The organism is Lysobacter sp. P5_C4, assembly GCF_054049695.1.
Genome location: NZ_JBFULX010000003.1, coordinates 449,563 through 500,008 on the forward strand (window position 1 = coordinate 449,563; position 50,446 = coordinate 500,008).

At 67.0% G+C, this 50,446-nt stretch carries 43 protein-coding genes (1 of these 43 cut by a window edge); 25 read left to right on the forward strand and 18 right to left on the reverse strand.

Annotated elements, in window-relative coordinates:
• Both ACXJJ8_RS10095 and ACXJJ8_RS10100 read right to left on the reverse strand, forming a co-directional pair.
• Positions 1-766, reverse strand: partial view of a cytochrome c peroxidase gene (locus ACXJJ8_RS10095; protein ID WP_499029497.1) — the 5' end (the start) only. Its footprint begins 2,738 nt before the window's first position; only the first 766 of its 3,504 coding nucleotides appear in the window; it begins with the start codon at positions 764-766; its stop codon lies off the left edge, out of view.
• 241 nt (positions 767-1,007) lie between these two features.
• Entirely contained in the window at positions 1,008-1,523 is a 516-nt protein-coding gene (locus tag ACXJJ8_RS10100; protein ID WP_499029499.1) for a DUF4760 domain-containing protein, read from the reverse strand.
• 150 nt (positions 1,524-1,673) lie between these two features.
• Between ACXJJ8_RS10100 and ACXJJ8_RS10105 the strand changes: the two genes are divergently transcribed.
• Positions 1,674-2,030, forward strand: a complete 357-nt coding sequence (locus ACXJJ8_RS10105) for a hypothetical protein (RefSeq protein WP_499029500.1) — start codon at positions 1,674-1,676, stop codon at positions 2,028-2,030.
• Here ACXJJ8_RS10105 and ACXJJ8_RS10110 read toward each other — a convergent pair.
• Positions 1,954-2,466 carry a hypothetical protein gene (locus ACXJJ8_RS10110; protein ID WP_499029502.1) on the reverse strand — a complete coding sequence of 171 codons (513 nt, stop codon included), beginning with the start codon at positions 2,464-2,466 and terminating at the stop codon, positions 1,954-1,956. The two genes, ACXJJ8_RS10105 and ACXJJ8_RS10110, sit on opposite strands and share 77 nt — an antisense overlap.
• Before the next feature lie 142 nt (positions 2,467-2,608).
• Here ACXJJ8_RS10110 and ACXJJ8_RS10115 point away from each other — a divergent pair, with 142 nt between their 5' ends.
• Entirely contained in the window at positions 2,609-3,625 is a 1,017-nt protein-coding gene (locus tag ACXJJ8_RS10115) for an amidohydrolase family protein (RefSeq protein ID WP_499029505.1), read from the forward strand.
• Positions 3,626-3,636: 11 nt separating this feature from the next.
• Positions 3,637-4,926, forward strand: coding sequence for a kynureninase (gene kynU / locus ACXJJ8_RS10120; RefSeq protein ID WP_499029507.1), 1,290 nt, complete (start codon positions 3,637-3,639; stop codon positions 4,924-4,926).
• A 7-nt stretch (positions 4,927-4,933) separates the two neighbouring features.
• Here kynU and ACXJJ8_RS10125 read toward each other — a convergent pair whose 3' ends face one another.
• Complete coding sequence (locus ACXJJ8_RS10125) at positions 4,934-5,341, reverse strand: hypothetical protein (RefSeq protein WP_499029509.1); 408 nt, start codon at positions 5,339-5,341, stop codon at positions 4,934-4,936.
• A 122-nt stretch (positions 5,342-5,463) separates the two neighbouring features.
• On the opposite strand from ACXJJ8_RS10125, the gene ACXJJ8_RS10130 reads away from it, so the two are divergent.
• Genes ACXJJ8_RS10130 through ACXJJ8_RS10145 form a run of 4 tightly spaced genes read left to right on the forward strand, consistent with a single transcriptional unit; the run spans position 5,464 to position 9,530 of the window.
• Positions 5,464-6,819, forward strand: a complete 1,356-nt coding sequence (locus ACXJJ8_RS10130) for an FAD-dependent oxidoreductase (RefSeq protein ID WP_499029511.1) — start codon at positions 5,464-5,466, stop codon at positions 6,817-6,819.
• A 6-nt stretch (positions 6,820-6,825) separates the two neighbouring features.
• Positions 6,826-8,271, forward strand: a complete 1,446-nt coding sequence (gene sbcB / locus ACXJJ8_RS10135; protein WP_499029513.1) for an exodeoxyribonuclease I — start codon at positions 6,826-6,828, stop codon at positions 8,269-8,271.
• Entirely contained in the window at positions 8,268-8,954 is a 687-nt protein-coding gene (locus ACXJJ8_RS10140) for a DUF2461 domain-containing protein (protein ID WP_499029516.1), read from the forward strand. The genes sbcB and ACXJJ8_RS10140 overlap by 4 nt, the downstream gene beginning before the upstream one ends.
• Before the next feature lie 3 nt (positions 8,955-8,957).
• Positions 8,958-9,530 carry a DUF2939 domain-containing protein gene (locus ACXJJ8_RS10145; protein WP_499029518.1) on the forward strand — a complete coding sequence of 191 codons (573 nt, stop codon included), beginning with the start codon at positions 8,958-8,960 and terminating at the stop codon, positions 9,528-9,530.
• Here the strand turns inward: ACXJJ8_RS10145 and ACXJJ8_RS10150 are convergent.
• The 7 genes from ACXJJ8_RS10150 to ACXJJ8_RS10180 all read right to left on the reverse strand — a co-directional run bounded on the left by ACXJJ8_RS10150 (position 9,521) and on the right by ACXJJ8_RS10180 (position 21,780).
• Positions 9,521-10,729, reverse strand: a complete 1,209-nt coding sequence (locus tag ACXJJ8_RS10150; protein ID WP_499029521.1) for a porin — start codon at positions 10,727-10,729, stop codon at positions 9,521-9,523. The genes ACXJJ8_RS10145 and ACXJJ8_RS10150 overlap by 10 nt on opposite strands.
• The gene (locus ACXJJ8_RS10155; protein ID WP_499029523.1) at positions 10,726-13,083 is read right to left on the reverse strand and encodes a putative bifunctional diguanylate cyclase/phosphodiesterase; all 2,358 of its coding nucleotides are present in this window, start codon (positions 13,081-13,083) and stop codon (positions 10,726-10,728) included. Before ACXJJ8_RS10155 ends, ACXJJ8_RS10150 begins: the two co-directional genes overlap by 4 nt.
• Positions 13,084-13,087: 4 nt before the next feature.
• Positions 13,088-13,687 (reverse strand): carboxypeptidase regulatory-like domain-containing protein, encoded by a 600-nt coding sequence (locus ACXJJ8_RS10160; protein ID WP_499029525.1) that lies wholly within the window; start codon positions 13,685-13,687, stop codon positions 13,088-13,090.
• Positions 13,688-13,811: 124 nt separating this feature from the next.
• Positions 13,812-14,726 carry a 5'-nucleotidase gene (locus ACXJJ8_RS10165; protein ID WP_499029527.1) on the reverse strand — a complete coding sequence of 305 codons (915 nt, stop codon included), beginning with the start codon at positions 14,724-14,726 and terminating at the stop codon, positions 13,812-13,814.
• Between the two features lies 1 nt (position 14,727).
• A complete protein-coding gene (locus ACXJJ8_RS10170; protein WP_499029606.1) occupies positions 14,728-15,513 on the reverse strand; it encodes an NAD kinase in 786 nt (261 codons plus the stop codon).
• A 79-nt stretch (positions 15,514-15,592) separates the two neighbouring features.
• Positions 15,593-20,593, reverse strand: coding sequence for an NAD-glutamate dehydrogenase (locus tag ACXJJ8_RS10175; protein WP_499029529.1), 5,001 nt, complete (start codon positions 20,591-20,593; stop codon positions 15,593-15,595).
• A gap of 29 nt (positions 20,594-20,622) precedes the next feature.
• Positions 20,623-21,780 carry an acyl-CoA dehydrogenase family protein gene (locus ACXJJ8_RS10180; RefSeq protein WP_499029531.1) on the reverse strand — a complete coding sequence of 386 codons (1,158 nt, stop codon included), beginning with the start codon at positions 21,778-21,780 and terminating at the stop codon, positions 20,623-20,625.
• A gap of 110 nt (positions 21,781-21,890) precedes the next feature.
• Between ACXJJ8_RS10180 and ACXJJ8_RS10185 the strand changes: the two genes are divergently transcribed.
• From ACXJJ8_RS10185 to metH, 3 genes are read left to right on the forward strand one after another with little or no spacing between them, the layout of a single operon-like run.
• Positions 21,891-22,820 carry an ArsR/SmtB family transcription factor gene (locus ACXJJ8_RS10185; RefSeq protein ID WP_499029608.1) on the forward strand — a complete coding sequence of 310 codons (930 nt, stop codon included), beginning with the start codon at positions 21,891-21,893 and terminating at the stop codon, positions 22,818-22,820.
• Entirely contained in the window at positions 22,817-23,941 is a 1,125-nt protein-coding gene (locus ACXJJ8_RS10190; protein ID WP_499029533.1) for a homocysteine S-methyltransferase family protein, read from the forward strand. Before ACXJJ8_RS10185 ends, ACXJJ8_RS10190 begins: the two co-directional genes overlap by 4 nt.
• A complete protein-coding gene (gene metH / locus ACXJJ8_RS10195) occupies positions 23,938-26,619 on the forward strand; it encodes a methionine synthase (RefSeq protein ID WP_499029535.1) in 2,682 nt (893 codons plus the stop codon). Before ACXJJ8_RS10190 ends, metH begins: the two co-directional genes overlap by 4 nt.
• Before the next feature lie 12 nt (positions 26,620-26,631).
• Here metH and ACXJJ8_RS10200 read toward each other — a convergent pair whose 3' ends face one another.
• The 6 genes from ACXJJ8_RS10200 to ACXJJ8_RS10225 all read right to left on the reverse strand — a co-directional run bounded on the left by ACXJJ8_RS10200 (position 26,632) and on the right by ACXJJ8_RS10225 (position 32,638).
• Positions 26,632-28,395, reverse strand: a complete 1,764-nt coding sequence (locus ACXJJ8_RS10200; RefSeq protein WP_499029538.1) for a hypothetical protein — start codon at positions 28,393-28,395, stop codon at positions 26,632-26,634.
• Positions 28,396-28,437: 42 nt separating this feature from the next.
• The gene (locus ACXJJ8_RS10205) at positions 28,438-29,130 is read right to left on the reverse strand and encodes a DUF2058 domain-containing protein (protein WP_499029540.1); all 693 of its coding nucleotides are present in this window, start codon (positions 29,128-29,130) and stop codon (positions 28,438-28,440) included.
• A 78-nt stretch (positions 29,131-29,208) separates the two neighbouring features.
• A complete protein-coding gene (locus ACXJJ8_RS10210; protein WP_499029542.1) occupies positions 29,209-29,430 on the reverse strand; it encodes a SlyX family protein in 222 nt (73 codons plus the stop codon).
• 4 nt (positions 29,431-29,434) lie between these two features.
• The gene (locus tag ACXJJ8_RS10215) at positions 29,435-30,784 is read right to left on the reverse strand and encodes a UDP-glucose dehydrogenase family protein (RefSeq protein WP_499029544.1); all 1,350 of its coding nucleotides are present in this window, start codon (positions 30,782-30,784) and stop codon (positions 29,435-29,437) included.
• A 97-nt stretch (positions 30,785-30,881) separates the two neighbouring features.
• Complete coding sequence (bamJ, locus tag ACXJJ8_RS10220; protein WP_499029546.1) at positions 30,882-31,658, reverse strand: BamJ family beta-barrel-assembly machinery protein; 777 nt, start codon at positions 31,656-31,658, stop codon at positions 30,882-30,884.
• 68 nt (positions 31,659-31,726) lie between these two features.
• A complete protein-coding gene (locus tag ACXJJ8_RS10225; protein WP_499029548.1) occupies positions 31,727-32,638 on the reverse strand; it encodes an FKBP-type peptidyl-prolyl cis-trans isomerase in 912 nt (303 codons plus the stop codon).
• 236 nt (positions 32,639-32,874) lie between these two features.
• On the opposite strand from ACXJJ8_RS10225, the gene ACXJJ8_RS10230 reads away from it, so the two are divergent.
• From ACXJJ8_RS10230 to ACXJJ8_RS10245, 4 genes are read left to right on the forward strand one after another with little or no spacing between them, the layout of a single operon-like run.
• Positions 32,875-33,345 carry a hypothetical protein gene (locus ACXJJ8_RS10230; RefSeq protein WP_499029550.1) on the forward strand — a complete coding sequence of 157 codons (471 nt, stop codon included), beginning with the start codon at positions 32,875-32,877 and terminating at the stop codon, positions 33,343-33,345.
• A gap of 3 nt (positions 33,346-33,348) precedes the next feature.
• A complete protein-coding gene (locus ACXJJ8_RS10235; protein WP_156642568.1) occupies positions 33,349-33,729 on the forward strand; it encodes a GntR family transcriptional regulator in 381 nt (126 codons plus the stop codon).
• A complete protein-coding gene (locus tag ACXJJ8_RS10240) occupies positions 33,726-34,604 on the forward strand; it encodes an ABC transporter ATP-binding protein (protein WP_499029551.1) in 879 nt (292 codons plus the stop codon). The genes ACXJJ8_RS10235 and ACXJJ8_RS10240 overlap by 4 nt, the downstream gene beginning before the upstream one ends.
• Positions 34,601-35,641 carry a hypothetical protein gene (locus ACXJJ8_RS10245; RefSeq protein WP_499029554.1) on the forward strand — a complete coding sequence of 347 codons (1,041 nt, stop codon included), beginning with the start codon at positions 34,601-34,603 and terminating at the stop codon, positions 35,639-35,641. Before ACXJJ8_RS10240 ends, ACXJJ8_RS10245 begins: the two co-directional genes overlap by 4 nt.
• A gap of 59 nt (positions 35,642-35,700) precedes the next feature.
• Here the strand turns inward: ACXJJ8_RS10245 and ACXJJ8_RS10250 are convergent, their stop codons facing one another.
• Positions 35,701-37,131, reverse strand: coding sequence for a class II fumarate hydratase (locus ACXJJ8_RS10250; protein WP_499029556.1), 1,431 nt, complete (start codon positions 37,129-37,131; stop codon positions 35,701-35,703).
• Between the two features lie 81 nt (positions 37,132-37,212).
• On the opposite strand from ACXJJ8_RS10250, the gene purB reads away from it, so the two are divergent.
• The 11 genes from purB to pilH all read left to right on the forward strand — a co-directional run bounded on the left by purB (position 37,213) and on the right by pilH (position 49,736).
• Positions 37,213-38,580 (forward strand): adenylosuccinate lyase, encoded by a 1,368-nt coding sequence (purB, locus tag ACXJJ8_RS10255; RefSeq protein ID WP_499029558.1) that lies wholly within the window; start codon positions 37,213-37,215, stop codon positions 38,578-38,580.
• Between the two features lie 23 nt (positions 38,581-38,603).
• Complete coding sequence (locus ACXJJ8_RS10260) at positions 38,604-39,005, forward strand: VOC family protein (RefSeq protein ID WP_499029560.1); 402 nt, start codon at positions 38,604-38,606, stop codon at positions 39,003-39,005.
• A complete protein-coding gene (locus ACXJJ8_RS10265; RefSeq protein WP_499029610.1) occupies positions 38,996-40,198 on the forward strand; it encodes a JmjC domain-containing protein in 1,203 nt (400 codons plus the stop codon). The genes ACXJJ8_RS10260 and ACXJJ8_RS10265 overlap by 10 nt, the downstream gene beginning before the upstream one ends.
• Positions 40,199-40,203: 5 nt before the next feature.
• Positions 40,204-41,121: a GNAT family N-acetyltransferase gene (locus ACXJJ8_RS10270; RefSeq protein WP_499029563.1), complete on the forward strand. Its 918-nt coding sequence runs from the start codon at positions 40,204-40,206 to the stop codon at positions 41,119-41,121.
• A gap of 136 nt (positions 41,122-41,257) precedes the next feature.
• Positions 41,258-44,101: a 2-oxoglutarate dehydrogenase E1 component gene (locus tag ACXJJ8_RS10275; protein ID WP_499029612.1), complete on the forward strand. Its 2,844-nt coding sequence runs from the start codon at positions 41,258-41,260 to the stop codon at positions 44,099-44,101.
• A gap of 36 nt (positions 44,102-44,137) precedes the next feature.
• Positions 44,138-45,352, forward strand: coding sequence for a dihydrolipoyllysine-residue succinyltransferase (sucB, locus tag ACXJJ8_RS10280; RefSeq protein WP_499029565.1), 1,215 nt, complete (start codon positions 44,138-44,140; stop codon positions 45,350-45,352).
• Between the two features lie 5 nt (positions 45,353-45,357).
• Positions 45,358-46,797: a dihydrolipoyl dehydrogenase gene (gene lpdA / locus ACXJJ8_RS10285; RefSeq protein WP_499029567.1), complete on the forward strand. Its 1,440-nt coding sequence runs from the start codon at positions 45,358-45,360 to the stop codon at positions 46,795-46,797.
• 19 nt (positions 46,798-46,816) lie between these two features.
• Entirely contained in the window at positions 46,817-47,674 is an 858-nt protein-coding gene (locus tag ACXJJ8_RS10290; RefSeq protein WP_499029568.1) for a class I SAM-dependent methyltransferase, read from the forward strand.
• Positions 47,674-48,267 (forward strand): LOG family protein, encoded by a 594-nt coding sequence (locus ACXJJ8_RS10295; protein ID WP_499029570.1) that lies wholly within the window; start codon positions 47,674-47,676, stop codon positions 48,265-48,267. The genes ACXJJ8_RS10290 and ACXJJ8_RS10295 overlap by 1 nt, the downstream gene beginning before the upstream one ends.
• On the forward strand, positions 48,267-49,262 hold the full coding sequence (locus ACXJJ8_RS10300) for a YhdH/YhfP family quinone oxidoreductase (RefSeq protein ID WP_499029572.1): 996 nt from the start codon (positions 48,267-48,269) through the stop codon (positions 49,260-49,262). The genes ACXJJ8_RS10295 and ACXJJ8_RS10300 overlap by 1 nt, the downstream gene beginning before the upstream one ends.
• A gap of 75 nt (positions 49,263-49,337) precedes the next feature.
• Positions 49,338-49,736 (forward strand): twitching motility response regulator PilH, encoded by a 399-nt coding sequence (gene pilH / locus ACXJJ8_RS10305; RefSeq protein WP_499029575.1) that lies wholly within the window; start codon positions 49,338-49,340, stop codon positions 49,734-49,736.
• The last annotated feature ends 710 nt before the right edge of the window (positions 49,737-50,446 follow it).

The window sequence follows — 50,446 nt, forward strand, 5'->3', positions numbered from 1 at the left end:
CGAGCGCTGCAGTGGAGTTGACGAGATAATTTCCGCCGACCGTCGGTTTGCGCAGCCGCGTGATGACGCCGCGCGGTTGCCCGTTGCCCAGGCGCGAGGGATCGATCAGGCGCCCGGTGTTGTTCGCGCACGCCGCGCGCGTTTCGGTGAAGCCGGCAAGCGGATCGTTGCCGCAAACGGCGGGCTGCGAATAGCCGGTGGGTTCACCGGGGTCGCCGCCATCGTTGCGGATCGGGCTGTTGAAATCGAGCACGGGCCGCAGGCCGTTCGGAAGGCGCGAGGCGCCCGAGGACACCGGACCGCGACTGGCGAAACTCGCCACGCCGGGAAATGCGGGATCGAGCAGGCGCGTTTGTTCGCCCGTGACCGGGTTGTAGTTGGTCGGTTGGATGACCAGGCGCGGCAGCAGTGCATCGTTGCACGGCGGCAACCCGGTCGAAGGATCGTACGTGCAGCCTGCGGGCAGATAGGAACGCCGGCGCTGCACGGTCGAACACCGCGCTGCGTAACCTTGCGCGTTGCCCAGCATCGGTTGCCCGGTGGCGTCGCGCGGACAGGCGGCGATGGCGTTCGGCGAATCGAGCATGCGCTCGATCTCGCCCCACACCGGCACCTGTTTGAGCGACTGGAAGGGCGTCGACGGGCGGAACGCGAAATCCGCCACGACACCGTTGTCCGGCGTGGTCAGTGTGTCGCCGGCCGCGGCCAGCAGCGCACCCGCGCCGCACATCAGGAGAAACGCAACCACGCTACGTTGCTTGTCCATGTCCCTGCCCTTGCGCCATTCAGCGGCCGAATACGCATGCGGCCACAACTGTCCTGACGCTGTTGCGCATCCTGTGCGCCGACGCGTTAGCGCCGTGTGCTAACGCACGGTGATGCGCGTGTGTCCATGAAGTTCAAACGACGCCCCTTTCGCCCGCCGGACAGGCAGATAGACGAAAAAGCGGAAGTGTTTTCCCACTTGCCTGCCTGAATACGGCAGAGCGTGGTGGAGGGCCACGGCGTCAACGGCGCGGCGGAATCCAGTCGGCATGCCGGATGTAGGCCGGCGTGTGTTCGTCCTTGTGGCGCTCGCACTGCTGCGCCAGCCAGTCGAACCATTCGGCCCACGAGGGTTGCTGCTGGAGCTCGCGCGTGTGGATCAACCACGGCCCGAGCTTGCGCCACATGACCACGATGATGCCGCCGGCAAGTTCGACCACCAGGCGGAAGGGCACGATGCGTTTGTAAACCAGTACCCCGAGCGTCTCGAAGGTGGTGCAGACCAGCACCCCCGCGTATTCGGCTTCGAAGCCTTCGGCGCGCAGGCGCTCCACCGACACGCCGTCGGGCATCGCCATCAGGATCGTCAGGGCGCGCGCGAGTTCGGCGCCGATGAAGGTGCGCATGACTTCGGCGATGGCGGCATCCTGCCGCTGGCGCTTGTATTCGAAGAACTGCACCAGCGCGAAGATCGTGCCGCCCACCACCGTCGCCGCACCGACGGCCTGCGCGAGATTGCCGAGGTCCTGGAGGTTCATGGGAGGGAGGAACGCCGGAAACGGGCGTGGGCGGCAATGCGCCGGAAGCGCAGGGTGCGTATTCCGGTGCGAGTTTCACCCTCGGCCCTGACGCGCGTGTCCGTTCGCAGCCGCGCATCCCGTCTTGCAGTGGAGCGACCGGGATGCACGATGGGCACGATCCACACACTCCACGCGCGCAGGACTGCAGTCGATGCACCGATCACCGTGACGGCGCACGGTTTCTCATGCGGTGCGCTGTTCGTCGCCTGGCAAACGGTGCACGAGATCCGCGCGTGGGCGTGCGATCACGCCGCGTCGAACGTGGCGTATCTGGCGTTCTCCGTTGGCGAGTCGTGCATCGTGGTCGGCGAAGAACGCCCGGGGTTCGAAGCGCTCGACGCCGCGATGCGGGCGGCCTTCCCGAATACGGCGACGTGGCGCGACTGCGTCACGCTGGCGCCCGGCGAGCGAAACGAGACGGTGCTGTATCGCCGGCGCCCACCTTCTTCTTCCCCACCCACTTGAATTCGTCCGCGCGCATGCGCAGCGCGTGCGCCTGGTCGATCGTGTCGCGCGACTGGAACTCGCGCATCGCGGCGGCACTCTCGCCATCCAACAGGCGCGTGACACCCTGGACGACGCCTTCGGTCACCGTCCGCGTCTTCAGCGGAACCACCAGGAACACGCGCGTCTTCCAGTCGAAGGCCCAGCAGCCCGCCTGCACCTTGCCCGCGCGCTGGATGCGGGCCCCGCCATGGAAACTGGCCTGGTTGCACGCGGCGGGCATTTCGTCGGTGAGGCGGATCGAAGCACCGTCCCCGGTATCGGCGGTGGCGATCACGGCCGCGTGCGCGGGCAAGCCCCACCCGATCGCCAGGAGCACGGCGATCCACGACATCCCTGCGTTCGGAACCGCCTTGCCCATCGCGACGCCCTCTTCGTCCGCCGGCAGTATGCGCACATCTCCGTCGGCGTCAGCCGCAGGTCCTGGCCGACCCGTCGAGCGCATCCAACCCCGGCTCCGGTAATCTTCGCAATGGCGTGCGCAAGCAGGCTGCGAGGTTTCACCATAACAATCTGATTCCCAAGAGCTTTTCCTGACGATGCTCAAGATCGACACCCACGCCCACTTCCTGCCGCGCGATTGGCCCGACCTCGCCGCCAAATACGGCGACCTGCGTTTCCCGGTCATCCATCACGGCGACGACGGGCGGCACCGCATCTACAAGGACGGCAAGTTCTTCCGCGAAATCTGGCCGAAGACCTGGGACCCGAAGATCCGCCTGGACGACTACGCGCGCTTCGATGTGCAGGTGCAGGTGATCAGCACCGTGCCGGTGATGTTCAGTTACTGGGCCAAGGCGCACCACGCGCTCGAATTGCACCAGGCGCTCAACGATCACACGGCCGAAGCTTGCCGCGCGTATCCGAAGCATTACGCCGGCATCGGCACGGTGCCGCTGCAATCGCCGTCGCTGGCCGTGCGCGAACTGGAACGCTGCATGGACCAACTGGACTTGCAGGGCGTGCAGATCGGTTCGCACGTCAACGACTGGAACCTCGACGCGCCGGAGCTGTTCGAATTCTTCGAAGCGGCGAGCGAGTTGGGCGCCGCGATCCTCGTACACCCGTGGGACATGATGGGCGCAGAGTCCATGCCCAAGTACTGGCTGCCGTGGCTCGTCGGCATGCCGGCCGAGCAATCGCGCGCCGCGTGCTGCCTGGTCTTCGGCGGCGTGCTCGAACGCTTGCCGAACCTGCGCATCTGCATGGCGCACGGCGGCGGCAGTTTCCCTTACACGATCGGCCGCATCGAACACGGTTTCAACATGCGGCCCGATCTCGTCGCCACCGACAACTTCCGCAACCCCCGCGAATATCTGTCGCGGCTGTATTTCGATTCGTGGGTCGCCGATCCGCGCGCGCTGCAATACCTGATCGACACCTGCGGCGCCGAACGCATCATGCTCGGCACCGACTACCCCTTCCCGCTCGGCGAACAGGAGCCGGGCGCCGGCATCGCCGCCCTCGCCCTGTCCGACACCGAGCAGGCCCGCCTTTACCACGGCACCGCACTGGAATGGCTCGGGCTGCACGCCTCGCGCTTCCAGGGCGCCTGAAGCATTTGCACATGACCGACGCACTGTTCGACATCGACCGCATCCGCGCGCTCGATGCCGCCGACCCGCTCCGCGATTTCCGCAACGACTTCCACATCCCCGTCCACGACGGCGCGCCGCAGGCGTACTTCTGCGGCAACTCGCTCGGCCTGCAGCCGAAGGGCGCGCGCGCGATGGTCGAGGAAGTGCTCGACAAATGGGCGAACGAAGCCGTCGAAGGCCACTTCCTCGAACCCGCGCCGTGGATGCCGTACCACGGCCTGGTCCGCAATGCGCTCGCAGGCGTCGTTGGCGCGGAGCCCGCGGAAGTCGTGGCGATGAACACGCTGACGGCCAACCTGCACCTGATGCTGGTGAGCTTCTATCGCCCGACGCGCGAGCGCCCGGCGATCCTGATGGAAGCCGGCGCGTTTCCGTCCGACCGACATGCGCTGGAATCCCAGGTGCGCTTCCACGGGTTCGATCCGGCGACCGACCTGATCGAACTGGAGCCCGATGAAGCCGACGGCACGTTCTCGATGGCAGCCATCGAGCGCGCGATCGCCGAGCACGGCCCGCGACTTGCGGCCATCGCCTGGCCCGGCGTGCAATATCGCACCGGACAAGCTTTCGACCTGAAAGAGATCGCGCGCCTCGGGCATGCAGCCGGTGCGATCGTCGGTTTCGATCTCGCGCATGCGGTCGGCAACCTGCCGGTGCAATTGCACGACAGCGACGCCGACTTCGCCGTGTGGTGCCACTACAAGTACATGAACTCGGGCCCGGGCGCGGTGGCCGGCTGCTTCGTGCACGCGCGCCACGCGAACACCACGCGCCCGCGTTTCGCGGGTTGGTGGGGACACGACCAGGCCTCGCGCTTCCGCATGGACGGGCGCTTCGTGCCGACGCCGGGCGCCGATGGCTGGCAATTGAGCAATCCGCCGATCCTGGGCCTGGCGCCCTTGCGCGCGTCACTCGACGTGTTCGCGCGTGCGAGCATGGACCGGTTGCGCGCGCGTTCGGTCGAGCTGACGGCGTATCTGGAATCGCTGATTCGTGCGCGGCTGTCGGACACGCTGCAGATCGTCACGCCCCGGGAAAGCGAACGTCGCGGCGCGCAACTGTCGCTGCGTGTCGTCCAGGGCCGCGGATTGACCGGACGCGCGGCTGGGCGCGACCTGTTCGAACGCCTCGCGACGCGCGGCGTGGTGGGCGATTGGCGCGAGCCCGACGTCATTCGCATCTCGCCGGCGCCGCTTTACAACACGCGTGAAGACGTCCTGCGGTTCGCGAACGAAGTGGCGCGTTGGCGCGAAGGCTGACGCGCGCTCAGTGGCGAACCATCACGAACAATCCGGGCGTGGCGGGCACGTGGTAGCCGTCTTCGACATCGTAGACGCCGTCCGGGCCGCGCGCGATGAGCCCGAACGAGCAAACCGCGCCCCCGCAACGCTGTTCGATGGCCATCGTGAACAGGCAACTGTCCGGATGCCCCTGCACTTTCACCATCGCGAAGATGCCGAAGGCCAAACACGCGCCCTGCACGCGTTTGCACGTGGCCGCGATGCCGTCGATCGTCGCTTCGTCTTCGTCCCGGGAAACGATGTGGGCCAGTTCCCCGTCCAGTTGCACGGCCAGGCCGAAGATCTCGAATCGATGCTCCGAAAGCTTCGTCGCTGCAATGCGGAGCAGCGTGTTGGTGAGGTCGAGCATCTGGTCTTCGGTGGCGACGTGCATGACACATTCCGGTGTTTACGACGCCCCGAGTCTGCAACGCACCCCCGCGTGAGGTGCATCTGGAAAGTGCAAGGCCGGACGGCGATGGCGGACGCGCGGACACACTGGCACCATTGGGCACCATGAATCGCCACCTCACCATCGTCGGCGCGGGCCTCGCCGGCGGGTTGCTCGCCACCTTGCTCGCACAACGCGGTTGGTCCGTCGACGTGTTCGAACGCCGCGGCGATCCGCGCCTGAAAGGCTACGCGGGCGGCCGCTCGATCAACCTCGCGCTCGCCGAGCGTGGCTTGCACGCGTTGCGCGCGGCAGGCGCCGACGGCGCGGTGCTCGACAAGGCCGTCATGATGCGCGGCCGCAGGGTGCACTCGGCCGATGGCGGACAACAGTTGTTGCGTTACGGCAAGGACGACTCGGAAGTCATCTGGTCGGTGAGCCGCGGCGAGCTCAACATCACGCTGCTCGATGCCGCGCAACGCGCGGGCGCGCGACTGCATTTCGACCAACGCCTGGACACCGTCGACTTCGACGCGATGCGCGCCACGTTCGTCGACGACACCAACGCGCAGCGAACCGAACACGCCTTCACCGCCCTGCTCGGCGCCGATGGCGCGGGCTCGGCACTGCGCACGGCGATGCAGCAGCGCGAACACCTCGGCGAGCGCACCGAATCGCTCGGCCACGGCTACAAGGAACTCGAGATTCCGCCGGCGACCGACGGCGGGTTTCGAATCGAGGCGAACGCCCTGCACATCTGGCCGCGTGGCCATTACATGTGCATCGCGTTGCCGAACGACGAGCGCACGTTCACGGTCACCTTGTTCCTGCCGCTGTCGGGAGATCCGAGCTTCGAAACCGTGCGCACCGGTGCCGATGCACGCGCGTTCTTCGAGCGCGACTTCGGAGACGCCGTCCCGTTGATCCCCGATCTGGAAGCCGACTTCGAACGCAATCCGATCGGCCAGTTGTCGACGCTGTACCTCGATCGCTGGCACATCGACGGCCGCGCCGTGCTGCTGGGCGATGCGGCGCACGCGATGGTGCCCTTCCATGGCCAGGGCATGAACTGCGCGTTCGAAGACTGTGTCGCACTCGCCGATCATCTCGAGCGCACGCCGGACCTGTCGCAGGCCTTCGCCGCCTTCGAAGCCGAGCGCCTGCCGAATGCACGTGCGATCCAGGCGATGGCGCTGGAAAACTACCTGGAAATGCGCGCACGCGTCGACGAGCCGGATTTCCTCCTGCAGCGCGACCTGGAACGCGAACTGGCGCAGCGCCATCCCACGCGCTTCGTTCCGCGCTACGCGATGGTGACGTTCCGGCGCCTGCCCTATGCGGTCGCATTCGAACGAGGCCGCGTGCAGCGCGAATTGCTGGTCGAAGCGACGCAGGGCCATGCATCGCTCGACGGCATCGACCGCGCGTGGCTCGATGCGGAAGTCGAACGCCGCCTGCCACCGCTTCCCGTCGAAGGCTGAGGACGCGTGGCGGCGAGCTTCCTCTTTTACGACCTGGAAACCTTCGGCGGCGATCCGCGCAGGACGCGCATCGCGCAGTTCGCGGCGTTGCGCACCGACGCCGACCTCAATGCGGTCGAGCCCCCGATCAGCCTGTTCGTGCAACCGGCGGACGATCTGCTGCCCTCGCCCGCCGCGACCCTGATCACCGGCATCACGCCGCAGCGCGCCCTTGCCGAGGGCGTGAACGAGCCCACTGCGTTCGCGCGGATCTTCGAGGAGATGGCGCGGCCGGAAACCTGCACGCTCGGCTACAACTCCCTGCGCTTCGACGACGAGTTCGTGCGCTGCGGTTTCTTCCGCAACTTCTACGATCCCTACGAGCGCGAGTGGCGCGGCGGCAATTCGCGCTGGGATCTGCTGGATGTCCTGCGCATGGCCTACGCGCTGCGCCCGGAAGGGATCGCATGGCCCTTGCGCGACGATGGCGGCGCCTCGTTTCGCCTGGAGCATCTGGCCACGGCGAACGATGTTCGCGAAGGCGACGCGCATGAAGCGTTGTCCGACGTGCTCGCGCTGGTGGCCCTCGCGCGGAAGCTCAAGCAGGCGCAGCCGAAACTCTGGGACTACGCGCTTGGCTTGCGTGACAAACGCCACGTCGCGCAGCTGGTCGATCCTGTCCGCATGCAGCCGGTCCTGCATGTCTCGCAACGGTTTCCCGCAACGCGCATGAGCAGTGCGCCCGTGGTGCCCATCGCGCGGCATCCGCAGATCGACAGCCGGGTGATCGTGTATGACCTGGACCAGGACCCCGAAGCGCTGCTGGCGCTTTCGCCCGAAGACATCGCCGACCACCTCTACACGCCATCGGCCGATCTGCCCGAGGGCGCGGTGCGTGTCGCGTTGAAGGAGATCCACGTCAACCGCTGCCCGATCATCGTGCAGTGGGAACATCTGCGCGAAGCCGATTACGCGCGCCTGTCGATCGACCGAGTGAAAAGCGAGGCCCGCGCCCAGCGCCTGCGCGACGCGGGCCCCGCACTGGCGGAGAAAGTGCGCCGCGTGTATTCGGCAGTGCGTGCGCGCAGTGAACGCGGCGATGTCGACGGATCGATCTACGACGGCTTCCTCGGCGATGGCGACAAGCGCAAGTTCGCCACGGTGCGTTCGCTGCCGCCCGACGCGCTCGCCTCGCACGCGTTCGATTTCAAGGACCCGCGCATGGACGAGTTGCTGTTCCGCTATCGCGCGCGCAACTACCCCGAAACGCTGCACGCTGCCGATCGCACGCGTTGGGACGATTACCGCCGGGAGCGCCTGACGCGCGACGCGGGGCTGTCCGAATACACCTTCGACACGTTTTTCGCCGAAATCGCTGCATTTCGCGCCGCGCATGCGGGGCATGGGCCGAAACTCGCGCTCCTCGATGCGCTGGAGGATTGGGGGCGGCAGCGCGCCGCCGAATTGTCATGACGACGTACTTCACGCAAGCCAGCTTCAAGTTTCTGCGCGGTCTTGCGCGCCACAACGATCGCGCCTGGTTCCTCGCGCACAAGGCCGAATACGACACGCACGTGCGCGCGCCGTTCCAGCGCCTGCTGGCCGACCTCGTGCCCGCCATCGCGGCGCTCAGCGCGCAATATCGCGTCGATCCGAGGCCCGTCGGCGGCTCGCTGTATCGCATCCAGCGCGACACGCGCTTCGCGAACGACAAGACGCCTTACAAGACCTGGCAAGGCGCGCGGCTGATGCATGCGCGCGGGCGGCAGGTCGAGGCGCCCTTGTTCTATTTCCACCTGCAACCCGGGCGTTGCTTCGTCGGTGCGGGCGTCTGGCATTCTCCGACGCCGGTGCAGCGGCAGATCCGACAGTTCATCGTCGACAACCCGTCGGGCTGGAAGGCCGCGGCGCATGGCACTGCGTTCCGCAAGCGCTTCGACCTGGACGACAGCGACATGCTGGTGCGCACGCCGAAGGGATTTCCCGAAGATTTCCCGTTCCCCGACGATCTGCGCCGCCGCAACTTCGTCGCCGAGCGCGGGATCGACGATGCGACGATGCTCGGGCCGCGCTTGCGGGAGACGCTCGCCCTGGACCTGGCGGCGCTGGGGCCCTTCGTCGACTATCTTTGTGCTGCGCTGGACCTGGAGTATTGAGGCATGAAGAAGTGGATCGCACTGTCCATCGCCGCCATCGCGTTGGTGTTCGCCTGGGTCGCGGCGGGCCCGTACATGACGATCCGTGCGATCCAGCATGCCGTGCAGGCGCAGGATGGGGGTGAACTCGCCGAACAGGTCGATTTCCCCGCGGTGCGCGCCAGTCTCAAGGCGCAGATGGTCGACGAGATGATCCGCCAGGCCGGTCCCGACGTGCAGACCAATCCCTTCGGCGCGATCGCGCTGACGATGGCAACGGGCGTGGTCAACGGACTCGTCGACGGCATGGTCAATCCGGGTGGGCTCACCGCCGTGATGCAGGGCCGGCGCCTGTGGAAGAACTCGAAGGAGAGCTTCGAGCGCCCGCCGCTGGATCCGAAGGGCGCCCCCTTGCCGGCGGCGCCCCCGTCCAAACCCCTCGACAACGCGACGATGCGTTACGAATCGGCCTCGCGCTTCACCGCGACGATCCGCGACGAACAGGGCAAGCCTGTCGTCTTCGTCCTCAAGCGCGACGGGTTGCGTTGGCGCCTGGCGGATATCCGGTTGCCGCTCGGCGCTCCGGCTCAGAAGTAGAACCGCACCGCCAGCTGTGCCTGCACGTCGACCTGGCGCGGATCCAGCCCTGCGCGCTGGCGCTGGTTGCGCGCGCTGTCGATGCGCAGCACTTCGCCGATGAGGCGGATGCGGTCGTTCGGTCGCCAGTTGAGTGCAGCGGTGACGCCGTTGCCGTGTTCGCCAAGCCAGGCCGGCGCACCGTTCATGGTTTGCGCGACCTGGAACAGGTCGACGCGCAACGCAGGTTCCCACGCGCCGAACGCGCGCGTCGCGAGCACGTAGCCCGCGTTGAAATCGGTGTCGAAGACCATCGTCGGATCGGGCGCGATGCGCGTGGTGCCCGTCATCGCCTGGCCGACGAGCAACCATTCGCCGAATCGGTGCCGTGCACCCACCGACCACAATCGCGTGTGCCAGCCGTATACGTCGCGCGCGCCGTAGTGCGTGTCGCGGCTCGGGTCGGTGCGGTTGTCGTAGTACAGCACACGCGCGCGATCGTCCCCGGCTTCGCGATCCAGCGCGACATACGCGCCGAGGCGATCGTCGATCTCGGTGAATGGCTTGAAACGCATGGGGACCGGTTCGTAGACCATCTCGGCGTAGACGTCGGGTTGGCGAACGCTCGTGTCCAGGCCCGAGGTGAGATCGCCCATCGCCCAGCCGCGCGAGGCGAGCAACTCGCCGGCCGGATCGTTGCGGCCGAACAGCGCCGCGCGCGCGCTCCACGTCGCCTCTTCGCCACGATGTTCCAGGCGGAACTCGCTGCCGAAGACCCGCAATTCCTCGCCGACCCAACTGTCGATCGCCGACGGCGTGAGCGTCCACGGGCTCGTCCAGCCCACGCCATCGTTCTCCATCGAGATCGGCGGGAAGAACATGCCGGCCGTCGCGGAGAAGCGCCATGCCGTGGTCGACACCGGGCGCCAGCGTGCCCATGCATCCAGCAGGTCGGCATCGGGTTTCAAGTCGGGGACGTATTGCGCGGCGGCCGACAGGAGCCATGAATCGCTCGCCTGCCAACTGACGTCGAGTGCGGCGTTCCCACCCAGGGCCTCATCGCCGGCGCCGAAGCGCGTCTTGCCCAGGCCGCCGTCGCGCCACGCGCGCTCCTCCGGCGTGGTGGTGGCCCGCGCTTCGAGGAAGCCGCGCACTTCGACAGCCTGCGCCTGCGCGATGCACCCCCAGGTGGCGAATGCAAGCAACGCGGTGCGCTTCATGCTTCGACCCCCGTTCGCGCCGAGACCAGCGAGAGGAACGCTTGCGCCGACAACGGGCGCCCCACCTGGTAACCCTGTGCGTGATCGCAATGCATCTCGCGCAACATCTCGATCGTGCGCGCATCCTCGACGCCTTCGGCCGTCACGCGATAGCCCAGGTCGTGCCCGAGGTCGACGATCGAGCGCACGATCGCGCGGTCCTCGCGCGATTCGGACAGATGCGCGATGAACGTGCGATCGATCTTGAGTTCGCGCACGGGCAGGCGCCGCAGATAGGCGAACGAGGATTGCCCGACGCCGAAATCGTCGATCGCCAGTTCGATGCCCTGCTCCGCCAGGCGCCGCAGCACCGAGATGGCGGTTTCCGGCTTGCCCATGATCGCGCTTTCGGTGATTTCCAGGACGACGCGCGAGGGCGACACACCGTGCGCCGCGAGCAGGCCGGCGACGCGGCGCGGCAAATCCACATCATCCAGGTCGCGTGCCGAAACATTGAGCGAAATGCGCAGGTCTTCGCCCGACGCCTGCCAGCGCCCCGCTTCTTCGATGCCCGCGCCCAGCACCCAGCGCGTGAGGCGCCGGATGTTGCCGGTTTCTTCAGCAAGCGCGATGAACGCGTCGGGCGCAAGCGGGCCGGCGACCGGATGCCGCCAACGCAGCAGGCCTTCGGCGCCGTCGATGCGGCCCGTCGGCAGGTGCAGCTTCGGCTGGTACACGAGTTCGAGCTCGCCATGCAGGCCCGGCGCGCCTTCGAGCACCTTGCGCAGGTCGCTCATCAGCGACAGGCGTTCGGGGCGATGCGGGTCCGTCGCCGGGTCGTAGACCGCCACCGGTTCCTCGGTGCCCATCGCGCCGAGCAAGGCGACTTCGGCGCGGCGCAACAAGGTGCTCGCTTCGCCGCCGTGCATCGGCGAAAGCGCGATGCCCACGGCAGGCGACAGATCCAGGGTGAACTCCGCCTCGCGATACGGCTCGGACAAGGCTTCGACGAAACGCAGTGCGACGTTGACCGCCTGGCTGCGCGTGGCCGAGGGGAGGAAGACCGAGAATTCGTCGTCGGTCGCGCGTGCGACGAGGCCATCGCCCGCGATCGGCGCGATGCGGTGCGCCGCGTCGGCCATCAGGCGATCGCTGACGACGTGGCCCATCGTGTTGATGATGTCCGGCAAGCGCGCCAGGCCGATCATCAGCAACGCCGCGCGCGCCGACGGGTTGGCTTCGAGTGCGCCGCCGATCGCCGTTTCGGCGGCCATGCGGTTCGGCAGGCCGGTGACGAGGTCGTGGCCGGCCTGGTGGCGGATGCGTGCCTCGCGTTCGCGCAGGGCCTGCACCATGTGCGAGAACGCGCCGGCGAGTTGGCCGAGTTCGTCGCGACGCTTGTGCGAAGGCGGGATGACCGCGTCGTCGCCCTCGGCGATGCGCCGCGCGGCATCGGCAAGGGCTTCGACCGGGCGCGACACACTGCGCGCGATCAGGAAGGCCACCATCAGGCCGACGAGCAGGCCGATCCCGAGCAGCAGCGCCCAGGCCGAGCCGACCGAGCGATAGGGCTCCAACGCGGCGTCGACCGAATAGCCCAGCACCGCGACGACCGGCGCGCTGCGCTTGGAGTGCGACAACGACACCGCCTGCGCGACGTAATCGCGCCCTTCGATATCGATCAATACCGGGCGCGTGGCCAACGCGGGGACTTGCGCCGCGAGCGCGGGCGTCACGTCCACGTGCGCATCGCCGCCCGCCTGCGCGAGGATGCGCCAGCGCGTGTCGGCGCCGCGCGTGGCCAGTTCGATGCGTCGGGGCAACGCCGACTGGCGTTGGAGGCGATCGAGCAGGCGACTGTCGACCGGGATCGCCGCGGCGATGAAGCCAACCAGGTCCGGCGCCGACACCGGCACGACGACGACCCAATACGCGCTGCCATCCCACGCGGCGATCGCGGAGGCGGGCGCTTCGAGCGCATGTTCGGTCAGGTCGGAGAACGGAAACGCGGCGCCCGGCGCGAACTTGCCTTCGGTGTCGGCTTCGACGCGACCCTCCACGTCGACCAGCAGCATCCGCGTGGCACCCACCCGCTTGCCGTGGTTGCGCAGCGCGGACACGACCGTTGCATGGTCGCGCTGCGCGATCGCCGAGCGCAGCGCGAAATCCAGCGCGAGCACCTGCACGCTGGCCGCGACGCGGCTGGACAGTTCATCGAGTTGCCCGGCGAACGCGCGCGAGGCGACATCCAGCTGCCGCTGCCCTTCCCCGATCAACTCGGCGCGCGTCACCCGATAGATGAACACCGCGGTCAAACCCTGCACCACCACCAGCGCGGCGACGAAGAACGATGCGAGGCGGACGCGGAAATTCATGGCGTCAGTAGTGCGTGTGCTCGCGATCGAACTGGCGCCGCGAGTCGGGACGCAAAGTCAGCGGGAAGACGACGTTCCTGGTTTCCTGCGCGGCGAGCACGATGGCTTGCTGGCGCAGGTCGGGCCGGCCGGGAGGCAGGCGTGGTTGCCACACGCGGACCTCGAAGGGCCCGGCCGGCAATCCGTCGAAGGACACGCGCCCGGTGCCATCCGTACGCGCGGCGTACGGAGCATCGGTGATGTAGAGATAACTGATCATGCCGTCGTGGATGTTGCAGCCCACCGCGACCACGCCCGTCCTGGTGAGCGACATCGGCGCCGAGCGCCCGTTCGCGTCGACGACCATTTCGAACGGCTTGGCCGGCGAGAAGGAATACACGTGGTGCCGCGTGCCATCGCTGTTGCGGAACACGAGCGTGTCGCCGGGATGGAAGACCTCGACGTACGGCAGGAACGTCAGGTTTTTCTGGTCGACGATGCGCGCGACGGGCACGGGGCGCGGCCCGACGCCAAGCACGGTGACCACCGCATCGGCCACGGGTTTGCCCGCGCGATCGGTGACCTCCACCGACAACGACGCGGCCCGCGTCCAGGACGAAAGCATCAGCAACCCAAGGAACAAAACCCCGCACACCCCGTGCCGCATGTCGTCCCCCCGGTCGACATCCCCTATCCGCGCAGCCTAGCCGACCCTTCGGCCGCCAGTGTGAACGGAAGTGCCGCTCCGTTCAGTCCGCCTTCGCCGGCTCGTTGGACACCCCGTGCGGCACGTGGCCGGCGGCCACGTGGCGCCGCGCCGAGTCGATGTTGTGCAGCGAGTCGTCGAAGAAGATGTCCGCGCCGAAGGTTTCCAGGAACGGCCCCTTCGGCCGCCCGCCGAGGAACAGCGCCTCGTCCAGGCGCACGTCCCATTCGCGCAGGGTGCGGATCACGCGCTCGTGCGCGGGCGCGCTGCGTGCGGTGACCAGCGCGGTGCGGATCGGCGCGGCATCCCCCACCGGGAAGGCGGCCTGCAGGCGATGCAGGGCATCGAGGAAGCCGCGGAACGGGCCACCCGACAGCGGTTCGTGCGCCCGCGTGGTTTCGTGGTCGTGGAAGGCGGCCAGGCCCTGCTCCTGCGACACGCGTTCGGATTCGTCGCCGAAAATCACCGCGTCGCCGTCGAAGGCGATGCGCAGTTGGCCGTGCGTCTGCGCGGCGGCCTTCGCCGGCAGGATGGTCGCGGCGGCGACGTCGTGTTCGAGCGCGCGGCGCACGCTCTCGGGGTTCGCCGACAGGAACAGGTGTGCGCCGAAGGGCCGGATGTAGGGCCACGTCGGCGCACCGGAGGTGAATGTCGCGCGCGAGATGTCGAGCCCGTGGTGGCGGATCGAGTTGAAGATGCGCAGGCCCGTGTCCGAGGAATTGCGCGAGAGCAGGATCACTTCCACGCGCGGCGCAGCGGCGCCTTCGTTCAGGGCGAGCAGCTTGCGCACCAACGGGAACGCGATGCCGGGCGCGAGCGCGGCGTCTTCGTTCTCGCGCTGATGCGCCTGGTAGGCGGCGATGCCTTCGCGTTCCCAAAGTTCGTGGCTGTGCTCCAGGTCGAACAATGCGCGCGAGGTGATCGCGACGGTCAGCGGCGGATGGCGTTCGGCGCCCACGTCACACCACGAATTGTTCGCTGAGGATCCGTTCCTCGAGGTTGTGCTCCGGATCGAACAGCAAGGTGACGGTGCGTTCGCTCGATTCGCGGATGGTGACTTCGACCACGTCGCGCACTTCGTGCGAATCGGCGGTCACGCTCACGGGGCGCTTGTAGGGATCGAGCACGCGGAAACGGACTTCGGTATCGGCCTTCAGCAAGGCACCGCGCCAACGGCGCGGGCGGAACGGCGCGAGCGGGGTCAGCGCGATCAGGCGCGAACCCAGCGGCAGGATCGGGCCGTGCGCCGAATAATTGTAGGCCGTGCTGCCCGCGGAGGTCGCGACCAACACGCCGTCGCAGATCAACTCCTCCAGGCGCGGCTTGCCGTTGAGGTCGATCGCCACGTGCGCGGCCTGTCGCGTCTGCCGCAGCAAGGAGACTTCGTTGTAGGCAAGCGAACCGACACTCGCGCCCGATTCGGTCTGCGCCACCATCTCCAGCGGCCGCAGCACGGCGGGTTCGGCCGATGCGATGCGCTGCATCAACGCCTGCCCGACCGCGGGTTCGTCGCGATGGTGGTTCATCAGGAAACCGACGGTGCCCAGCTTCATGCCGAACACCGGCTTGCCCAGGCCGCCATGGCGGTGGAGCGTTTGCAGCATGAAGCCGTCGCCGCCGAGGGCGACGATGACGTCGGACGCATCGGGTTCGCATTGCCCGTGCCCCTGGATCAGCGCCGCGAGCGCCTTCTGGGCCTCTTCGGCCGGACTGGCGAGGAACGACAGGCGCGGCGAAGCGGGCAGGCTGTTGTTCGGAGTCATGCGGGCGAGGATAACCCGCCCGGCGAAGGGCCGGGGCCAAGGGCCCCGGCACCAGGACGCATCACCCGCGCGAGGCGAGCTGCGACAGGCGCTGCACGGCGACCGAAGCCGTCGGGTAGTCCAACGTCTTCTGCGCCGCGATTTCCTCGAGCATCGTCAGCGTGAAACGCAGCGAGCTGTCGTCGCGGTTGAGCCACGCATGGACTTTCGCATCGGCGTCGTTGCCCGGCATCGTCAGCGCCTGGCTCACGAGCAGGCGCTGCTGCGCGCCGAGCTCTTCGCGCAACGCACCGCGCGCCACGGCGTGCCAGCGGCCTTCGACCGCGAGCGCGTCGATCTGCTTCTGCAACCACGGCACGCGCAACGCGTCGCCGAGGCGGAAGTGGACCTTCGCAACATCCGTCGGGCGCACCTTGCGCTCCTTCGCCAACTCCAGGATGTCGGGGCACGGCTCCAGGTAGGGCAACGCAGCGAGCTGTTCGGCCAACGCCGGCGACAAACCCTTCGCGCTCCAGTCCTGGATGCTCGCGACGTACGCGGGCCGCTGGGAATCCGGAAGGATGCGCTCGCCCGAACGAATGTCGCGGAAGCCGTCGTGGAAACGCTCCACCGCCGAGGCGATGTCGGGAATCGCACCCGGCCGCGCGAGCAACCAGCGCGTGAACTGGCGCTGCAACGTCCAGATGACCTGCAGGGCGTCGACCTGCACGGATTCGGCGACCTTGCCGTCGAGCGCATCGATCTGCGCCCACAGTTCGCGGATGTCGAGCGTTTCGCGCGTGATCGTGAAGGCCTTCGCCACTTCCGACGGCGTGCGACCGCTGTCTTCCTGCATGCGCAGGGTAAAGGTCGCGCCCATGCGGTTGACCATCGAGTTGGTCACGACCGTCGCGATGATCTCGCGCTTCAGGCGATGTTCCTGCATTCCCTTCGCGTACTTGTCCTGGAGCGGCTTGGGGAAGTAGCGGATCAGTTCCTTCGACAGGTACGCATCTTCGGGCACGTCCGAGTTGAGCAACTGCTGGAACAACACGATCTTCGAGTACGACAGCAACACCGAAAGCTCCGGCCGCGTCAGGCCCTGGCCACGCGCCTTGCGTTCGGCGATCTCCTTGTCGGTCGGCAGGAATTCGATCTGGCGATCGAGCAGGCCCTGGGCTTCCAGCGTGCGCATGAAGTGCTGCTTGGAGCCCATGCGCGACAGGCTCATGCGCTCCATCAAACTGATCGCCTGGTTCTGGCGATAGTTGTCGTTGAGCACCAGCTGCGCGACTTCGTCGGTCATCGATGCCAGCAACGTGTTGCGTGCGTCGAAGGTGAGCTTCTTCTTCTGCACCTGCGCGTTGAGCAGGATCTTGATGTTCACCTCGTGGTCGGAGGTGTCCACGCCCGCGGAGTTGTCGATGAAGTCGGTGTTGAGCAGCACCCCGTGCTGCGCCGCTTCCACGCGGCCCAGTTGCGTGAGGCCGAGGTTGCCGCCCTCGCCCACCACCTTGCAGCGCAGGTCCGCGCCGTTGACGCGCAGCCCGTTGTTGGCGCGGTCGCCGACGTCGGCGTTGGTTTCGCGCGAGGACTTCACGTAGGTGCCGATGCCGCCGTTCCACAACAGGTCCACCGGCGAGCGCAGGATGGCCGACATCAACTCGGTCGGGCTCATCGCGGTCACGTCGGATTCGATGCCGAGCACGTCCTTGACTTCCGGCGACAGCGCGATCGATTTCGCGCTGCGCGGGAACACGCCGCCGCCCTTGCTGATCAGCGCCTTGTCGTAGTCGTCCCAGCTCGAGCGCGGCAGCTTGAACATGCGCTCGCGTTCCTTGAACGTGCGCGCGGCATCGGGGTTCGGGTCGAGGAAAATGTGCCGGTGGTCGAACGCGGCCACCAGGCGGATCTTCTTGGACAGCAACATCCCGTTGCCGAACACGTCGCCGCTCATGTCGCCGATGCCGACGCAGGTGAATTCCTGCGCCTGGCTGTCGCGGCCCATCGAACGGAAGTGGCGTTTGACCGATTCCCAGGCTCCGCGGGCGGTGATGCCCATCGCCTTGTGGTCGTAGCCGACCGAACCGCCCGAGGCGAACGCATCGTCCAGCCAGAAGCCGTGTGCACGCGCGATGGCATTGGCGATGTCGGAGAACGTGGCCGTGCCCTTGTCCGCGGCGACGACCAGGTAGGGGTCTTCCGCGTCGTGGCGCACGACATTGTCCGGATGCAGCGTCTTGCCTTCCGGCGAGAGGTTGTCGGTGATGTCGAGCAGGCCGTTGATGAAGCGCTGGTAGCAGGCCACGCCTTCGGCGAACCACGCATCGCGGTTGGTCGCCGCATCCGGCAATTGCTTGCAGTAGAAGCCGCCCTTCGAACCCACGGGCACGATGACGGTGTTCTTCACCATCTGCGCCTTCACCAGGCCGAGCACTTCGGTGCGGAAGTCTTCGCGACGATCCGACCAGCGCAGGCCACCGCGCGCGACCGGGCCGAAGCGCAGGTGCACGCCTTCCACGCGTGGGCCGTAGACGAAGATTTCGCGATACGGGCGCGGCTTCGGCAGGTCGGGCACCTTCGCCGAATCGAACTTGAAGCTGATGTAGTCGGCCGGGCCGCCGTCCTTGCGCTTGCCATCCTTGTATTGAATGTAATAACTCGTGCGCAGCGTGGCGTCGATCACGCCGATGAAGCTGCGCAGGATGCGGTCGTCGTCGAGGCTGGCGACGCGGTCGAACAGGCCCTTCAACGTCGTGCGCGTGGCGTCGATCTGCTGCTCGCGCGTGCCCGCGCGTGCGTCGATCACGGTCTGCACCGCGGCCAGTGCCGCGGAATCGTTCGACAACATCGCCTGCATCTGCGCGCCGAAACGCTCCATGCCCTGCTTGATCGCGGCCTTGGATTCGGTGCCCGTGCACGGATCGAAGCGCGCTTCGAACAGTTCGACGAGCAGGCGCACCAACAACGGATACCGGGAGAACGTCGCTTCGACGTAGCTCTGCGAGAACGGCACGCCGGTCTGCAGGATGTATTTGCAATAGCCGCGCAGCATCGACACCTGGCGCCACGACAGGCCCGCGGTCAGCACCAGGCGGTTGAAGCCGTCGTTCTCCGCCTCGCCGCGCCAGATGTGCGCGAAGGCTTCCTCGAAGTTTTCGTCGAGGCGATCGATGTCGATCTCGCCCTGCGTGGACTCGACCTCGAAGTCCTGGATGTACGCGACATCGCCGTTGGACTCGATGCGGTAGGGGTGTTCGGAGATCACGCGCAGGCCCATGTTCTCCATCATCGGGAGCGCATCGGACAGCGGGATGTCGTCCTTCAGGCGATAGAACTTGAAGCGAAGCGTGCCGTCGCGGCGGGAGCGATACAGCGACAGGCGCAGGTCGTCGGGACCGGTGAGCTTCGAGAGGTTCTCGGCGTCGGTGGCGGCGATCTGCGGGCTGACGTCCTCGATGTAACCGGCGGGCAGTGCGCGGCCGTAACGGGCCGCCAATCGCAGGCCCGCTTCTTCGCCGTGGCGCTTGGCGAGTTCTTCGGCCAATGCGTCCTGCCAGTCGCGCACGATCGTCGCCAGCTCGGCGTCGAGCTTGCCTTCGTCGGCCTGCACCTGCGAACCCGCGCGTGGGCGCACGATCAGGTGCAACTGCGCGAGCGCCGATTCGCCGATGTGCACGTTCGTGTCGACGTGTTCGCCGTCGAGCTCGCGCTTGAGCATCGCTTCGATGCGATGGCGCATGCGCGTGTCGTGGCGATCGCGCGGCACGTAGACGAGCACCGAGTAGAAACGGCCGTAGCGGTCGCGGCGCAGGAACAACTTGCTGCGCACGCGTTCCTGCAGGCCGAGGATGCCGCTGGCGGTGACGGCCAGTTCGGCTTCCGAGGACTGGAACAACTCGTCGCGCGGCAGCGTTTCGATGATGTGGCGCAACGCCTTGCCGCTGTGGCTGGCCGGGCGCAGGCCCGATTCGCGCATCACGTGTTCGTAGCGTTCGCGCACCAGCGGGATGTCCCACGGGCGGCGGTTGTAGGCGCTGGAGGTATACAGGCCGAGGAAGCGCTGCTCGCGCACCGGCTTGCCCTTCGCATCGAAGGACAACACGCCGATGTAATCCATGTAACCGGGGCGATGCACGGTGGCGCGCGCGTTGGTCTTGGTGAGGATCAGCGCGTCGACGGCACCGGACTGCGGCATGTAATGCGCCGCCAGCGACGTGAGCGGGCGCGGCTTGCCGGCATCGGCGCCGCGCAGCAGGCCCAGGCCGGTGTCCGGGTGGGCAACGAGCATGTCGTCCTTGCCCTGGCGTTCGACGGTGTATTCGCGATAGCCCAGGAAGGTGAAGTGATTGTCGGCGGCCCAGCGCAGGAACTCCTGCGCCTCGGCGCGCCCGGCGTCGGACACCGGGATGTTGTGCGAGGGCAGTTCCTCGGCGACGGCGAGCATGCGCGCGCGCATCGCGTCCCAATCGGCCACGCTCGCGCGCACGTCTTCCAGGACGCTGCGCACGCGCTTTTCGATCTTCGGCATCGACTCGGGCGACTGGCGGTCGATCTCGATGTGGATGAACGATTCGTTCGTGCCCTCGCCCACGCTGGCGAGCTTGCCGGCCTTGTCGCGCGTCAGCGCAACGACCGGATGCCCCAGGACGTGGACGTTGATGCCCATGTCTGCGAGCGCCATGGTCACCGAGTCGACGAGGAAGGGCATGTCGTCGTTGAGGATCTGCAGCACGGTGTGCGGCGATTCCCAACCGTTTTCCTTCGCCGTCGCGTTGAACAGGCGGACGTTGGCCTTCTTCGCCTTGCGCGTGGCGGCGAAGTCGAGGATGCCCGCGGCCAGCGCCGCCCAGCCTTCCGCGCCGTGCTCGACGTATTCCTCGCGCGTCATGCGCTTGTAGAAGCTGCGGGCGAAGGCTTCGGCTTCGGCGGCGCGCGCCTTCGGCACGCGCTTGCGCAACGCTTCGAGGATCGGGGACAGATCGAAACGCGCGGGCGAGGCATGCGCCGCGACGGGTTTGCCGGAGGACGATGCGGCCGCTTTCTTCGGAGCGGCCTTGACGGATTTCGGACGCGTGCTCATGGGGCGATGTCAGTCCTTGCAGGCCGCGCTCAGCGCAGGCCGGTTTCGTGGCGGGCGATGACCAGGCGCTGGATCTCGCTGGTGCCCTCGTAGATCTCGGTGATCTTCGCGTCGCGGAAATAACGCTCGATCGGCATTTCCTTCGAATAGCCCATGCCGGCGTGGATCTGCACTGCCTGGTGGGCGATCCACATTGCCGCTTCCGAGGCGGTCAACTTCGCGACTGCGGCCTCCGTGGTGAATTTCTGGCCCTGGCCTTTCAGCCACGCGGCGCGCAGCGTGAGCAGCAGCGCGCCATCGAGTTTGCACTTCATGTCGGCGATCTTCGCCTGCGTCATCTGGAACGTGCCGATCGGCACGCCAAAGGCCTTGCGCTCGCGCACGTAGGCGAGCGAGGCCTCGTACGCAGCGCGGCCGATGCCGATGGCCTGCGAGGCGATACCGATGCGACCGGCGTCGAGCACGCCCATCGCGATCTTGAAGCCGTGGCCTTCGTCGCCCAGCACTTCGTCCGCTTCGGCGAGGTAATCGGTGAACTCGATCTCGCACGTGGCCGAGGCGCGGATGCCGAGCTTGGGCTCGGTCTTGCCGCGGCTGAAGCCGGGCTTGGCGGTGTCGACGAGGAACGCGGTGATGCCGCGCGCGCCCTTGTCCGGATCGGTCATCGCGAAGAGCACGATGTACTTGGCCACCGGGCCGGAGGTGATCCAGCTCTTGGTGCCGTTGATGACGAAGCGGCCATCGGCCTGCTTCACCGCGCGGCAGCGCATGGCGGTGGCGTCGGAGCCCGACTGCGGCTCGGTCAGCGCGAAGGCGCCGATTTCCGCGCCCTCGGCGATCGCGCGCACGTATTTCTGCTTCTGCGCTTCGGTGCCGTTGGTCAGGATGCCGTTGCAGAACAGCGAGTTGTTGACCGACATGATGGTGGAGTGCGCGGCGTCGGCCGCGGCGATCTCGACCATCGCCAGGACGTAGCCCATCGGGTCGAGCCCCGCGCCGCCGTATTCGGTCGGCACCTCGATGCCCATCAGGCCGTTTTCGCCGAGGGTGCGGATGTTTTCGAGGGGGAACTCGCCACTGCGGTCGAAGTGCTCGGCGGTCGGCGCGATCTTCTCGCGCGCGATGCGCCGCGCGATGTCCTGGATCATCAACTGCTCTTCGGTGAAGCGGAAATCCACTTGGCGCACTCCGGGCGGTGAAGAAGCGGAATTGTAGCCGCGCACGCGCGCCGCTTGACCCCCATGGGGCCAGGGGCCAGACTTATCTCTATATCTTGATTGACGGATAAATGCCGCGCATGGATCTGGAAGGCTGGTCGGTCCGCCTGAAGGTGCTCGCCGACGCCACGCGCGTGCGCCTGCTGGCGCTGCTCGAGCGCGAGGAACTCACCGTCGCCGAGCTCTCGGCGATCACCCGACTGGCGCAGCCGCGCGTGTCCACGCACCTGGCCAAGCTGAAGGAAGCCGGGCTGGTGCGCGACCGCCGCGCCGGCGTGAGCGCTTACTACCGGTTCGAAGAGGACAGCCTCGACTCGGCGCAACGCGCCCTTTGGGAAGCCCTCCGCAGCGGGAGCGACGACCCGCTGCTGCGCCAGGACGCCGAACGCGTCCCGGCCGTGCTCGCCACGCGCGCGGCCGACCAGAACTGGGCCGATTCGGTGGCCGGCGACATGGAACGCCACTATTCGCCGGGCCGCACGTGGGAAGCGCTCGCGCGTACGGCGCTCCCGCTGCTGAGCCCGGGCGACGTGCTCGACATCGCCTCGGGCGACGGCGTGCTCGCCGAACTGCTCGCGCCGCATGCGCGCCGCTATGTCTGCATCGACGCCAGTCCGCGCGTCGTGGCCGCGGCGAGTGAACGCCTCAAACCCTGGCAGAACGTCGAAGTCCGCCAGGGCGACATGCATGCGCTGCCATTTCCCGACGCGAGCTTCGACCTTGTCGTGTTGATGCACGCCCTTACCTATGCCGCCAAGCCTGCGCAGGCCGTCGCCGAAGCCGCGCGCGTGCTGCGCCGCGGCGGCCGCCTGTTGCTGTCGAGCCTGGCGCGCCACGAGCACAAGGCGGTGGTGGAGGCCTATGGCCACGCCAACCTCGGCTTCACGGAAAAGGAACTGCGTCGCTTCGCCGAAAAGGCAGGGCTGGGCATCGCCAGTGCCGGCACCGTGACGCGCGAACGCCGCCCACCCCATTTCGAAGTGCTGTCGCTGCTGGGAGTCAAACCGTGACCGATCCGAAAACCCTGCCCTGGAAAAACCCCGCGCGCGTGGCCGCGCTGGAAGCGGCGCTCGCGCAACGGATCCTGCTGATCGACGGCGCGATGGGCACGATGATCCAGCAGTACGAACTCGGTGAAGCCGATTACCGCGGCGAACGTTTCGCGCACGGTTACGACGCCCTGTTCGCCACCGACGGTCACGCGCACGGCGCGGGCTGCGGCTGCGAGGCGCACGACCAGAAAGGCAACAACGACCTGCTGACGCTCACGCGCCCGGAGATCATCGGCGACATCCACGCGGCGTATCTCGCCGCCGGCGCCGACATGGTGGAGACCAACACGTTCAATTCGACGTCGGTGTCGCTGGCCGACTACCGCCTGCAGCACTTGGTGCGCGAGTTGAACCGCGAGTCGGCGAAGCTCGCCCGCGCAGCGTGCGACGCGGCGGAAGTAGCCGATCCCTCGAAGCCGCGCTTCGTCATCGGCGTGCTCGGCCCGACCAGCCGCACCGCCTCGCTGAGCCCGGACGTGAACCGCCCCGGTTTCCGCGCGATTTCCTTCGATGAACTTGCGCAAGCCTATCGCGAGGCAGCGCACGGCCTGATCGAAGGCGGCGCCGACGTGCTGATGGTCGAAACGATCTTCGACACGCTCAACGCGAAGTCGGCGGTGTTCGCCATCGAGGATGTGTTCGAGGAACTCGGCGTGCGCCTGCCGCTGATGATCTCCGGCACGATCACCGATGCCTCGGGCCGCACGCTGTCGGGGCAGACCGCGGAAGCCTTCTGGTATTCGCTGCGGCATTCGCGGCCGTTGTCGATCGGCCTGAATTGCGCGCTCGGCGCCAAGGACCTGCGTGCGCACGTCGACGTGCTGGCGCAGGTCGCCGATGCGTACGTCAGCACGCACCCGAATGCCGGCCTGCCCAATGCGTTCGGCGGTTACGACGAAACGCCGGAGGACATGGCCGGCACGCTGCGCGAGTTCGCGGCGAGTGGCCTGCTCAACTTCGTCGGCGGCTGCTGCGGCACGACGCCCGACCACATCCGCGCCATCGGCGCGGCCATCGCCGGTTTGCCGCCGCGCGCCCTGCCGCGCCTCCTTGATCCCGAGCAGTCCGAAGCCGCATGAACAACGCATTGCCCCGCTACACCCGGCTCAGTGGCCTGGAGCCGCTGCAGATCACCCCGCAAAGCAACTTCGTCAACGTCGGCGAGCGCACCAACGTCACCGGCTCGGCGCAGTTCAAGAAGCTGATCCTCGAAGGCCGCTACGACGAAGCGGTCGTCGTCGCGCGCCAGCAGGTCGAGAATGGCGCGCAGGTGCTCGACGTCAACATGGACGAAGGCTTGCTCGATTCCGAGCAGGCGATGACGACCTACCTGAACCTGATCGCAGCCGAACCCGACATCGCGCGCGTGCCGGTGATGGTCGACAGTTCGAAGTGGACGGTGATCGAAGCGGGCCTGAAATGCCTGCAGGGCAAGGGGATCGTCAACTCGATCTCGATGAAGGAAGGCGAAGCCGAGTTCCTGCGCCAGGCGCGCCTGGTGCGCCGTTACGGCGCGGCGGTCGTGGTCATGGCCTTCGACGAGCAAGGCCAGGCCGACACGATCGAACGCAAGGTCGGCATTTCTTCCCGCGCATACGAACTGCTGACCACGCAGGTCGGCTTTCCGCCGGAAGACATCATCTTCGACCCGAACGTATTCGCCATCGCCACCGGCATCGAGGAGCACGACAACTACGCGGTGAATTTCATCGAGGCCGCGCGCGAATTGCGCAAGCGCTTCCCGCTGTCGCACATCTCCGGCGGCGTGTCGAACGTCTCCTTCTCCTTCCGCGGCAACGAAGCCGTGCGGCAGGCCATCCATGTCGTGTTCCTCTACCACGCGATCGCCGCGGGCATGGACATGGGCATCGTCAACGCCGGCGCCTTGCCGCTCTACGACGAGATCGATGCGGAATTGCGCGAACGCGTGGAGGACGTCGTCCTCAACCGCCGTAGCGACGGCACCGAGCGCCTGCTCGAGATCGCCGAACGTTTCAAGGGCAAGAAGGGCGAGAAAAAAGTCGAGGACCTGCGCTGGCGCGACAAGCCGGTGGGCGATCGCCTCGCGCATGCGCTGGTCCATGGCATCGATGCCTACATCGAAACCGATACCGAGGAGGCGCGCGTGCAGGCCACGCGCCCGCTCGACGTGATCGAAGGCCCGCTGATGGCGGGCATGAACGTCGTGGGCGACCTGTTCGGCGCGGGCAAGATGTTCCTGCCGCAGGTCGTCAAATCCGCACGCGTGATGAAAAAATCCGTTGCGTGGCTCTTGCCGTACATCGAAGCCGAGAAGCTGCGCACGGGCGATGTCGGCAAGTCCAACGGCAAGATCGTCATGGCGACGGTGAAAGGCGACGTGCACGACATCGGCAAGAACATCGTCGGCGTGGTGCTGGCGTGCAACAACTTCGAGGTCATCGACCTGGGCGTGATGGTGCCCGCGCAGGTGATCCTCGATCGCGCCAAGGCCGAAAACGCCGACCTGATCGGCCTGTCGGGCCTGATCACGCCCTCGCTGGAGGAAATGCGCCACGTCGCCGCGGAAATGCAGCGCCAGGGCTTCGCGATGCCGCTGCTGATCGGCGGCGCGACGACTTCGCGCGCGCACACGGCGTTGAAGATCGACACGCAATACAAGTCGCCGACGGTGTGGGTGAAGGATGCCTCGCGCGCGGTGGGTGTCGCGCAATCGCTGGTCTCCGGCGACTTGCGCGCGGCCTTCGTCGCGGCGAACGATGCCGACTACGCGGAGATCCGCGAGCGCCATCGCAATCGCGGCGATGCCAAGCGCCTGGTGTCGATCGACAAGGCCCGTGCACAAAAATTCGATGGCGGTTGGAACGACTACACGCCCCCTGCCCCGCGGCAGCCGGGCGTCACGGTGTACGACGACGTGGCGCTCGCAGACCTCGTGCCGTACATCGACTGGTCGCCGTTCTTCAACACCTGGGAACTGGCGGGCAAGTACCCGCAGATTCTCGACGACGCCGTCGTCGGTGCACAGGCGCGCGAGCTGTTCGCCGACGCGCAGGCGATGCTGAAGCAGATCGTCGCGGAGAAGTGGTTGCAGGCCAAGGCGGTCGTCGGGTTCTGGCCGGCGCAATCCATCGGCGACGATGTGCGCCTGGAGGATGGGACCACGCTGCACTTCCTGCGCCAGCAGGCGGAGAAGCCGGCCGATCGCCCGGATTTCTGCCTCGCCGATTTCATCGCGCCGCGCAGCGCGGGCAAGCCCGACTGGATCGGCGGCTTCGCAGTGACGGCCGGCATCGGCATCGAAGCGCACGTCGCGCGTTTCGAAGCCGACCACGACGACTATCGCGCCATCCTGCTCAAGTCCCTCGCCGATCGCCTGGCCGAAGCGCTCGCCGAGCGACTGCATGCGCAGGTGCGGCGCGAGACGTGGGGATACGCGACCGACGAATCGCTCGACAACAGCGCGTTGATCGACGAGAAGTACGCGGGCATCCGCCCGGCGCCCGGCTACCCCGCGTGTCCCGACCACACCGAGAAAGCGACGCTGTTCGCGCTGCTGGATGCGGAGAAAAATGCAGGCGTGAAACTGACGGAGAGCTTCGCGATGTATCCGGCGGCCGCGGTGTCGGGTTACTACTTCAGCCATCCGCGCAGCCAGTATTTCGTCGTCGGACGTTTGTCGCGCGAACAGGTCGCCGACTACGCCAGGCGCAAGGGCGTGACGCTTGCGCAGGCGGAGCGTTGGCTGGCGTCGAACCTGGATTACGACCCGGAATAGCGAGTCGATGCGTCAGGGCCGGCCGTGCTCGATCGGCCGGTCCCGATGCATCAGCGCCCACTCGGCGTGTTCGGCGAGCGCGGCCTCGCCCAGCGCACGCAGGATCTCGCGTTTCTCCTGCGTGCCCGCCGCGGCGTCGAGCGCCAGGCGCGCATTGCGATAGATGCGGTGCATGAAGCGGTATTGCTTCACCAGTTCCTTGTCGGCCTTTCGATACGCATATGCCTCGCGCACGGCGGCGATGAGCGACAGCGCGCCCATCAGCGTCACCAGCAGGCCGCGCGTGTCGTTGGTGAACGCGCGATGGAACAGCGCGAGCATCAGGCTGATGCCGATGCCCGCCCACAGGCATGCGGCGCCCAGCGCGCGCGTGCGCAGGTGGTGGCGCTCGCGCAACACCGACTTGCGTTCGTAATACGCCAATTGCCCCGACTGCCCGGGGCGCCCGACCCAGGCGTCGATCACTTCGGCGACCGCTTGCGCGGCATCGTTCGCATCCAGCGCGGGCGACGTCCGCGCAAGGCCGACCTGCCGCATCACGTTGCGGATCCACCCGAGTTCGACGTCCTGCTTCTGCATGAAGTTGTCGTGCGCGAATTCCGCATCGCCCGTGATCGTCAGGCCCGCGCGGCGCCAGAAGGTCTGCACGCGCAGGCCTTCGGCGAGCGCGCGATAGTCGATGTATTTGCGGTGCCAGTCGCGGCGGTGCGCCGCCAGTGCGATGCCGAGGCCGATGGCAAAGAGCGACAGGAACACCCACAGCATCCAGTCCGGCGCGCCGAGGTCGGAATACAGCAGCAACGACAGGCCCATCGCGACGGCGAGGAAATGGATCGTGCGCATCGCCCACTGCGTGCGGCGCTGGTAGCGGACCGCGAGCGCATCGGCTTCGCGCCACGTGCGTTCGGCGGGATCTTCGCTCGCGGCCGGCAGCATGTGCGGATCGATCGTGCCGCGATCGCGTTCGAAGCCCTCCATGCGCTGGAAGATGCGGTCGTACTCCGGCGGAAGACCCGCGGAAAATGACCGCTGTCCTGCGCTCGTTCGCCATGTCGGCTCGCCGCTCTCCCCCGCCGGCAGGGACCTCCGACGCCGCGGCTTCGCATGCGATGCCGCGGCGGGCACGGGGGGCGGTTGCCGTTGGGTGGACGCCGGTTGCGCGGCTTCCCCGCTGCGACGCACGTGGAAATGCAGCACCAGGCTGTCGTCGTCGCCGGCGAGCATTTGCCGCAGGTTGTCGGTCGCACGTCGCGCGCCCGGCACGGGACCGCCGAGGTAATAGCGCACGATCTGCGCCGTGCCGCCTGTGCCGACTTCCTCGCGTCCGTCCCACAACGCAAACAGCACGTGGCAATGATTCGCGACGAACAGGCCGGCGTGCAGGTACTGGCGGTCGCGTGCCGGGCCCGGCTTGCGCAACACGTCGAGGTCGGGTTCGGCCAGCGCCAGTGGGACGCATTGCGCATCGGCGAGCAGGCGCGCGAAATCGTGCTGCGATTGCGCGTTCGCGAAATCGGCGCGATACAGCGCGATCGGCAACGGCAGGGGCACCACCAGGCGCGCGCCGGCATCGAGCGCGACTTCGGCGACGAGCCGGTCGCCGCCTTCGGCGAGTGCGGAGACCACCACGAGCGCGAGGTCGGGATAGCGTTCGTGCAAGACCGCGAAGGCCTCGCGCACCTGCATGCGGAGTTGCGGCAATTGCGCGGAGTCGAGATCACGATGACTCGTGACCCCGACGATCAGTTCGGTGCGTAGCGCCCCGCGAGTGTCCACGCACGGGGCCAACGCCCGCGGGCGCGTCCACCGGCCATGGGATTACCAGACCAGGTCGTCGGGCACCTGGAATTGCGGGTCGGCGTAGGGATCGTCCTGCGCGGGCGCGTCCGGATCGACCTTCAACGCGACGGCCGGCGCGAAGATGGCTTCGGCCTGTGCAAGCGTCGCCGCGTCGACCAGGACGTAGCGGCCATCGTTCTGCAACACGCCCAGTTCGCCGAGGTTGAGCGCCTTCAATTGCGCTTCGGTGACATAGACGCGCTTGATCTTGCCGCCGTATTCGAAGTGCCGTGCGATCTCCGCGTCGGCCACGTTGAGCGCCTTGTCCTGCAGGAACGCGGTCAGCGCGGCCTTCGCTTCGCGACGCTGGCGCGCGGCTTCCTGCTTCAGGCGCTCGGCCTCGATGCGCTCGTCCTTCTCGCGCTGGGCGCGGATCGCATAAGCCTTGGCGAGGTCGATGTCCTCGCGCGTGCGCGGCTTGCCGTGCGCGGGGCGCGCATTCGCGTGCGGCGGCTTGCCATGCGCGGGGCGCGCGTTCCCGTGTGGCGGCTTGCCCTGTTGCGGACGACCCTGTCCCGGCGCCGGCTTGCCATGCGCGGGCCCGCCCTGCCCCGCCTTTGCGTCGTGCGCAGGCCTGGGCTTGCCGGCTTGCGGCGCTTGCTTGGGACGCTCGGGTTTCGGCGCGGGCTTGAAGCCCAGGCCGAGCAACTGGTTGCGCAGGGTTTCGCTCATTTCGGGACTGCGTGGGGGACGTGCGGTTGGGCGGCGCCAAATATGCCGCATCGCGCGCGGCGATGCAGCTTTTGCACGTCAGTAATGGGGCGGCGGTGGTTCATCCGCCGGATCGGCCATCTGGCTGGTGCGCGAAGTCTTCATCTCCTCGAGCACGCGGCGGAACAGCTCGGCATTGCGGCTGGCCTCGATGCGGGCAGCCGCGAGGGCGTCGCTCATGTCGGCGAGCGCGCCCTCCAGGAAGGCGATGCGCGTTTCCAGTTCCACCACGCGCGCTTCGAGCGCATCGCCGCCGGTCATCGCATCAGGCCTGTTTTTCGGTGCGCAGCGAACGGCCGCGCCCGATGCCGTAGTACTGCAGGCCCGCGGCTTCGACTTCCTCGGGCTCGTAGAGGTTGCGTCCGTCGAAGACGACCTTGTCCTTCAGGGTTTTCGCGAGCTTGCCGAAATCGGGGCTGCGGAACTGCTTCCATTCGGTGACGACGACGAGGGCATCGGCGTCGTGCAGTGCTTCGTTCGCGGTCGCGCACAGATGCAGGTCGTCGCGGTTTCCGAAGATGCGGCGCGCCTCCTGCGTGGCTTCCGGATCGAAGGCCTGCACGCGCGCGCCGGCTTCCCACAATTGCGCGAGCAGCGTGCGGCTGGAGGCTGCGCGCATGTCGTCGGTGTTCGGCTTGAACGCCAGTCCCCACACGGCGACGGTCTTGCCGGCCACGCCGTCGGGGAAATGGCGCTGCATCAATTCGAACAGGTGCTGCTTCTGCGCGGCGTTAACCGCTTCCACCGCATCGAGCAGGCGCGGATTGCAGCCGTACTGTTGCGCCGTCCAGGCCAGCGCCTGCACGTCCTTCGGGAAGCACGAGCCGCCGTAACCGGCGCCGGGATAGATGAAGTGCCAGCCGATGCGCGGGTCCGAACCGATGCCCTGGCGCACGTGTTCGATGTCGGCACCCACCTGCTCGGCGATGCACGCGATCTCGTTCATGAAGGAGATCTTCGTGGCGAGCATCGCGTTGGCCGCGTACTTGGTGAGCTCGGCCGAACGCACGTCCATCGCCACGATGCGCTCGTGGTTGCGGTTGAACGGCGCGTACAGGCGCTTGAGTTTTTCCAGCGCCTGCGCGCTGTCGGTGCCGATGACGATGCGGTCGGGGCGCATGCAGTCGTTGACCGCGTCGCCTTCCTTGAGGAATTCGGGATTGCTCACGACGTCGAAGACGAGCGTCGTGCGGCGGTTGGTGAGTTCCTGCGCGATCGCGGCGCGCACCTTGTCGGCAGTGCCCACCGGCACGGTCGACTTGTTCACCACCACCACCGCGCGCTGCACGTGCTGGCCGATGGTGCGCGCGACGGCGAGGACGTACTTGAGGTCCGCGCTGCCGTCTTCGTCCGGCGGCGTGCCCACGGCGATGAAGACGACGTCGCCGTGTTCGATCGCGGCGGCCGCGTCGGTCGTGAAGTTCAGGCGGCCGGAGGCGTGGTTGGCCTTCACCATCGGCTCCAGGCCCGGCTCGTAGATCGGGATCACGCCCCGGTTGAGGCCTTCGACCTTCGCCTGGTCGATATCGACGCAGACGACGTCGTGCCCGACTTCCGCCAGGCAGGTTCCGGTGACGAGTCCGACGTAGCCGGTGCCGAAGATGGTGACGCGCATGGAAGTTCCTGATGAGCTTGAATGGGCGGCATGGTCGCAGCCGCCATCGTCACGCCGCGGTGAAACCGCGGCGTGACCACGTCATTGCAGTTGACGCTTACTGCTTCGGCGGCTGCACGATGTCGAGCAGTTCGACGTCGAACACCAGCGTGGCGTTCGGGCCGATCGGGCCGCCCGGCGTGCCCTTCTCGCCGTAACCCAGGTTGCCCGGGATCCACAGCTTGAACTTGCTGCCCACCGGCATCAGCTGGATGCCTTCCTGCCAGCCCGGCACGACCTGGTCGAGCGGGAACACCACCGGCTGGCCCCGATCGTAGGAGCTGTCGAAGGTCTTGCCGTCGAGCGTGGTGCCCTTGTAGTGGACGCGGACGACGTCGCCGGACTTCGGCTTCGGGCCCTTGCCTTCGGTCACCACCTGGTACTGCAGGCCGGAGGCCGTCGACTGCACGCCCGGCTTCTTCGCGTTGTCGGCGAGGAACTTCTTGCCGGCTTCGAGGTTGTTCTTGGCGTCGGCTTCGGCCTTGGCCACCGCCTTCTGCTGCATTTTCTCGCCGAAGGCTTCGCTGGTCGTGCGCGCCTGGTCTTCGGTCATCAGCAGCTTCTCGCCCTTGAGCGTCGACTTGACGGCCTTGGCGATGACGTCGAAGTCGACTTCATCCTTGATCGGCTCCAGCTGCTTGCCCAGCGCCATGCCGACCATGTAGCTCACGCGGTCCTTTTCGGTGGGCAGGCCGGCGATCTGCGCGCTCTTGGCGCCCGTGGAGGCGGATGCGGGGGCGTTGGCGTCGGTCTTTTCCGGCGGCTTGCAGCCGGCAGCGAAGGCGGCGGCGGCGACGGCGGTGAGGACGAGTGCGTGGCGCATGGACAGCTTCATCGTTGGGCGCTCCTGGAAATCGATGGAATCGGGGAAAGGAAACAGGGAAAGCGTAAAGAATCGAAGGATCACTCGACGCCGAGCAGTTCGACATCGAACACGAGCGTCGCGTTCGGGCCGATGTTGCCGTCCGGCATGCCCGAGGCGCCGTAGCCCAGGTCGCCGGGAATCCAGAACCGGTACTTGCCGCCGACCGGCATCATCGACAGCCCTTCGCTCCAGCCGGCAATCACCTGCGAGAGCGGGAAGGTGCGGGGCTGGCCGTCGCGCGTGCTGTCGAATTCGGTGCCATCCAGCAGCGTGCCGCTATAGAGCACGCGCACGCGGTCGCCCGGCTTCGGGCGCAGGCCCGCGCCCTGGCGCAGGATCATGTATTGCAGGCCCGACTTGGTCGTGAACACGCCCTTGTGCGTCTTGTTCTTCGCGAGGAAATCGGCGCCGGCCTTCTGGTTGTCGACGGCACCCTGCTGCGTGCGCGCAACGGCGAGGGAATTGAGCTTCGTATCGAAGTCCTGGCGCACGATGTTCGCTTCCTCCGCACTCATCAGCAGCTTGCCGCCGGAGAACGCGGTGCGCATCGCCTGCAACAGGACCGGAACGTCGATCTCATCCTGGAATGGCGCGAGGCGGCGGCCCCATTCGATGCCGACGAGCAGGCCGACGTCGGTCTTCGAAATCTCCGGAAGCGCGGCGCCCGGCTGCTTGCGCGCGGTGACGCGCGCCATGAGTAGTTCGCCCGTCTTGCGCGCGGTGGCTTCGTCGATCAGCGGCGGCTTGCCGGCCATCGCGTTGCGCAGTGCGCGATCGAACGCGGCGATCTCGACATCGGGGCCGATGGGGGCATTCGATTCGGCGACATCCATGCCGACCATGTAGCTCACCTTGTCACGCTCGGTGACCAGCCTGGTCTTGTCCTGCGCATGCGCGGACAGTGCGATCAGTGCCAGCAACGCGGCGATGCCGCGCACGAAACCCTTCATCCGGTGGAACTCCTGTCGAGTGGTGCGGGGGAACGCCCCGGGGCGCGCCGGCGGCCGCGCATTGTCGGCGCCTGCGGGCCTTCACGGCAAACCGCACCAATGGGCGATGGTTCAGGCCCGGGCGGCCCCGCGGGTCGTCGGCCTATGTCTTTAGTTGGGTCGATGGGTTGTTGACGGGGGGAATGGTGGTGTTATAGTTGCCTACAACACCGATCACCCAGAGCAGGACGCCCACCATGAACCGCAAGCTCCACAACACGGTCACCGCGCTGTTCGCGACCTCGGGGCTCCTCGTGCTGAGCCTGATGGCAGCGAATCCCGCGCCGTCGGCCAGCGAAGCGGTCTTCGCCCCCCTCGTCCAGCCGGCCGCGACCCACGCGCCGGCGAACGCGAAGCTGGCGAAGATCGTCGCCGAAGGCCGCCACGCCGCCGAAGCCGCCAAGCGCATCGAAGCGCGCGCCGCGCAGCTCCAGGCCACGCTGGCGAAAACGAAGACCAACGATCAGGCGGTGGGCGAAGTCTTCGGCTTCGTCGCCGAAGCCGCGACGCTCGCCGCACTCGCCGCCGCGATGGACGGGATGGAAAACCCGGACACCTTCGCCGCGGTCGACCAGGCCGACGCCGCGCAGGCCAAGCCCGCCCCCAAACGTGCATCCGGCCGCCAGTCGGTTGCGATGCCCTTCTTCTCCTTTGCGCCGCGAGGCTGAGCCATGACCGCAATCGAATGGAGCGACGGCGCTCCCATCTACCGCCAGCTGAAGGAACGCGTCGTGGCGATGTTGCTCGACGGCATCCTGAAGCCGGGAGACGCGCTGCCCTCGGTGCGCCAGGTGGCCGCCGAATACCAACTCAACCCAATCACCGTCTCGCGCGCCTACCAGGAGCTCGCGGACGAAGCCATCGTCGAAAAACGCAGGGGACTCGGCATGTACGTCACGGAAGGGGCTTCGGAAAAACTGCTGGGCAGCGAGCGCGAGCGCTTCCTGCGCGAAGAATGGCCGCTCGTGCTGGAACGCATCCAGCGCCTGGGCCTTTCGCTCGACCGCTTGCTGCGCAACGCGACCGCCGCCCCCAACGGAGGCCAGGCATGAACGTGTCCGTCGAAACCCAGTCCGTCGTCAGCGCACGCAACCTGCGCAAGGCCTACAAGAACAAGGTCGCGCTGGACAACACCGCCTTCGAGATCCCGCAGGGCCGCATCGTCGGCCTCATCGGCCCGAACGGCGCCGGCAAGACCACCGCGCTCAAGGCACTGCTCGGCCTGATCCCGTTCGAAGGCGACCTGCGCGTCCTCGGCCGCGACCCGCGCACCGAACGCGATGCGCTGATGAACGACGTGTGCTTCATTGCCGACGTCGCGGTGCTGCCGCGCTGGATCCGCGTGCGCGAAGCGATCGAGTTCGTCGCCGGCGTGCACCCGCGCTTCGACCGCGCACGCTGCGAACGCTTCCTCGCCAACACCCAGCTCAAGCCCAACATGAAGGTGCGCGAGTTGTCCAAGGGCATGATCGTGCAATTGCACCTGGCCCTGGTGATGGCGATCGACGCCAAGCTGCTCGTGCTCGACGAGCCGACGCTCGGCCTGGACATCCTGTATCGCAAGCAGTTCTACCAGCGCCTGCTGGAGGATTACTTCGACGAGAACAAGACGATCGTGATCACCACCCACCAGGTCGAGGAGATCGAACACATCCTCACCGACGTGATGTTCATCCGCGACGGCAAGATCGTGTTGTCCGCGCCGATGGATGAAGTGGGCCAGCGTTACGTCGAAGTCCTCGTCAACGCCGACCGCACCGAAGAAGCACGCAACCTGCGCCCGATCGACGAGCGCAGCCTGCCGTTCGGCAAGACGGTGATGTTGTTCGACGGTGTCGAGCAAAACCGCCTCGCCGGCCTGGGCGAAACCCGCGTGCCGGGCCTCGCCGACCTGTTCGTCGCCACCATGAAGGGCACCTACGCATGAACGCATCCACCTTTGATGGCGAACCGCGCCGCGCACCCGTGGCCGCGCCCCACCCGACCCACAAGTTCAAGCTGTTGCTGCGCCGCGAGTTCTGGGAGCACAAGGGCGGGTTCTTCTGGGCGCCGATCATCGCCGGCGGCATCTCGGTCGTGCTCGCGCTGATGGCGCTGCTCGTGGCCGAAGTCGGTGCACGCAAGGCGATCTCGGCAGGCAAGTTCCACGGCGACAGCATCCAGATCAACGGGCTGAACTTTTCCCACATCACCGACAGGATGTCGGCGAGCGACCTGGAACAATGGGGCAAGGCGGTCGACGCCTCGCTGCTGGTCTCCTCGCTGTGGCCCTACATCGTGCTGGGCTTCGTGGTCTTCTTCTACTGCCTGGGCGCGCTGTACGACGAGCGCAAGGACCGCAGCGTGCTGTTCTGGAAATCGCTGCCGGTGTCCGATCGCGACACGGTGTTGTCGAAGGCCGCCAGCGCGTTGATCGTCGCACCGGTCATCGCCACCGGCGCGGCCGTCGCCACGATGTTCGCCTTCGGCCTGGTCGTCACGCTCGTCATGCCGATGCACGGCCTGAACCCCTTCACCTTCTACTGGGGCGTGGGCAATCCGCTGGAAGTCGCCGGCACGCTGGTCGCCTCGATCCCGGTGTACGCGATGTGGGCGCTGCCGACCGTCGGCTGGCTGATGCTCTGCTCTGCCTGGGCACGCACCAAGCCCTTCCTGTGGGCGGTGATGATCCCCGTGTTCGCCGGCATCTTCGTGGCCTGGTTCGACGTGATGAACGTCTTCAACCTCGACACCGGCTGGTTCTGGCAGCACATCGTGCTCCGCGCGCTGACCTCCGTCTTCCCGGGCATGTGGATGACGGCGCAGGACATGCACATCGACAACCCCGCCGACTTCGACGCGCTGTCCCACATCCAGAGCATGTACTCGGTGTTCGCCACGCCCCAGATGTGGATCGGTGCGGCGGCCGGCATCGCGATGATCGTCGCCGCCATCCGCCTCCGCCGCTGGCGCGACGACAACTGAGATCTCCTGGAAAGGATGTTGTACCCCCCAACTGCCCCGGCTCGCGCCGGGGCTTTTTTTTAGCCGCCGCCGCCTGCGCCACCGGCACCGATGCCGCCCCTGGTGAGCGCCGCCGGATCCAGCAATGCCTTGAGTTTCGCGGCCGGCAAGCCGCTCATCTCCAGCGCCACGTCGAACACCGGGCGCTTCTCCGCGTACGCGCGCTTGGCGATCGCCGCGGCCTTCTCGTAACCGATCACCGGGTTGAGCGCGGTCACGAGGATCGGATTGCGGCCGAGCGCTTCGTCGACCTTGTCCTTGCGCACCTTCAGGCCTTCGATCGCCGAATCGGCCAGCAGGCGCATCACGCTCGACAGCAGGCGGATCGACTCGAGCAGGTTCGCCCCGATCAACGGCAGCATCACGTTGAGCTGGAAGTTGCCGGACGCACCGGCGATCGACACCGTCGCGTGCTGCCCCATCACCTGCGCGCACACCATGCATGTCGCTTCGGGAATCACCGGATTGACCTTGCCCGGCATGATCGAACTGCCGGGTTGCAACGCAGGCAATTCGATTTCGCCCAACCCCGCGAGCGGCCCTGCGTTCATCCATCGCAGGTCGTTGGCGATCTTCATCAGCGCGACGGCGAGGACGTTGAGCTGGCCGGAAAGCTCGACTGCGTCGTCCTGCGATGCGATGCCTTCGAACTTGTCCGCCGCCGATTCGAATCGCGTGCCCGACAAATCGCTCAACGCCTTCGCCATGCGCTTGCCGAAACGCGCGTCGGCGTTGATGCCTGTACCGATCGCGGTGCCGCCGATCGGCAGGCGTCGCACGCGCTTGCCTGCGTCGACCAGGCGGTCGCGCGCGGATGCCAACTGCGCAGCCCACGCACCGAATTCCTGTTCGAACGTCAGCGGCATCGCATCCATCAGGTGCGTGCGCCCGGTCTTGACGACCTTGCCGTTCTCGCGGCCCTTGCGTTCGATCGTACGGCGCAGGTGATCCAGCGCCGGCAACAGGTCTTCGACCACCGCCAGTTGCGCCGAGACGCGGATCGCGGTGGGAATGACGTCGTTGGAACTCTGCCCGAGGTTGACGTCGTCGTTCGGATGCACCGCCTTGCCGGTTTGCGATGCGAGCGCGGCGATGACCTCGTTGGCATTCATGTTGCTCGAGGTGCCCGAGCCGGTTTGATAGATATCGATCGGGAAGTGCGTATCCCATGCGCCTTCGGCCACCGCCAGCGCCGCCGCGCGGATCGCCGCGGCCTGGCGTTTGGGCAACAGGCCGAGCCCGGCATTCACCTCGGCCGCCGCGGCCTTGATGAGCCCGAGCGCGCGGATGAACCCGCGCGGCATCGGCCGCCCGGAAATGGGGAAGTTCTGCACCGCGCGCTGGGTCTGCGCGCCCCACAGTGCATCGGCGGGAACGCGCAGCTCGCCCATGCTGTCGTGCTCGATGCGGTCGCCGCGCTTGCTTGCGGATCGGGTGGTTCGCTTTGCCATGGGGCCTCCTCCAGCCGGTCGGCGGGAGCATACGCCCGCGACCGTTTAAACTTGCGCGCCCGCCGCCCCGAACCGACCTCGATGACCGACGCCCCGCTCCTCGCCCTGTCCCCGCTCGACGGCCGCTATGCGGGCAAGGTCGACGCGCTGCGCCCGATCTTTTCCGAGTACGGGCTGATCAAGGCGCGGGTGCGCGTGGAAGTCGAATGGCTGCTCGCGCTGGGCGACGAAGCGGGGATCGTCGAACTTCCCGCCTTCGACAAGACCGCACGCGCGCGCCTGCAGGCGCTGGCCACCGATTTCTCCGTCGCCAGCGCCGCGCGGGTGAAGGAGATCGAACGCACGACCAACCACGACGTCAAGGCGGTCGAATACTTCATCAAGGAAACGCTGAAGGACGACGCCGCGCTCGGCCCCGCGCTCGAATTCGTCCATTTCGCCTGCACCAGCGAAGACATCAACAATCTGTCCTACGCATTGATGCTGCGCGAAGCGCGCGACACGGTGCTGCTGCCCAAGCTCGACGAACTGATCGCCAGGCTGCGCGCGATGGCGCACGAACACGCCGCGCTGCCGATGCTTTCGCGCACGCACGGCCAGACCGCCTCGCCGACGACCGTCGGCAAGGAACTGGCGAATGTCGTCGCCCGCCTGGACCGCCAGCGCAGCGTGCTCGCCGCGCTGCCGATGCCGGGCAAGATCAACGGCGCGGTCGGCAATTACAACGCCCACGCCAGCGCGTATCCGGATGTCGACTGGCCGAAGCTCGCACGGGGTTTCGTCGCCTCGCTCGGCCTGGACTTCCAGCCCTACACCACGCAGATCGAGCCGCACGACGGCGTCGCCGAACTGTGCGATGCCTGCAAGCGCATCGACACCATCGCCATCGACCTGTGCCGCGACATCTGGGGCTACATCTCGCTGGGCTACTTCAAGCAGGCGGTGAAGGCCGGGGAAGTGGGCAGCTCGACGATGCCGCACAAGGTCAACCCGATCGACTTCGAAAATGCGGAAGGCAACTTCGGCATCGCCAATGCCTTGTTCGAACACTTCGCCGCCAAGCTGCCGATCAGCCGCTGGCAGCGCGACCTCACCGATTCCACGGTGCTGCGCGCGCTCGGGACCGCGTTCGGCCATTCGATGATCGGCTTCGATGCACTGTTGCGCGGTCTCAACAAGCTCAGCACCAATCCCGACCGCCTGGCCGCCGACCTCGACGCCGCGTGGGAAGTGCTGGCAGAAGCCGTGCAAACGGTGATGCGCCGCCACGGTTTGCCGAATCCGTACGAACAACTCAAGGCGCTCACGCGTGGCACGGGCATCACGGCCGATTCGATGAAATCGTTCATCGCTTCGCTCGACCTGCCCGACGATGCCCGCGCACGCCTGGCGCAACTTACGCCCGCGACGTACATCGGCCTGGCCGAACGCCTCGCGAAGGACATCTGATCGACAGCAATGGAGGCGGCGCGATGCGGATGCTGGTCAACATCGACGTCCCCGAGATCGCCACGGCCGAGCGTTTCTACAGCGAAGCCTTCGGCTTGCACCGCGGGCGCCGCTTCGGCAACGACGCGCTCGAACTGCTCGGTGGCGACGTGCCGATCTACCTGCTTCACAAGCAAGCCGGCACGATTGGTGCCGGCGCCGCGGCGCGCGACTACCTCCGGCATTGGACGCCCGTGCACGTCGATGTCGTCGTCGATGACCTCGACGCCGCCTTGATCCGCGCGGTCGCCGCCGGCGCCGTGCAGGAAGGGGCGGTGCGCGAGGCCGGCTGGGGCCGCATCGTGCAACTGGCCGATCCGTGGGGACACGGCTGGTGCCTGCTGCAATTCCTCGGCCGCGGTTACGACGAGATCGCATCGCAATGAAACGCAAGAACGCCCTGCCCCTCGACGTCGACGCCGCGCACTTGCCGCCGCTCGGCATGCCGCCCGAAATTTTCCTGCGCGATTACTGGCAGAAGCGCCCGCTGCTCATCCGCAACGCGTTTCCCGGTTTTGTTTCGCCGATCGCGCCGGAAGACCTCGCAGGCCTGGCGTGCGAAGAAGCCGCGTTGTCGCGGCTGATCGCGCACGACCGCGCAGGCGATTCGTGGATGGTGCGGCATGGGCCGTTCGAAGAAGCGCTCTTCCCGGAACTCGGCGACCACGATTGGACCTTGCTGGTGCAGGACGTCGACAAATGGGACGCCGACGTCGCCGCGTTGTTGCCCGCCTTCGGGTTCCTGCCGCGCTGGCGCATCGACGACATCATGGTGTCCTTCGCCGCCACCGGCGGCTCGGTCGGCGCGCACGTCGACCAGTACGACGTGTTCCTGCTGCAGGCGCACGGCCACCGGCGCTGGCAGATCGATGCCGGCGAGAAACCGGACATCGCCTTCCGCGACGATGTCGAACTCAAGCTGCTGCGCGACTTCCATCCGACGCACGACTGGGTCCTCGGCCCCGGCGACATGCTCTATCTCCCGCCCGGCGTGCCGCACCACGGCGTCGCCGAAGATCCGTGCCTGACCTTCTCGATCGGCATGCGCGCGCCCTCCACGGCCGAGTTGCTCGGCGACTTCGTCGATACGCTTGCCGCCGACGCCGACGAATCGCTGCGCTACGCCGATCCCGATCTTGCGGTACCCGCCGATCCGAACGAGATCGACGCCGCGGCGATCGACCGCGCGATCGCCGCGCTGAATGCGTTGCGCATGAACGACCCCGAGCGCCTCGGCGATTGGTTCGCGCGCTTTTCCACGCTCTACCGCGCCGCGGGTGAAGTGCAGGCGCCCGACGCCACGCCCTCGCGCATCGAACTGGAATGGGACCTGGGCCAGGGCGCCCGCCTGTCGCGCCACCCCTGGTCGCGCGCGGTGTGGCGCCGCGCCGGCAAGGGCGGCCATTTGTTCGTCAGCGGCCTGGCCTTCGCCATGCCCGTGAAGGACGCGAAGACATTGGCGGGCGCGGACACGCTCGAAGGTCGGCAATACCTCGGCCTTTCGCAGGCCGGGCGCGATGCCGTCTTTGCGTTGGTGGAAGCAGGGCACTACCAAATGCTGATCGACGAGGACGAGTGACCGCCATGGACAGCGAACCCAGCCAGCCCTTCCGCATCGAGGCCGTCGATTACGAAGCGGCGCTCAACCAACTGCGCGCGGTGCGCGAGATCGTGTTCGTCGAGGAACAGCAGGTTCCCCTCGACCTGGAATGGGACGATCTGGACCCGCAATGCGTGCACGTGCTCGCACGTGCGCTCGACGGCACGCCCATCGGCACCGGCCGCCTGACGCCCGAACACAAGATCGGCCGCATGGCCGTGTTGCGGGAATGGCGCGGCAAGGGCGTCGGCGACGCGATGCTGCTCGCGCTGATCGAACAGGCGCGGCACCGCGGCTGGCGCGAGATTTCGCTGCACGCGCAGACCCCGGCCATCCCCTTCTACCTACGCCATGGCTTCCAACCTTACGGCGAGCGTTTCTGGGAAGCGGGCATCGAACATCAATCGATGCGCCGCATGCTCGGCGGCCCGGCGGCCATCGATCATCGCGATACGGCGATCGCCACCATCGTCGACATCGTGGAGGACGCGCGCCGCAGCCTGTGGCTCTACACCCGCGACCTCGACCCCGGCCTGCTCGATGCACCGCCCGTCCTGGACGCGCTGCGCCGGTTCGGTACCGCCGGGCGTGGTCACGAGCTACGCGTGTTGCTGCAGGATGCGGCGGCGCCGCAGCGCGGGCACGCGCCGCTACTCGCGCTTGCCCAACGCCTGCCCAGCGTCTTCTTGTTCCGCGAAGTCGACGATCCGGTGGACAAGGCCTACCCCTCCGCCTACCTCGCCAACGACCTGGGCGGCTATTACTTCCGCACCCTCGGCCACCGCTTCGACGGCGAAGCCGACCTCCACGCACCGGGCCGGGCGCGGCAGTTGCGCGGGGCGTTCATGGCGGTGTGGGAACGCGCGCGACCGGTGAGCGAGTACCGCGCATTGGGCATCTGAAGCATCCCAACCCATTCATTTGGGTGCAGGGCTCTGATTCGCAGGGCTATAATTCCCGGCCTTTCGCGCCTCGTCTGCATGATCGGACTTGAGCGCGCACCCGCTTGCCCCCATCGAAGAGCTTCCCGACCGCATTGTGGACAGTCTCCTGAAGCAGTTTGCGCAGTCCTCCCAACTCGGCGCCAACGCCGCCTATCTCGAGGACCTGTACGAGCAGTACCTGGTCGCCCCGGAGTCGGTCGGGCCGAAATGGAAGGCGTATTTCGACGGCCTCAAGGGCCGCGAAGCCGGTGATATCCCGCACAGCGTGGTGATGGAACAGGTCGCCGACGCCGGCCGCCGCGCCGCGCGCGGCCTGCTCGATGCCCCCGCCGCCGGCGGCGCGGGCGATGCCCGCGAGCGTTCGGTGGGTCGCCTGATCACTGCCTACCGCTCGCGCGGACACCTGCAGGCCAACCTCGATCCCCTCGGCATGGCGGTCAAGCCCGACGCGCCGGACCTGGCGCTCGGCTTCCACCACCTGTCCGACGGCGACCTCGACGCCGAGTTCTCCACCGGCGGCCTGGCCGGCAAGCCGCGCATGAAGTTGCGCGACATCGTCGGCGTGCTGAAGTCCACGTACACCGGCCCGATCGGTGTCGAGTACATGCACATCACCGACGTCGAACAACGTCGGTGGATGCAGGACCGCCTGGAAACCGCTGGCGGCAATTACGGCCGCACGCCGGAGCAAAAGGCCCGCATCCTGGAGCGCCTCACCGCCGCCGAAGGCCTCGAGCGCTACCTGCACACCAAGTACGTCGGCCAGAAGCGCTTCTCGCTGGAAGGCGGCGACAGCCTGATCCCGATGCTCGACGTGATCATCGGTCGCGGCGGCGCCGAAGGCGTGCGCGAAGTCGTGATGGGCATGGCCCACCGCGGCCGCCTCAACGTGCTGGTCAACACCCTGGGCAAGCCGCCGCGCAAGTTGTTCGACGAGTTCGAAGGCAAGTTCGAACACGACGATCGCGCGCACACCGGCGACGTGAAATACCACATGGGCTTCTCCGCCGATGTCGCTTCGCAGGGCGGCCCGGTGCACCTGGCCCTCGCGTTCAATCCCTCGCACCTGGAAATCGTCGATCCCGTGGTCGTCGGTTCCGTGCGCTCGCGCCAGATGCGCCGCAAGGACACCGAACGCAAGTCCGTCCTGCCGATCCTGATGCACGGCGACGCCGCGTTCGCCGGCCAGGGCGTGGTGATGGAACTGTTCCAGATGTCGCAGGCGCGCGGCTTCAACGTCGGCGGCACGCTGCACATCGTCATCAACAACCAGGTCGGCTTCACGACCAGCGCCGCCGAAGACGCGCGCTCGACGCTCTACTGCACGGACGTGGCCAAGATGGTCGGCGCGCCGGTGCTGCACGTGAATGGCGATGATCCCGAAGCCGTCGCATTTGTCGCCGAGCTGGCGTACGACTTCCGCCAGCGCTTCCTGAAGGACGTCGTCGTCGACCTGGTCTGCTACCGCCGCCACGGCCACAACGAAGCCGATGAACCGGCGGCCACGCAGCCGTTGATGTACCAGAAGATCCGCGCGATGAAGACCACGCGCGAGCTCTACGCCGCGAAGCTGGACGCCGCCGGCGAAATCAGGGCCGAGCAATCGCAGGCCCTGGTCGATGCGTATCGCAACAAGCTCGACGCCGGCGAAGTGACCACCGAAGTCGTCGAAGTCAAGAACGATGCATTCGCCGTCGACTGGTCGCGCTTCAAGGGCAAGTTGTCGGATCCGGTCGACACGAAAGTGCCGCGCGCGCAAATCGACAAACTCGCTTCGCAGATCAACGCGATCCCGGACACCGTCAAGCTGCATCCGCGCGTGGCGAAGATCTACGAAGACCGCCGCAAGATGGCGGCCGGCGAACTCCCGGGCGACTGGGGCTTCGCCGAAAACCTGGCGTACGCGACGCTGCTGACCGAAGGCAACAAGCTGCGCCTGGTCGGCCAGGACTGCGGGCGCGGCACCTTCTTCCACCGCCACGCGATCCTGCACGACCAGAACACCGACGCCTACTACCTGCCGCTGCGCGAACTGGTGCAGGACAAGAAGGACGTCGCGATCATCGACTCGCTGCTCAGCGAGGAAGCGGTGATGGCGTTCGAATATGGCTACGCCACCGCCGATCCCATCACGCTCGACATCTGGGAAGCGCAGTTCGGCGATTTCGCCAACGGCGCGCAGGTGGTGATCGACCAGTTCCTGTCGTCGGGCGAAGCCAAGTGGGGCCGCCTGTGCGGTCTCGCGCTGTTCCTGCCGCACGGCTACGAAGGCCAGGGCCCGGAACACAGCTCAGCGCGCCTGGAGCGCTTCCTGCAGTTGTGCGCGCTGGACAACATGCTCGTCTGCACGCCGACCACGCCGGCGCAGGCCTTCCACATGATCCGCCGCCAGCAACGCATGGATACGCGCAAGCCGCTCGTGGTCATGACGCCGAAGTCGCTGCTGCGCCACAAGCTCGCGGTGTCGTCGCTGGACGAACTGGCCAACGGCGAATTCCAGGAATTGATCCCCGCGAGCAACGTCTCGTCGAAGCCCGCCGACCTGAAGAAGGTCAAGCGCGTCGTCGTGTGCGGCGGCAAGGTCTACTACGACCTGATCGAGGAAGCGCTCAAGCGCGAGATCAAGGACGTGGCGATCGTGCGCGTCGAACAGTTGTATCCCTTCCCGCGCGCGCAACTGGTTGCCGAACTGCAGCGCTTCCCCTCGGCCACCGAAGTCGTGTGGTGCCAGGAAGAACCGCAGAACCAGGGCGCGTGGTACCAGATCCAGCACCACCTGCGGTTCTGCCTGCAGGGCAAGCAGACGCTCAACTACGCCGGTCGTTTGCGTTCGCCCTCGCCCGCCGCGGGCCATCTTGCCGAACATGTCGCCGAGCAGACCGCGCTCGTCGCCGATGCACTGGTCAATCCCGTGCATGGCGACGCGTGCCCGGAATGATCGCTCGCACCCCTTATCGAACCCAGGACGCCTGATATGGCCATCGAAGTCAAAGTTCCGGTCCTTCCCGAATCCGTTTCCGACGCGACCATCGCCAGCTGGCACAAGAAGGCCGGTGAAGCGGTCAAGCGCGACGAAAACCTGCTGGACCTGGAGACCGACAAGGTCGTGCTGGAAGTGCCCTCGCCCGTCGACGGCGTGCTGAAGGAAATCAAGTTCGAAGAAGGCGCGACGGTCACCTCGCAGCAGGTCATCGCCGTGATCGAGGAAGGCGCCGCCGCCACTGCGACGCCGGCGAAGGCCGAAGCGCCGAAGGCCGCTGCGGCTGCTCCGGCTGCCGCTGCGCCCGCCGCGCCGGCGAAAGCCGCTGCCGCACCCGCGAAGGCCGTCCCCGCAACCGCTTCCGGCGAACTCCCGCCCGGCGCGCGCTTCACCGCCGCCTCCGAAGGCATCGATCCGTCGAATGTCGAAGGCACCGGTCGCCGTGGCGCGGTGACGAAGGAAGATCTCGTCAACTACGCGAAGACCGGCGGCACCGTCGCCGCCTCGGCGCGCCCGGAACAGCGCGTGCCGATGACGCGGATGCGCGCGCGCATCGCCGAGCGCCTGATGCAGTCGAAGAATTCCATCGCGATGCTGACCTCCTTCAACGAGGTCAACCTCGCGAAGGTCATGCAGATGCGCAAGGACCTCGGCGAATCGTTCGAGAAGGCCAACGGCATCAAGCTCGGCTTCATGAGCTTCTTCGCGAAGGCCGCCGCCAACGCACTCGCGCGCCACCCGGCCGTGAACGCTTCGGTCGACGGCAACGACGTGATCTACCACGGCTACGCCGACATCTCGATCGCCGTGTCGACCGAGAAGGGCCTGGTCACGCCGGTGCTGCGCAACGTCGAACGCATGGGCTTCGCCGAAATCGAAGCGGGCATCGCGGCCTACGCGAAGGCCGCGCGCGAAGGTGGCTTGAAACTCGAAGACCTGCAGGGCGGCACGTTCACGATCACCAACGGCGGCACCTTCGGTTCGCTGATGTCCACGCCGATCGTCAACCCGCCGCAGAGCGCGATCCTCGGCATGCACGCCATCAAGGAGCGCGCGATCGTCGAGAACGGTGTCGTCGTCGCCGCGCCGATGATGTACATCGCGCTGAGCTATGACCACCGCATCATCGACGGCAAGGACGCGGTGCTCTTCCTGGTCGACATCAAGAACCAGCTCGAAAATCCGCACCGCATGCTGTTGGGGATGTAAACAAAATGGCTGAGACCGCTCTCAAAGAGAATTTCGACGTCATCGTCATCGGTGCCGGCCCCGCCGGTTACCACGCCGCCATCCGCGCCGCGCAGTTGGGTCTCAAGACGGCATGCATCGACGCCGCGCTCGGCAAGGACGGCAAGCCCGCCCTGGGCGGCACGTGCCTGCGCGTGGGCTGCATCCCGTCGAAGGCGCTGCTCGACAGCTCGCGCCAGTACTGGAATTTGACGCACCTGTTCGGCGAACACGGCATCACCGCGTCCAATCCTGCGATCGACATCGGCACGATGATCGGCCGCAAGGACAAGATCGTGAAGCAGTTCACCGGCGGCATCGCGATGCTGTTCAAGGCAAACAAGGTCACGCCGTACTACGGCTTCGGCCAGCTGCAGACGGGCAACGTGGTCACCGTCAAGCAGCACGACGGCACGACGGTGGAATTGAAGGGCACGAACGTCGTGATCGCCGCGGGTTCGGATTCGATCGAACTGCCGTTCGCGAAGTTCGACGGCAAGACGATCGTCGACAACGTCGGCGCGCTGGATTTCACCGAAGTGCCGAAGCGCATGGGCGTGATCGGCGCCGGCGTGATCGGGCTGGAACTCGGTTCGGTGTGGAAGCGCCTCGGCGCGGAAGTCACCATCCTCGAAGCGCTGCCGGATTTCCTGGCCGCCGCCGACGCGGAAGTCGCCAAGACCGCCGCGCGCGAATTCAAGAAGCAGGGCCTCGACATCCGCCTCGGCGCGAAGGTCTCGAAGGCCGAGGTCAAGGGCAATGAAGTTGTCTTGACCTACAGCGACGCCAAGGGCGAACAGACAATCACCGTCGACAAGCTGCTCGTGTCGGTCGGCCGTCGTGCGGCGACCAAGGGCCTCCTCGCGGACGGCACGGGCGTCAAGCTCGACGCGCGCGGCATGATCGAGGTCGACGAGCATTGCCACACCGGCGTGGACGGCGTGTGGGCCGTCGGCGACTGCGTGCGCGGCCCGATGCTCGCGCACAAGGGCTTCGAAGAAGGCATCGCAGTGGCCGAGTTGATCGCGGGCCTGCCGGGCCACGTCAACCTCGACACGATTCCGTGGGTCATCTACACCGAACCGGAAATCGCGTGGGTCGGCAAGACCGAGGAACAGCTCAAGGCCGAAGGCATTCCGTACAAGGCCGGCAGCTTCCCGTTCGCGGCGCTGGGCCGCGCGGTGGCGATGGCCGAACCGGCGGGCTTCGTGAAAGTCCTCGCGCACGCGGAGACCGACCGCATCGTCGGCATGCACCTGGTCGGCGTCAACGTCTCCGAACTCGTGCACGAAGGCGTGCTCGCGATGGAGTTCAGCGGCTCGGCCGATGATCTCGCGCGTATCTGCCACGCGCATCCGACGCTGTCGGAAGCGGTGCACGACGCAGCGATGGCGGTTCACAAGCGCGCGATCCACAAAGCGAACTGAGTCGTCAGGAGGCGTTGCGATGGAAGACACCAACCCCATCCGCAACGTCTCCGACACTGCGCTCTGGGTCGCGACCTACCGCGCGATGGAAACCGAGCGCCCCGACGCGCTCTTCCATGATCCCTACGCACGTCGCCTCGGCGGTGCACGCGGGCAGGCGATCGTCGAAGCGCTTCCCGATGGTTCGCAAACAAGCTGGCCCCTGGTCGTCCGCACCAGCGTGATGGACGACATCGTGCTGCGCCTGGTGCGCAGTGGCGCGAAGACCGTGCTGAACCTCGCCGCCGGCCTCGACGCACGTCCCTATCGCCTCGACCTTCCCGCAGACCTGCGCTGGCTGCACGTCGACATGCCCGAAATGGTCGACTATTTCCGCACCGGCATGTCCGCTGAAACACCGAAGTGTCGGCTCGAATTCATTCCCGCCGATTTGCGCGACGCCGACACGCGCAGAGCGGTGTTCGCGAAGGCTGCCGAAGAAGGCCCGGTGCTCGCGATCACCGAAGGCTTGTTGATCTACCTCGAAGCCAGCGACGTCGCCGCCTTGGCGCGCGACCTGCACGACATCGCGCACGCGCGTTGGTGGCTGATGGACCTCGCCTCCCCGCGCCTGCTGAAGATCCTCGAAAAGCGCTGGTCGCCGACACTGAAAAGCGGCAATGCGCCGTTCCGCTTCGGCCCGGCCGAGGGCACGGCGTTTTTCGCCAACGCCGGCTGGCGCGAAAGCGAATGGCATTCCACGTGGACCGACGCGATGCGCCTGAATCGGAAGCCGAAAGGCGCGGCCTTCTGGAATTTCCTGCTGAACATCTCGCCGCGCAAGCAACGCGAAGCGCAACTGCGCATGTCGGGCATCGCGCTGCTGGAGTCGAATTGATGCGCGCGGTGTGCGTGTACTGCGGCTCCAACAACGGCGCGCGCCCCGAATACGCAGACAAAGCCACCGCACTGGGCACGCGCCTGGCGCGCGAGGGACTCGCGGTTGTCTACGGCGGCGGCAACGTCGGGCTGATGGGCGTCGTCGCCGATGCCGCGCTTGCGGCCGGCGGTGAAGTGATCGGCGTGATCCCCGAACAACTCGTCGGCTGGGAAGTCGCGCACCGCGGCCTGACTCGCCTGGACGTCGTCGCCAACATGCACGAGCGCAAGGCCCGCATGTTCGACCTGAGCGACGCCTTCGTCGCCCTGCCCGGCGGCTTCGGCACGCTGGACGAGATGTTCGAGATGCTCACGTGGCGCCAACTCGGCCTCGGGGATAAGCCGTGTGCATTCCTCGACGTCGCAGGGTTCTATGAACCCCTCACCGCGATGATGGATCGCATGGTGGAAGAACGCTTCCTGCATCCCGACCAACGCCGCGACCTCTGGCATGGCGACGACATCGACGCGCTGATCGCATGGATGCGTGCGTACGAACCGGCGCATGCTTCGAAACACATGGATGGCAAACGCCGAAAGGATCTCCGCTGATGACCGACGTGCCCTCGAAGTTCGCCGCCTTCCGCATCCACGAGGACGCCGCCGGCTATCGCAGCGGGATCGAGCAGGTGACGCTCGAGGATCTCGCGCCGGGCGAAGTCGTCATCCGCGCCGCGTTCTCGTCGGTCAACTACAAGGACGCACTCGCGGGCACGGGCAAAGGGAAGATCCTGCGCAAGTTTCCGCTGGTCGGCGGGATCGATGTCGCTGGCCACGTCGTTGCATCGACCGACCCGCGCTTCAAGGAAGGCGATGCCGTGCTCGCCACCGGCAGCGGCCTGAGCGAAACCCGCGACGGCGGTTATTCCGAATTCGTGCGGCTGCCCGCGCAGTGGACCGTCGCGCTGCCGGGAGGTTTGTCGCTGCGCGAAAGCATGATCCTCGGCACCGCGGGCTTCACTGCTGCACTCGCCCTGTTGCGCATGGAAGACAACCGGCAAACGCCGGCACTCGGGCCGCTCGCGGTGACCGGTGCGACCGGCGGGGTCGGGTCATTGGCGGTCGCGATCTTCTCGCGCGCCGGCTACGACGTGCATGCGATCAGCGGCAAACCCGACGCGGCGTCGTACCTGCGCGATCTCGGCGCGAAGGACGTCCTCGGCCGCGATGCGCTGGAAACCAAACGACCGATGGAAACCGCGCGCTTCGGCGGCGGCCTGGACAACGTCGGCGGCGCGATGCTCACCAGCCTGCTCGCGCAGACCGCGCCCTACGGCAACGTCGCCACCGCGGGGCTGGCCGCGTCGCACGAACTGCACGCGACCGTCATGCCTTTCATCATTCGCGGCGTCTCCCTGCTGGGCGTGGCCTCGGCAGGCACGGCGTGTGATATCCGGGAGGAGATCTGGCGTCGGCTTGCTTCCGACTGGAAACCCGCCGACCTGGAACGCATCTGCACGCGGGAAGTCGAGCTGGGCGAGCTGGGTGTCGTGTTCGACACGATGCTGGCGGGGGCGTCCCTGGGGCGCACCCTGGTGCGGTTGTAATCGAAAACAGTGAATGCGTGGCTTGCCTCGCGGGGCAGCCCCGTTAGAATGCGCCGAGAATCTCCGGGGACCCCCATGGCTCGCATCCTGATCGTCGACGACTCGCCCTCCCAGTTGATGGGCATTCGCCGCATCGTCGAAAAGCTCGGCCACGAGGCGTTGACCGCCGAAGACGGCGCCGCGGGCGTGGAAGCCGCCAAGCGGGAGTTGCCCGACCTGATCCTGATGGACGTGGTAATGCCGAACCTCAACGGGTTCCAGGCCACGCGTTCGATCACGCGGGAGGCGACCACCAAGCACATTCCGATCGTGTTGGTAACGACGAAGGATCAGGACACGGACCGCGTGTGGGGCATGCGCCAGGGTGCGAAGGCCTACATCACCAAGCCGTTCAGCGAATCCGAACTCGCCGACATGATCCAGCAGATGCTGGGTGGCGAGATGCCGGCGGCGCCGGAGTCGTCGGAAGAGTAACCACCTCCCTCCAGGGGAGGTCAGAACGAAGCCCGCCGCATGGCGGGTTTCTTTTTGGGTGGGGTAAAGCAAATGCGCAGGGTTGTCGTCGGTTGTTTGCGTGCGCCGCCTCGATCAGGGCGCATCGGCACGCCGTGTTGAAGGTCCTTTTGACTCCGTGAAAAGCAAACACTCCGCAAAAGGACCTTCAACACGACGCACCGCTGCGCACCACGTCTGGTTGTTGCGCGACACAACTCGGTGAATGTTTACGCCGGTAGTTGATCTTTGCGCGCCGACAGCCAGCACACCAGGCGGTCGGCACCTCGCCCATCGAGGGCATCGCGGCATACGTGGTGCACTGTCCACGCCAGCGCGATGCCCTCTCTCGGGCAAGGTGCCTTCGCGGCGATTTGATGGGTGGAGCAGGTAGGAACGTCATCGGTTCCGGCGCCAACGCAACTCGTGGCGTTGGGAACGCCATCTGTTCCGGCGCCGACGCAACTCGTGGCGTTGAGAGCGCCATCGACGCCGTTTTCAGCGCCTCGCGAGGCGTCACAAACGCCATGGATCCGGCGACGACAATCGACTCACGCGCTGAAGTCCGGCCCGTCTCCCCAACCCTCTCCCGGAGGGAGAGAGACTTCGCGCTCCGTGCTCCACCCATCCGATCACCGCGAAGGCACCTTGCCCGAGAGAGGGCATCGCGCTGGCGTGGACAGTGCACCACG

What these genes read in the sequence shown, in the direction of transcription:
- ACXJJ8_RS10100 (WP_499029499.1), bottom strand. Translation starts at nt 1,523, where the DNA reads ATGAACCTCCAGGACCTCGGCAATCTCGCGCAGGCCGTCGGTGCGGCG.
- ACXJJ8_RS10105 (WP_499029500.1), top strand. Translation starts at nt 1,674, where the DNA reads ATGGGCACGATCCACACACTCCACGCGCGCAGGACTGCAGTCGATGCA.
- ACXJJ8_RS10115 (WP_499029505.1), top strand. Translation starts at nt 2,609, where the DNA reads ATGCTCAAGATCGACACCCACGCCCACTTCCTGCCGCGCGATTGGCCC.
- kynU (WP_499029507.1), top strand. Translation starts at nt 3,637, where the DNA reads ATGACCGACGCACTGTTCGACATCGACCGCATCCGCGCGCTCGATGCC.
- ACXJJ8_RS10125 (WP_499029509.1), bottom strand. Translation starts at nt 5,341, where the DNA reads ATGCACGTCGCCACCGAAGACCAGATGCTCGACCTCACCAACACGCTG.
- ACXJJ8_RS10130 (WP_499029511.1), top strand. Translation starts at nt 5,464, where the DNA reads ATGAATCGCCACCTCACCATCGTCGGCGCGGGCCTCGCCGGCGGGTTG.
- ACXJJ8_RS10140 (WP_499029516.1), top strand. Translation starts at nt 8,268, where the DNA reads ATGACGACGTACTTCACGCAAGCCAGCTTCAAGTTTCTGCGCGGTCTT.
- ACXJJ8_RS10145 (WP_499029518.1), top strand. Translation starts at nt 8,958, where the DNA reads ATGAAGAAGTGGATCGCACTGTCCATCGCCGCCATCGCGTTGGTGTTC.
- ACXJJ8_RS10150 (WP_499029521.1), bottom strand. Translation starts at nt 10,729, where the DNA reads ATGAAGCGCACCGCGTTGCTTGCATTCGCCACCTGGGGGTGCATCGCG.
- ACXJJ8_RS10155 (WP_499029523.1), bottom strand. Translation starts at nt 13,083, where the DNA reads ATGAATTTCCGCGTCCGCCTCGCATCGTTCTTCGTCGCCGCGCTGGTG.
- ACXJJ8_RS10160 (WP_499029525.1), bottom strand. Translation starts at nt 13,687, where the DNA reads ATGCTTTCGTCCTGGACGCGGGCCGCGTCGTTGTCGGTGGAGGTCACC.
- ACXJJ8_RS10175 (WP_499029529.1), bottom strand. Translation starts at nt 20,593, where the DNA reads ATGAGCACGCGTCCGAAATCCGTCAAGGCCGCTCCGAAGAAAGCGGCC.
- ACXJJ8_RS10185 (WP_499029608.1), top strand. Translation starts at nt 21,891, where the DNA reads ATGGATCTGGAAGGCTGGTCGGTCCGCCTGAAGGTGCTCGCCGACGCC.
- metH (WP_499029535.1), top strand. Translation starts at nt 23,938, where the DNA reads ATGAACAACGCATTGCCCCGCTACACCCGGCTCAGTGGCCTGGAGCCG.
- ACXJJ8_RS10205 (WP_499029540.1), bottom strand. Translation starts at nt 29,130, where the DNA reads ATGAGCGAAACCCTGCGCAACCAGTTGCTCGGCCTGGGCTTCAAGCCC.
- ACXJJ8_RS10210 (WP_499029542.1), bottom strand. Translation starts at nt 29,430, where the DNA reads ATGACCGGCGGCGATGCGCTCGAAGCGCGCGTGGTGGAACTGGAAACG.
- ACXJJ8_RS10215 (WP_499029544.1), bottom strand. Translation starts at nt 30,784, where the DNA reads ATGCGCGTCACCATCTTCGGCACCGGCTACGTCGGACTCGTCACCGGA.
- bamJ (WP_499029546.1), bottom strand. Translation starts at nt 31,658, where the DNA reads ATGAAGCTGTCCATGCGCCACGCACTCGTCCTCACCGCCGTCGCCGCC.
- ACXJJ8_RS10225 (WP_499029548.1), bottom strand. Translation starts at nt 32,638, where the DNA reads ATGAAGGGTTTCGTGCGCGGCATCGCCGCGTTGCTGGCACTGATCGCA.
- ACXJJ8_RS10230 (WP_499029550.1), top strand. Translation starts at nt 32,875, where the DNA reads ATGAACCGCAAGCTCCACAACACGGTCACCGCGCTGTTCGCGACCTCG.
- ACXJJ8_RS10235 (WP_156642568.1), top strand. Translation starts at nt 33,349, where the DNA reads ATGACCGCAATCGAATGGAGCGACGGCGCTCCCATCTACCGCCAGCTG.
- ACXJJ8_RS10240 (WP_499029551.1), top strand. Translation starts at nt 33,726, where the DNA reads ATGAACGTGTCCGTCGAAACCCAGTCCGTCGTCAGCGCACGCAACCTG.
- ACXJJ8_RS10245 (WP_499029554.1), top strand. Translation starts at nt 34,601, where the DNA reads ATGAACGCATCCACCTTTGATGGCGAACCGCGCCGCGCACCCGTGGCC.
- ACXJJ8_RS10250 (WP_499029556.1), bottom strand. Translation starts at nt 37,131, where the DNA reads ATGGCAAAGCGAACCACCCGATCCGCAAGCAAGCGCGGCGACCGCATC.
- purB (WP_499029558.1), top strand. Translation starts at nt 37,213, where the DNA reads ATGACCGACGCCCCGCTCCTCGCCCTGTCCCCGCTCGACGGCCGCTAT.
- ACXJJ8_RS10260 (WP_499029560.1), top strand. Translation starts at nt 38,604, where the DNA reads ATGCGGATGCTGGTCAACATCGACGTCCCCGAGATCGCCACGGCCGAG.
- ACXJJ8_RS10270 (WP_499029563.1), top strand. Translation starts at nt 40,204, where the DNA reads ATGGACAGCGAACCCAGCCAGCCCTTCCGCATCGAGGCCGTCGATTAC.
- sucB (WP_499029565.1), top strand. Translation starts at nt 44,138, where the DNA reads ATGGCCATCGAAGTCAAAGTTCCGGTCCTTCCCGAATCCGTTTCCGAC.
- lpdA (WP_499029567.1), top strand. Translation starts at nt 45,358, where the DNA reads ATGGCTGAGACCGCTCTCAAAGAGAATTTCGACGTCATCGTCATCGGT.
- ACXJJ8_RS10290 (WP_499029568.1), top strand. Translation starts at nt 46,817, where the DNA reads ATGGAAGACACCAACCCCATCCGCAACGTCTCCGACACTGCGCTCTGG.
- ACXJJ8_RS10295 (WP_499029570.1), top strand. Translation starts at nt 47,674, where the DNA reads ATGCGCGCGGTGTGCGTGTACTGCGGCTCCAACAACGGCGCGCGCCCC.
- ACXJJ8_RS10300 (WP_499029572.1), top strand. Translation starts at nt 48,267, where the DNA reads ATGACCGACGTGCCCTCGAAGTTCGCCGCCTTCCGCATCCACGAGGAC.
- pilH (WP_499029575.1), top strand. Translation starts at nt 49,338, where the DNA reads ATGGCTCGCATCCTGATCGTCGACGACTCGCCCTCCCAGTTGATGGGC.